Source organism: Polaromonas sp., from assembly GCF_049790275.1.
Lineage (GTDB): Bacteria > Pseudomonadota > Gammaproteobacteria > Burkholderiales > Burkholderiaceae_C > Polaromonas.
In genome coordinates this window covers 1-56,140 of the sequence record NZ_JBAQYR010000117.1, presented here as the reverse complement: position 1 = coordinate 56,140, position 56,140 = coordinate 1, and the positions used below count along the sequence as shown (strand labels likewise).

General features: G+C 63.3%; 52 protein-coding genes (1 of these 52 cut by a window edge). 21 read left to right on the top strand and 31 right to left on the bottom strand.

Going from position 1 to position 56,140, the window contains the following annotated elements:
- Positions 1 to 1,266: the 3' portion of a sensor histidine kinase gene (locus WA904_RS15610; RefSeq protein WP_425198040.1), read on the top strand. Its footprint begins 69 nt before the window's first position; the window shows 1,266 of its 1,335 coding nt (coding positions 70–1,335); the start codon falls outside the window, past its left edge; the stop codon is at positions 1,264 to 1,266.
- A gap of 19 nt (positions 1,267 to 1,285) precedes the next feature.
- Positions 1,286 to 2,263, top strand: coding sequence for a response regulator (locus WA904_RS15605; RefSeq protein WP_425198039.1), 978 nt, complete (start codon positions 1,286 to 1,288; stop codon positions 2,261 to 2,263).
- A 2-nt stretch (positions 2,264 to 2,265) separates the two neighbouring features.
- On the opposite strand, the gene cqsA is transcribed toward WA904_RS15605, so the two are convergent.
- The 3 genes from cqsA to WA904_RS15590 form a co-directional block, all read right to left on the bottom strand.
- Positions 2,266 to 3,525 (bottom strand): alpha-hydroxyketone-type quorum-sensing autoinducer synthase, encoded by a 1,260-nt coding sequence (gene cqsA, locus WA904_RS15600; RefSeq protein WP_425198038.1) that lies wholly within the window; start codon positions 3,523 to 3,525, stop codon positions 2,266 to 2,268.
- 147 nt (positions 3,526 to 3,672) lie between these two features.
- On the bottom strand, positions 3,673 to 4,983 hold the full coding sequence (locus WA904_RS15595; protein WP_425198037.1) for an acetylornithine deacetylase/succinyl-diaminopimelate desuccinylase family protein: 1,311 nt from the start codon (positions 4,981 to 4,983) through the stop codon (positions 3,673 to 3,675).
- A 187-nt stretch (positions 4,984 to 5,170) separates the two neighbouring features.
- The gene (locus WA904_RS15590) at positions 5,171 to 5,662 is read right to left on the bottom strand and encodes a rhodanese-like domain-containing protein (RefSeq protein ID WP_425198036.1); all 492 of its coding nucleotides are present in this window, start codon (positions 5,660 to 5,662) and stop codon (positions 5,171 to 5,173) included.
- 284 nt (positions 5,663 to 5,946) lie between these two features.
- On the opposite strand from WA904_RS15590, the gene WA904_RS15585 reads away from it, so the two are divergent.
- From WA904_RS15585 to icmF, 5 genes are all read left to right on the top strand, one after another.
- Complete coding sequence (locus WA904_RS15585; protein ID WP_425198035.1) at positions 5,947 to 7,065, top strand: TRAP transporter substrate-binding protein; 1,119 nt, start codon at positions 5,947 to 5,949, stop codon at positions 7,063 to 7,065.
- 101 nt (positions 7,066 to 7,166) lie between these two features.
- On the top strand, positions 7,167 to 7,793 hold the full coding sequence (locus WA904_RS15580) for a TRAP transporter small permease subunit (protein WP_425198034.1): 627 nt from the start codon (positions 7,167 to 7,169) through the stop codon (positions 7,791 to 7,793).
- 3 nt (positions 7,794 to 7,796) lie between these two features.
- Positions 7,797 to 9,725 (top strand): TRAP transporter large permease, encoded by a 1,929-nt coding sequence (locus tag WA904_RS15575; protein ID WP_425198033.1) that lies wholly within the window; start codon positions 7,797 to 7,799, stop codon positions 9,723 to 9,725.
- 126 nt (positions 9,726 to 9,851) lie between these two features.
- Positions 9,852 to 10,697 carry a PPK2 family polyphosphate kinase gene (locus WA904_RS15570; RefSeq protein WP_425198032.1) on the top strand — a complete coding sequence of 282 codons (846 nt, stop codon included), beginning with the start codon at positions 9,852 to 9,854 and terminating at the stop codon, positions 10,695 to 10,697.
- Positions 10,698 to 10,730: 33 nt separating this feature from the next.
- Positions 10,731 to 14,024, top strand: coding sequence for a fused isobutyryl-CoA mutase/GTPase IcmF (gene icmF, locus WA904_RS15565; protein ID WP_425198031.1), 3,294 nt, complete (start codon positions 10,731 to 10,733; stop codon positions 14,022 to 14,024).
- 675 nt (positions 14,025 to 14,699) lie between these two features.
- On the opposite strand, the gene WA904_RS15560 is transcribed toward icmF, so the two are convergent.
- The 5 genes from WA904_RS15560 to WA904_RS15540 all read right to left on the bottom strand — a co-directional run bounded on the left by WA904_RS15560 (position 14,700) and on the right by WA904_RS15540 (position 18,912).
- Entirely contained in the window at positions 14,700 to 15,425 is a 726-nt protein-coding gene (locus WA904_RS15560) for a sulfite exporter TauE/SafE family protein (RefSeq protein WP_425198030.1), read from the bottom strand.
- 56 nt (positions 15,426 to 15,481) lie between these two features.
- Positions 15,482 to 15,646, bottom strand: a complete 165-nt coding sequence (locus WA904_RS15555; protein ID WP_168173476.1) for a hypothetical protein — start codon at positions 15,644 to 15,646, stop codon at positions 15,482 to 15,484.
- A gap of 198 nt (positions 15,647 to 15,844) precedes the next feature.
- Positions 15,845 to 16,819: a Bug family tripartite tricarboxylate transporter substrate binding protein gene (locus WA904_RS15550; protein WP_425198029.1), complete on the bottom strand. Its 975-nt coding sequence runs from the start codon at positions 16,817 to 16,819 to the stop codon at positions 15,845 to 15,847.
- A 173-nt stretch (positions 16,820 to 16,992) separates the two neighbouring features.
- Positions 16,993 to 17,826, bottom strand: a complete 834-nt coding sequence (locus tag WA904_RS15545; RefSeq protein WP_425198028.1) for an aldo/keto reductase — start codon at positions 17,824 to 17,826, stop codon at positions 16,993 to 16,995.
- A gap of 24 nt (positions 17,827 to 17,850) precedes the next feature.
- Positions 17,851 to 18,912 (bottom strand): DUF6352 family protein, encoded by a 1,062-nt coding sequence (locus WA904_RS15540; protein ID WP_425198027.1) that lies wholly within the window; start codon positions 18,910 to 18,912, stop codon positions 17,851 to 17,853.
- 252 nt (positions 18,913 to 19,164) lie between these two features.
- On the opposite strand from WA904_RS15540, the gene WA904_RS15535 reads away from it, so the two are divergent.
- The gene (locus tag WA904_RS15535) at positions 19,165 to 19,692 is read left to right on the top strand and encodes a hypothetical protein (protein ID WP_425198026.1); all 528 of its coding nucleotides are present in this window, start codon (positions 19,165 to 19,167) and stop codon (positions 19,690 to 19,692) included.
- Here the strand turns inward: WA904_RS15535 and WA904_RS15530 are convergent.
- Positions 19,689 to 20,597: a LysR substrate-binding domain-containing protein gene (locus tag WA904_RS15530; RefSeq protein ID WP_425198025.1), complete on the bottom strand. Its 909-nt coding sequence runs from the start codon at positions 20,595 to 20,597 to the stop codon at positions 19,689 to 19,691. The genes WA904_RS15535 and WA904_RS15530 overlap by 4 nt on opposite strands.
- Before the next feature lie 179 nt (positions 20,598 to 20,776).
- Between WA904_RS15530 and WA904_RS15525 the strand changes: the two genes are divergently transcribed.
- Positions 20,777 to 21,967 (top strand): acyl-CoA dehydrogenase, encoded by a 1,191-nt coding sequence (locus WA904_RS15525; protein ID WP_425198024.1) that lies wholly within the window; start codon positions 20,777 to 20,779, stop codon positions 21,965 to 21,967.
- A gap of 4 nt (positions 21,968 to 21,971) precedes the next feature.
- A complete protein-coding gene (locus tag WA904_RS15520) occupies positions 21,972 to 23,183 on the top strand; it encodes a CaiB/BaiF CoA transferase family protein (protein ID WP_425198023.1) in 1,212 nt (403 codons plus the stop codon).
- A 65-nt stretch (positions 23,184 to 23,248) separates the two neighbouring features.
- On the opposite strand, the gene WA904_RS15515 is transcribed toward WA904_RS15520, so the two are convergent.
- From WA904_RS15515 to WA904_RS15460, 12 genes are all read right to left on the bottom strand, one after another.
- The gene (locus tag WA904_RS15515; RefSeq protein WP_425198022.1) at positions 23,249 to 26,959 is read right to left on the bottom strand and encodes a molybdopterin cofactor-binding domain-containing protein; all 3,711 of its coding nucleotides are present in this window, start codon (positions 26,957 to 26,959) and stop codon (positions 23,249 to 23,251) included.
- Positions 26,956 to 27,453, bottom strand: coding sequence for a (2Fe-2S)-binding protein (locus tag WA904_RS15510; RefSeq protein ID WP_425198021.1), 498 nt, complete (start codon positions 27,451 to 27,453; stop codon positions 26,956 to 26,958). Before WA904_RS15510 ends, WA904_RS15515 begins: the two co-directional genes overlap by 4 nt.
- Positions 27,450 to 28,604 carry an ABC transporter substrate-binding protein gene (locus WA904_RS15505; RefSeq protein WP_425198020.1) on the bottom strand — a complete coding sequence of 385 codons (1,155 nt, stop codon included), beginning with the start codon at positions 28,602 to 28,604 and terminating at the stop codon, positions 27,450 to 27,452. The genes WA904_RS15510 and WA904_RS15505 overlap by 4 nt, the downstream gene beginning before the upstream one ends.
- 108 nt (positions 28,605 to 28,712) lie before the next feature.
- Positions 28,713 to 29,438, bottom strand: coding sequence for a bifunctional nicotinamidase/pyrazinamidase (pncA, locus tag WA904_RS15500; protein WP_425198019.1), 726 nt, complete (start codon positions 29,436 to 29,438; stop codon positions 28,713 to 28,715).
- Between the two features lie 50 nt (positions 29,439 to 29,488).
- Positions 29,489 to 30,226, bottom strand: a complete 738-nt coding sequence (locus WA904_RS15495; protein WP_425198018.1) for an ABC transporter ATP-binding protein — start codon at positions 30,224 to 30,226, stop codon at positions 29,489 to 29,491.
- A complete protein-coding gene (locus WA904_RS15490; protein ID WP_425198017.1) occupies positions 30,223 to 31,005 on the bottom strand; it encodes an ABC transporter ATP-binding protein in 783 nt (260 codons plus the stop codon). The genes WA904_RS15495 and WA904_RS15490 overlap by 4 nt, the downstream gene beginning before the upstream one ends.
- A complete protein-coding gene (locus WA904_RS15485) occupies positions 31,002 to 32,900 on the bottom strand; it encodes an ABC transporter permease (protein ID WP_425198016.1) in 1,899 nt (632 codons plus the stop codon). The genes WA904_RS15490 and WA904_RS15485 overlap by 4 nt, the downstream gene beginning before the upstream one ends.
- A gap of 147 nt (positions 32,901 to 33,047) precedes the next feature.
- Entirely contained in the window at positions 33,048 to 34,244 is a 1,197-nt protein-coding gene (locus WA904_RS15480) for an ABC transporter substrate-binding protein (RefSeq protein ID WP_425198212.1), read from the bottom strand.
- 54 nt (positions 34,245 to 34,298) lie between these two features.
- Positions 34,299 to 34,883, bottom strand: coding sequence for an amino acid synthesis family protein (locus tag WA904_RS15475; protein ID WP_425198015.1), 585 nt, complete (start codon positions 34,881 to 34,883; stop codon positions 34,299 to 34,301).
- Between the two features lie 38 nt (positions 34,884 to 34,921).
- A complete protein-coding gene (locus WA904_RS15470; protein WP_425198014.1) occupies positions 34,922 to 35,563 on the bottom strand; it encodes an amino acid synthesis family protein in 642 nt (213 codons plus the stop codon).
- 32 nt (positions 35,564 to 35,595) lie between these two features.
- Positions 35,596 to 36,513, bottom strand: a complete 918-nt coding sequence (locus WA904_RS15465; protein ID WP_425198013.1) for a UPF0280 family protein — start codon at positions 36,511 to 36,513, stop codon at positions 35,596 to 35,598.
- Between the two features lie 10 nt (positions 36,514 to 36,523).
- Positions 36,524 to 38,155 carry a 6-hydroxynicotinate reductase gene (locus WA904_RS15460; RefSeq protein WP_425198012.1) on the bottom strand — a complete coding sequence of 544 codons (1,632 nt, stop codon included), beginning with the start codon at positions 38,153 to 38,155 and terminating at the stop codon, positions 36,524 to 36,526.
- Positions 38,156 to 38,423: 268 nt separating this feature from the next.
- Here WA904_RS15460 and fdxA point away from each other — a divergent pair, with 268 nt between their 5' ends.
- From fdxA to WA904_RS15435, 5 genes are all read left to right on the top strand, one after another.
- Entirely contained in the window at positions 38,424 to 38,768 is a 345-nt protein-coding gene (fdxA, locus tag WA904_RS15455; RefSeq protein WP_425198011.1) for a ferredoxin FdxA, read from the top strand.
- 27 nt (positions 38,769 to 38,795) lie between these two features.
- Positions 38,796 to 39,569, top strand: a complete 774-nt coding sequence (locus WA904_RS15450) for a ferredoxin--NADP reductase (protein ID WP_425198010.1) — start codon at positions 38,796 to 38,798, stop codon at positions 39,567 to 39,569.
- A 239-nt stretch (positions 39,570 to 39,808) separates the two neighbouring features.
- Positions 39,809 to 40,498 carry a TetR family transcriptional regulator gene (locus WA904_RS15445; RefSeq protein ID WP_425198009.1) on the top strand — a complete coding sequence of 230 codons (690 nt, stop codon included), beginning with the start codon at positions 39,809 to 39,811 and terminating at the stop codon, positions 40,496 to 40,498.
- A gap of 56 nt (positions 40,499 to 40,554) precedes the next feature.
- The gene (locus tag WA904_RS15440; RefSeq protein ID WP_425198008.1) at positions 40,555 to 41,748 is read left to right on the top strand and encodes an amidohydrolase family protein; all 1,194 of its coding nucleotides are present in this window, start codon (positions 40,555 to 40,557) and stop codon (positions 41,746 to 41,748) included.
- Between the two features lie 23 nt (positions 41,749 to 41,771).
- The gene (locus WA904_RS15435) at positions 41,772 to 42,371 is read left to right on the top strand and encodes a 3'-5' exonuclease (RefSeq protein WP_425198007.1); all 600 of its coding nucleotides are present in this window, start codon (positions 41,772 to 41,774) and stop codon (positions 42,369 to 42,371) included.
- Here the strand turns inward: WA904_RS15435 and WA904_RS15430 are convergent.
- The gene (locus tag WA904_RS15430; protein ID WP_425198006.1) at positions 42,368 to 42,667 is read right to left on the bottom strand and encodes a hypothetical protein; all 300 of its coding nucleotides are present in this window, start codon (positions 42,665 to 42,667) and stop codon (positions 42,368 to 42,370) included. The genes WA904_RS15435 and WA904_RS15430 overlap by 4 nt on opposite strands.
- A gap of 2 nt (positions 42,668 to 42,669) precedes the next feature.
- On the bottom strand, positions 42,670 to 43,014 hold the full coding sequence (locus WA904_RS15425; RefSeq protein WP_425198005.1) for a DUF6172 family protein: 345 nt from the start codon (positions 43,012 to 43,014) through the stop codon (positions 42,670 to 42,672).
- A 137-nt stretch (positions 43,015 to 43,151) separates the two neighbouring features.
- Here WA904_RS15425 and WA904_RS15420 point away from each other — a divergent pair, with 137 nt between their 5' ends.
- Positions 43,152 to 44,399: a DEAD/DEAH box helicase gene (locus WA904_RS15420; RefSeq protein WP_425198004.1), complete on the top strand. Its 1,248-nt coding sequence runs from the start codon at positions 43,152 to 43,154 to the stop codon at positions 44,397 to 44,399.
- Positions 44,400 to 44,413: 14 nt separating this feature from the next.
- Here WA904_RS15420 and WA904_RS15415 read toward each other — a convergent pair whose 3' ends face one another.
- Positions 44,414 to 44,668, bottom strand: a complete 255-nt coding sequence (locus WA904_RS15415; RefSeq protein ID WP_425198003.1) for a DUF6139 family protein — start codon at positions 44,666 to 44,668, stop codon at positions 44,414 to 44,416.
- Between the two features lie 281 nt (positions 44,669 to 44,949).
- Between WA904_RS15415 and WA904_RS15410 the strand changes: the two genes are divergently transcribed.
- Positions 44,950 to 45,714 carry an SDR family oxidoreductase gene (locus WA904_RS15410; protein WP_425198002.1) on the top strand — a complete coding sequence of 255 codons (765 nt, stop codon included), beginning with the start codon at positions 44,950 to 44,952 and terminating at the stop codon, positions 45,712 to 45,714.
- A 25-nt stretch (positions 45,715 to 45,739) separates the two neighbouring features.
- On the opposite strand, the gene WA904_RS15405 is transcribed toward WA904_RS15410, so the two are convergent.
- Positions 45,740 to 46,612 (bottom strand): transglutaminase-like domain-containing protein, encoded by an 873-nt coding sequence (locus WA904_RS15405; protein ID WP_425198001.1) that lies wholly within the window; start codon positions 46,610 to 46,612, stop codon positions 45,740 to 45,742.
- A gap of 58 nt (positions 46,613 to 46,670) precedes the next feature.
- On the opposite strand from WA904_RS15405, the gene WA904_RS15400 reads away from it, so the two are divergent.
- A complete protein-coding gene (locus WA904_RS15400; RefSeq protein WP_425198000.1) occupies positions 46,671 to 46,814 on the top strand; it encodes a hypothetical protein in 144 nt (47 codons plus the stop codon).
- Between the two features lie 152 nt (positions 46,815 to 46,966).
- On the opposite strand, the gene WA904_RS15395 is transcribed toward WA904_RS15400, so the two are convergent.
- Positions 46,967 to 47,956 (bottom strand): GlxA family transcriptional regulator, encoded by a 990-nt coding sequence (locus WA904_RS15395; RefSeq protein ID WP_425197999.1) that lies wholly within the window; start codon positions 47,954 to 47,956, stop codon positions 46,967 to 46,969.
- A gap of 100 nt (positions 47,957 to 48,056) precedes the next feature.
- Between WA904_RS15395 and WA904_RS15390 the strand changes: the two genes are divergently transcribed.
- Positions 48,057 to 48,686 carry a cysteine hydrolase family protein gene (locus WA904_RS15390; protein ID WP_425197998.1) on the top strand — a complete coding sequence of 210 codons (630 nt, stop codon included), beginning with the start codon at positions 48,057 to 48,059 and terminating at the stop codon, positions 48,684 to 48,686.
- Positions 48,687 to 48,755: 69 nt separating this feature from the next.
- On the opposite strand, the gene WA904_RS15385 is transcribed toward WA904_RS15390, so the two are convergent.
- On the bottom strand, positions 48,756 to 49,457 hold the full coding sequence (locus tag WA904_RS15385) for a hypothetical protein (protein ID WP_425197997.1): 702 nt from the start codon (positions 49,455 to 49,457) through the stop codon (positions 48,756 to 48,758).
- 9 nt (positions 49,458 to 49,466) lie between these two features.
- On the bottom strand, positions 49,467 to 50,906 hold the full coding sequence (gene dbpA, locus WA904_RS15380) for an ATP-dependent RNA helicase DbpA (protein ID WP_425197996.1): 1,440 nt from the start codon (positions 50,904 to 50,906) through the stop codon (positions 49,467 to 49,469).
- A 237-nt stretch (positions 50,907 to 51,143) separates the two neighbouring features.
- Between dbpA and WA904_RS15375 the strand changes: the two genes are divergently transcribed.
- Complete coding sequence (locus WA904_RS15375) at positions 51,144 to 51,968, top strand: phosphatase PAP2 family protein (protein WP_425197995.1); 825 nt, start codon at positions 51,144 to 51,146, stop codon at positions 51,966 to 51,968.
- A gap of 5 nt (positions 51,969 to 51,973) precedes the next feature.
- Here WA904_RS15375 and WA904_RS15370 read toward each other — a convergent pair whose 3' ends face one another.
- A complete protein-coding gene (locus tag WA904_RS15370; RefSeq protein WP_425197994.1) occupies positions 51,974 to 52,903 on the bottom strand; it encodes a pyridoxamine 5'-phosphate oxidase family protein in 930 nt (309 codons plus the stop codon).
- A 43-nt stretch (positions 52,904 to 52,946) separates the two neighbouring features.
- On the bottom strand, positions 52,947 to 53,591 hold the full coding sequence (locus tag WA904_RS15365; RefSeq protein ID WP_425198211.1) for a glutathione S-transferase family protein: 645 nt from the start codon (positions 53,589 to 53,591) through the stop codon (positions 52,947 to 52,949).
- A 142-nt stretch (positions 53,592 to 53,733) separates the two neighbouring features.
- Here WA904_RS15365 and WA904_RS15360 point away from each other — a divergent pair, with 142 nt between their 5' ends.
- Entirely contained in the window at positions 53,734 to 54,624 is an 891-nt protein-coding gene (locus WA904_RS15360; protein WP_425197993.1) for a LysR family transcriptional regulator, read from the top strand.
- Positions 54,625 to 54,726: 102 nt separating this feature from the next.
- Here the strand turns inward: WA904_RS15360 and WA904_RS15355 are convergent, their stop codons facing one another.
- Positions 54,727 to 55,593 (bottom strand): amidohydrolase family protein, encoded by an 867-nt coding sequence (locus WA904_RS15355; RefSeq protein ID WP_425197992.1) that lies wholly within the window; start codon positions 55,591 to 55,593, stop codon positions 54,727 to 54,729.
- Positions 55,594 to 56,140 lie beyond the last annotated feature (547 nt).

The following is a 56,140-nucleotide window of genomic DNA, read 5'->3' as shown; positions in this document are numbered from 1 at the left end:
GGCCGGCTGCGGGCGCGAATCAAGGCTGAACTGTTTCAGGAGCAGCTAGACCTTATTCTGCACCCGTCCCGGTGGCGCCTGCGCTGGCTAGGCTTGTTCACGGTCGTGGGGCATCCGCTGTTTGGGTGGATCTGGGGACACTGGTTGCCACAACCCTACGAAAGCCCCGCGTTGCGGGCCGTCATGGGCACGCTGGGACTTCTGCTGATCTGGGAAAGCATTGTCAACGACCCCTCCAGCAAGTTGTCTGCGCGCATTTTCACCCTCGTTTTCTGGCTGCAGCTGCCGCTATTTTTCAGCTGGATGTATCTTTGCAACAACGGCAACACAGTCTGGCTGGCCAGTTTTTGCGCGATGGTACTTATTTATTACCACGTGACCGACTGGCGCGCGGCGACCCTGGGCACGCTCAGCGGCGCCTTGCTGGCCTGGATGCTGTTTCGCTGGTTCGGTCCGGCCGTGGTGCCCCTGAGCGAGGAGCAATTCGCCATCAACGCGGTGGTCATCGCCTTCAGCTGGGCCAGCGCCGTGGTGCTGGGGCTGTCGTCGGCGAACCTGCGGCGCGAGCACCTGCAGCACACACTGACCACCATGGGCATCATGGCCCACGAGTTGCGCACGCCGCTGGCCACGATGTCGCTGATCGGCGATGCGGTGCGCAATGAAAGCCAGCAGTTCAAGGAGATCGCCCATGCCCAGCGCCTGGAGCAACTGGTGGTGCGGCTACACACGCTGGTGCGCAACATGAACCAGCAGATCGACACGCAGATTGCCAATGCACGACTGCTGCGCCTGCCGACGCACAAGGAAACCGTGGGCGCCGCAGCGCTTCTGCGCAATGTGGTCAAGGACTACCCCTACCGCAACTCGCGGGAACGCGAGAGTGTCGCGCTGGTGCTGCGCAAGGATTTTTCCTTCGAATCGTCCTACCGGCTGTTCGCGCAGGTCATCAACAACCTGCTCAAAAATGCCTTCCGTTCGCTGGCAGCCACCAGTTCGGCACCCAAGCCCGGGGACCTGCGCATTGAAGTCGGCGTGCTCAACGGCTGTGGGCGCATTGTCGTCACCGACCAGGGAACCGGTATCGCGCCCGAGTTGCAGGCACGCATCTTCGAACCCTTTTTCTCGACCGACCGGGGAACGGGCCATGGCCTGGGTCTGGCTTTTTGCCAGCAGGTGGTGGAAAGCGCCGGCGGCAGCATTCGGGTCCAGTCGGAGCCCGGGCGCGGTGCCGTCTTCATCATCGAACTCCCGCCAATCGGTTAACGTCAACGTCACGCTGCCCATGAGTTTCCCCCTCTTCCATCGCCCCGGCGCGATTGTTTTTCTGGATGATGATCCGGCATATCTGGAGATGCTGGCCATGGTGTTGCCGCGCCAATGGAACGTGAAGCTGTACCTGCGGCCCCAGACCTGCATCAACCACCTGCAGCAGGAACCGCCACTGTGGGAAGCCGATGCCTGGGCCCAGCAGGAGATGATTGAACGCTGGCGCGCCGGCAGTCCGCTGATCCCGCAAATCCTGCGTTACTGGGCCACCCATACCGAACGCTTTGGACTGACCCGCGTCTGTGTGTTCGACTACGCCATGCCGGGCATGGATGGCCTGCAGGCGCTGAGCGAGCTGACCGACTGGCAGGGCGGCCGCATACTGCTGACCGGGCAGGCCGATGAACATGTGGCGGTCAGCGCATTCAACCGGGGACTGATCGACCAGTTCATCGCCAAGCAGACCCCCGACATCTCCCAGCACCTGGTCTCGGTTGTCCAGCGCATGCTGACGCAGCCGCAGGTGCGCCATTCACAGATATGGCGCAGCGCGCTGACCCAGCCGCAGCATGCCCTGCTGCAGGTGCCGTCGGTCGGCCGGCAGCTCGCCAGCCTGGCCAGCAACCACTGGATCGAACACGTGGTCATCGGCCAGCCCTTCGGCATCCTGGGCATGGACGCAGACGGGCGTGTCAGCTGGCTGCAACTGGAATTTGCCTCAGGGCTGGCGGACCTGGCAGAGCTGGCTGAATCCCAGGGCATGAAGACGGCGGCGGCCGACGATATCCGGTCCGGCCGCACCCTGGTGGACCTGGAACTCCAGCAGGCGCTGGGCCAAACCGGCGCGGCACGGTTGATCCCGGCGTTTTCCATCGGCCACGAAGGCACGCTGCTGGCCGCCCTGTTTCCGGTCGAGCTGGCCGCCAGTCCACCGGGATTGACAGGTTATAGCCACTGGCTCAAAAAACACGGCCAACGCACAGTGCAGGATTGATGCTAGGCCGCTTCAGCGGCCCGCGCGCGCCGGGCAATCGGCCATTCCCAGGGCTTGACACGGGGCGCCACTTCGCGCGCGACGGCCTCCACATGGCAGAGTTCCGCCTCGGTAAGGGCGGCGTGCAGGGTCAGGCGCACCATGGCCCGGTTACGGCTGGTGGCGGGCGCGCAAAAGACCGCGCCAAAAACGCCACGTTCCTCCAGGTGGTCGCGGAGCACCATGGTGTCGGGCTCGGTGCCGGCCTCCAGGGCAATGATCTGCTCCGTCCCCTGGTGGATCGGGTAGCCCATGTCCGACAGGCTGCTGCGCAACCGCAAGGTGTGCGCATGCAAGCGCTGCCTTTGCTCATCACGCTTGCCGATCACGGCAAGCGTGGCGCCCAGGCCGGCGATCTCATGGGGCAGGAGGCAGGAGCTGAAGATATTCGGATAGCTGGAACTCAGGATGTAGTAACGAAGCTCGGCAGGTGCGGTAAAAAAACCGCCACGCCCGGCAAAAGCCTTGGCGAGGCTGGCCGTGATGAAGTGCACCCTGTCCGTCAGGCCAAGTTCGGCGCACAGGCCTGCGCCACCCGGGCCGTGGGTGCCCAGGGAGTGCGACTCATCCACCAGAATCATGCAGCCGTGGCGTTCGGCCACTTCCACCATTTCGCGCAACGGACACAGGGCGCCGGTGGTGCTGTAGACCGAGTCGACCACCACCACTCCGGCGCCGTGCCGCGACAACACCCGATCCAGGTGTTCCGGGTCGTTGTGCCGGAAGGGATGGGCGGGCGCACGCGCCGCATGCGCACCCTCCCACAACGAAGTGTGCGCCAGCGTGTCGAGGTAAACCGGTGTCTGCGCGTCGGCAATGGCCTGCAACAGGCCCACGTTGGCGGCATAGCCGGACTGACAGACAAAACCGTCTTCTTTCCCGACCCATTGAGCCAGGGATTTTTCAAGCGCACGCGCCGGATGTTCGCCATGCACGAAGACGCCTGACTGGATCACGAATTCGCGGTCATTTCGCAAAGCCGCCACCTGGGCGCCCACGATGTCCGGATGACCGGTCACGCTGAGATAGTCATTGCCATCCAGCCGGACGGCATCGGGACCGGCGGTTCTGCCATGAAGAACAAACTTTCCTCCCCATTGCTGTTGCCAGCGCGGCGTGAATTCGCGTGCAATGCGCTGCCGCAAATGGGAAGACAGACCAGGATTGGCAGCAGGTTTTGTTACAGAAAGCGCTGGGGATTGCTGGAGAAGTTGGGCTTGCATGGTGATCCTTGTGAAAAAGTACCACCATTGAAATTGAATTTAACAATTTAGAAGCCGCCACCCCTGTCAAGATTGACAGGGGTCCAAGCCCAAAAAACGCGTTTAGGTGTAGTGACTAACTTAAATCACTACCTTGGTATTACTTGTTCAGGTCGCCCGGTAAGCGCCCGTCAGGCTCAAGGCTGCCAGGGCCATGATTTTTGCGCTGTCCACCAGTTCCTGGATGCCCACATATTCATCGGGCTGGTGCGCCAGATCCAGGATGCCGGGGCCGTAGGCGATGCAGGCATCCAGCTTGCCGGTGCGCACGATGTGTTTCTGGTCATAAGTGCCCGGGCTGGAGATGTAGCTGGCTTCGCGGCCCAGCACGCGCGCAATGGCCCGGGCCGTGGCCAGCACAACTGGCGCATCCCTGGGCGTGGCCGTCGGCACAAAACTCATGATGTCCTTGACGCCGTAGTCGAAGCCGGGCCGGCTGCGTTTGAGCTCCTCCAGCATGGCCACGATTTCAGCTTTCACGGCCTCCAGGTTCTCTTCGGCAATAAACCGGCGGTCCAGCACAGCGCGGCACGAGTGCGCCACCACGGGCGCCGGCAGATCACCAGCCGGCCGGCCGCGCGCATCCAGCGAAAACAGCTGCTCGACCTGCCCGCCGTGCAGGCTGTTGATATTGAGCGTGCTGACCCTTGCCCCGGGAGGCTCCACCGGCTCGCTGGTATGGCGCTGCGACAGCCTGGGCTGCAACTGCGTTTCCAGCAAATGGATAAAGGCGCTCATATGATTGATGGCACTGTCGCCCAGGAAAGGCATGGAGCCGTGGGCAATCCGGCCGCGGGTCTCGACCTCGCCCCACCACACACCGCGGTGGCCCAGGCAGATGCGGTCCACCCCCAGCGGCTCGGGGATGATCACGTGGTGCACGCGGGGCTTCGTGAAGTAGCCGCGTTCCGCCAGGTAACCCACGCCGGCAAAACCACCCGACTCTTCATCGACCGTGCCCGAAATTTCCAGGGCGCCCGGAAAATCCAGCCCCTCTTCCAGGATGGCTTCGCAGGCGATCACGCTGGATGCCAGCCCGCCTTTCATGTCGCAGGTGCCGCGGCCATAGACCTTGCCATCCCTGACCTCGCCGCCAAAAGGATCGGTGGTCCAGCCGGAACCGGCCTCGACCACATCGATATGGCTGTTGAAATGCACACACTCGCCAGCCGACTTTCCTTCGTAGCGGGCCACCACGTTGACCCGCGGGTGGGAATCATGGTCGCCGGGCGCTCCCTCGGCACGGATGTATTCGACTGCAAAACCGCGTTTTTCCAGCCTCTCCCCGAGCAGATGCGCGCAGGCTTCGTAGGCGTCGCCGGGCGGATTGATGGTGGGAATGCGAACCAGGTCTTGCGTCAGTGCCACCACTTCGGCGCGTTTTGATTCGATGCGTTTGAGCAGGCTGTCGTTGTTCATGCCAGCCAGTTTAGCGAACCGGTCCGGATACTGCACGGCCCTGGAGAGCGGGGAGTTACACGAAATGAGCGACCGCGGGAGTTGCCTTTCCAAGCCGGGGCCGCGGAACCGGCTTCGCCGGGCCGCAGGCGCAGCGGCCCCCTCGGGGGGCAGAGAGAGCTACACGAAGTGAGCGAACGTGGGGGCTCTAGTTCTGCTTCCACGGCAAGCCACGGCGGCGCCAGCCTCCGAGCATGCCGCGGTGAGCCTGCGCGTCGGGGTCCCCCTCGAAACCCTCCAGGATGTTGTAAGCCTCGATGCCCAGCTCGGCTGCGCGCCTGGCAGCGGCTACCGATCGCACACCACTGCGGCACAACATCAGGGCTTTCATGCCCGCCGGCACCGCGGCTTGCAGGTTCTGGTCAAACGCCGGGTTCATGGCCATTCCAGGCCACTGCTTCCAGGCCAGCGCCACCGCACCCGGCACAAACCCGACCCACTCACGCTCCGCATCGGTGCGCACATCAATCAGCACGGCCTGGCCTGCTTGCCACCACTGGAAGGCCAGTTCTGGCGACACATTGCCGGCATAACCGGGAGCAGGCTGTACCTGCAGCGTCCCGGGCTGCCCGGCGCCATGGCCGGCGCTCGGGGGATCGGAGCCTTTGCCCGCAGGTTCTGGAAGCTGAGAGTGGTTCATCGTCATCGATTCCGGTTGGTCGCAAAACAGGGCGCGAACATCGCACCGTGCCCCCCGGGGGAAGTTTAAGACTTTCGTGCACCGGCCTGGCGCACCGCAGCAGATTCACGACTGCTTGGAAATTTGGCAAAAGCTGACGACACCCACACGGCCAGAGTCTGAAAAACAGTTTCACCCCAATTAGCCCCAATCCTGGCGGCCCCGTTGGTAAAAACCCTCTCACAGGCACAGCAGTGATGGCAAAAGATAGTGCGCTAACCTTTTCACAACCGGAGACAAAAACCATGAACGAGATCAAGACCCCTCGCCGGCGCAGCCTGCTCAAGGGCGTAGCCGTCGCCGCGGGCGCCGGTGCCATGTCCGCACCGATGCTGGCGACCGCGCAAACCGCCACCACGCTGCGCTTCCAGAGCACGTGGCCGGCCAAAGACATCTTCCATGAATATGCCAATGACTTCGCCAAGAAGGTCAACGACATGGCTGGTGGCAAGCTCAAGATCGAAGTGCTGCCAGCAGGCGCGGTTGTTCCGCCCTTCCAGTTGCTGGAAGCCGTCAACAAGGGCACGCTGGACGGCGGTCATGGTGTGGTCGCTTATCACTATGGCAAAAACTCCGCCCTGGCGCTGTGGGGTTCAGGCCCCGGCTATGGCATGGATGCCAACATGGTGCTGGCCTGGCACAACTACGGTGGCGGCAAGGCACTGCTGGAAGAAATCTACAAGACCATCAACATGGACGTGGTGTCCTACCTGTATGGCCCCATGACCACGCAGCCGCTGGGCTGGTTCAAGAAACCGATCGCCAAAGTGGAAGACATGAAAGGCCTGAAATTCCGTACCGTCGGCCTGGCTGTTGACATGTTCACGGTGATGGGGACTGCCGTGAATCCGCTGCCCGGCGGCGAGATCGTGCCCGCGCTGGACCGTGGCCTGATCGATGCGGCCGAGTTCAACAATGCCTCGAGTGATCGCGTCCTGGGCTTCCCCGACGTGGTCAAGAACTGCATGCTGCAGAGCTTCCACCAGAGCGGCGAGCAATTCGAAATCCTGTTCAACAAGGGCAAGTACAACGCCCTTCCGCAAGAGTTGCGCTCCATCATCGACTACGCAGTCCAGGCCGCCAGCGCCGACATGAGCTGGAAAGCGATCGACCGCAATTCCCAGGACTACGAAGCCATGAAAAAGCAGGGCATCAAGTTCTACAAGACGCCGGATGCGGTGCTGCGCGCGCAGCTCGCTGCGTGGGACGCCACCATTGCCAAGAAGGCCACTGAAAATCCAGTGTTCAAGAAGGTGCTCGACTCGCAACGCGCCTTTGCCCAGCGCGCCGGCCAGTGGCACAACGACTACACGGTCGATTTCAAAATGGCCTACAACCATTATTTCAACAAGAAAAAAGCCTGATCCCGGGTTTTGCCTGAGTACGCCAGCCATCCGGTCGTTCTGGATGGCTGGTTTTGTTTTGTGACGTCCCGCACCTAGTGTCCGGGTCAACGAGTAGCTCCATGAACGTACAAAAACTTATTCACACCGCTGACCACATCAGCACCTGGGTCGGCAAGGCGGCGGCCTGGCTGATCGTGGTGCTGATGCTTCTGGTTTGCGCCGAGGTTTTCAAGCGCTATGCGCTCAATGCCCCGACGGCCTGGATTTATGACGCCAACAACATGCTGTACGGCACGCTATTCATGCTGGGCGGGGCCTACGCCCTGGCGCATGACGGCCATGTCCGCGGAGATTTTTTTTACGGCAGCCTCAAGCCCCGCACCCAGGCAACGCTGGATTTCGTGCTTTACCTGGTATTTTTCATCCCCGGCATCGCGGCACTGACCTGGGCCGGCTGGACTTATTTCCAGGACTCGCTGGCCATCCACGAGCAGACCTTCAACGCCGACCCGATTCCGGTCTACCCTTTCAAGTTCATCATTCCGCTGGCCGGTTCGATTGTGCTGATGCAGGGTATTTCGGAAATGCTTCGTTGTCTTGTCTGCATCCGCACTGGCGCCTGGACGCCGCGACTGCAGGATGCCGAAGAGTCCGATGTGGTCGCGCAGCAGTTGGCCGGTAGCGAATATGTCGACGAGGAAGCCAAGCAGCTGGCCATCGAGAAGTCCAAAGGGATGAAGGGTTAAGTCATGAGCAATGCAGCACTCGGCATGACCATGCTTTGCCTCATCGTGGTTGTCATCATGATGGGTTTTCCGACAGCTTTCACTCTGATGGGTCTGGGCATGTTGTTCGGCTACGCCGCCTTTTACGATCCCGCCGCATCCTGGCTGGACAACCGGATCTTCGACCTCATGGTGCAGCGCGCTTTTGGCGCCATGACCAACGAAACCTTGTTGTCGATACCGCTGTTTGTGCTGATGGGTTATGTCATGGAACGCGGCGCGCTGGTGGACAAGATGTTCCACAGTGTCCAGCTCGCGTTTCGCAGTGTGCCCGGCTCACTCGCGGTCACCACGCTGATCATCTGCACCTTCTGGGGCATTGCCAGCGGCCTGGTGGGCGCGGTGGTGGTGCTGATGGGCGTGATCGCGATGCGGCCCATGCTCAATGCCGGTTACGACACGCGGCTGGCTGCGGGCGTGATCACCGCCGGCGGCACGCTGGGCATCCTGATCCCGCCGTCGGTGATGATCATCGTGTACGCTGCGGTCGCTGGCCAGTCGGTGGTCAAGCTTTATGCCGCGGCCATGTTCCCCGGCTTCTTCCTGGCGCTGCTGTATCTGATCTACATCATCGGCTGGGTGCTGATCAATCCGAAAATTGCCCCGAAACTTCCGCCCGAGCAACTGCAGGTGCCGGTGTCGCCCTGGGTGGCCCATGTTTCCAGCGCCTATTCCCGCCGCATGCTGCCCGCCCTGGCTGCCGCGGTGGCGGCGCCAGGCAAGGCCCTGCGTGGCAGCGTCGAAGGCATGCGCATCACCCGTGGCCTGCTGGTCAAAAGTCTGGGGATGTCGCTGGTACCGGTGGCACTGGCGGCGGTGACGCTGGGTGCGGTCTGGTGGTACGTGGTGATTCATTCCCAGGAAGACAACAACGCCGCCAGCACGCCGCAGGTCACGGAGATCGCCAAGGCCGGTGCAGCTGCCACCGCCGCGTCGCCCGCGGCGGGCGGCTTGCAGGAGCCCACCAATGAAGGCGGTCTCCGTGAGCCGCCCAGCGAGGGCGGCCTGCAGGCGCCCCCGGGCTCCAGCGACGTGCAGGAACCACCGGCCGGCGGCAAAGGTGGGGCCGCGCCGGCCATGGAACAGTTCGGGGACCCGTCAGCCCAGGGGCCTCAAACCGCCGCCGTTCCGCCCGTCTTCTACACCGGCTTCTGGATCGCCTGCGCCCTGACCCTGCTGCTGCTGGCCTGGTATTACTGGCGCTTTGACGGCGAGCAGTTCGAGATCCTGCGCATGCTGGTGTCGTCGGTGATGCCGCTAGCCATCCTGACCTTTCTGGTGCTGGCGGTCATCCTGTTCGGCATCACCACGGCCACCGAATCAGCGGCGGTGGGTGCGGCGGGTGCCTTCCTGATGGCCTGGCACGCGCGCACCCTGAATTTCCAGCGCATCAAGGAAGCCGTGTTTCTGACTGCCAAGACCACCTCCATGGTGTGCTGGCTGTTTGTCGGCTCGGCCCTCTTCTCGGCCGTGTTCGCCCTGCTCGGCGGCCAGCGGGTGGTGGAGGAATGGGTGCTCTCCATGAACCTCTCGCCACTGCAGTTCCTGCTGCTGTCGCAGGCCATCATTTTTGTGCTGGGCTGGCCGTTGGAATGGACCGAGATCATCGTGATCTTTGTGCCCATTTTCCTGCCCTTGCTGCAGCATTTCCAGATCGACCCCATCCTGTGGGGTGTGCTGGTCTTCGTCAACCTGCAGGCAGCCTTCCTGTCGCCGCCCGTGGCCATGTCCGCCTTCTATCTGAAAGGGGTGTCGCCGGCACATGTCACGATCAACCAGATCTTCGCGGGCATGATGCCCTACATGCTGATCGTGATCCTGTGCATGGTGTTCATGTACATCTGGCCGGGCCTGACCTTGTGGCTGCCCAACTACCTCTATGGCGGGGGTTGAGCGACAAACACAGGTCGCCGCGCGCAGCGGCTGCCTACAAAAGGGGCGCCTTTGGGTGCCTTTTTTCATGAAAAAACGGTAAGATTGACGTTTACGTAAACGTCAACTTCCCACACGGAGACAGCCATGCCCAACGGCAACAGCAAGCGCACGGCCCTGCTGGCACCCTGGCAACCGCCCACCACCGGGCGGGGCCGGCCGTTTGGACTGTCTGGACTCAAGGCGTCGGCCAAGCCCTTCTCCACTGGGGACAAAAGCAACGACAAGGCGGCCGTGGACGCTCTGGCGATGGAGCTTGACGGCCTGCAGGACCTGTTTTACGCCGACAAGCGCTACAAGCTGCTGGTCCTGCTGCAGGGCACTGACACCTCCGGCAAGGACGGCACGATCCGCGCCGTGTTCAGCCGAACCAGCCCGCTGGGCGTGCACACCGTGGGCTGGAAAGCACCGAGCGAGGAGGAGCGGGCGCACGACTACCTGTGGCGCATCCACCGCCAGATGCCGGGGGCCGGCGAAACCATGATTTTCAATCGCAGCCACTACGAAGACGTGCTGGTCCCGGTGGTCAAGGGTTGGATCACCCCCGAGCAGACCGCGCAGCGCTTTGCCCACATCAACGCGTTCGAACACCTGCTTGCAGAAACCGGCACGGTGATCCTCAAGTTCATGCTGCACATCAGTTTTGAAGAACAGGGCCAGCGCCTGCAGGAGCGGGTGGACGATCCGACCAAACGCTGGAAGTTCGCCATGGGCGACCTGGAGGTACGCAAGCAGTGGGCCGACTACCAGCAGGCCTACGAGGCGCTGCTGGGGGCCACCAGCACCCCCTGGGCGCCCTGGACGGTGGTGCCTGCCGACTCCAAGACCCACCGCAACCTGATGGTGGCCACGCTGGTGCGCGACAAACTGAAGTCGCTGGACCTGCGTTACCCGCCTGACGATCCGGCGCTGGCCGGATTGAAGATCAAATAATCCCCACGAGACTACCCTCCAGAGAGTGCAGCCATGACCGACCTGTCCGCCGAATTCAAGGCCCTTGCCAGCTACCGCCCCACGCACAAGGTGCGATTCGTCACCGCCGCCAGCCTGTTTGACGGCCATGACGCCGCCATCAACATCATGCGGCGCATCCTGCAGGGCATGGGGGCCGAGGTGATTCACCTGGGCCACAACCGCAGTGTCGATGAAGTCGTCACCGCCGCACTGCAGGAAGACGCGCAGGGCATTGCCATCAGTTCCTACCAGGGCGGGCATGTCGAGTATTTCAAGTACATGGTGGACCTGCTCAAGAGCCGTGGGGGCGAGCACATCCAGGTGTTTGGCGGCGGCGGCGGCGTGATTGTTCCGCCGGAAATCCGTGAGCTGCACGCCTATGGCGTCACGCGCATCTACAGTCCCGAAGACGGCCAGAAAATGGGCCTGGCCGGCATGATCGGTGAGATGGTCATGCGCTGCGACAAGGACCTGACCGGTTTTGCACCTGCAGACGCCAAAGCCATTGAAGGCCATGGCGAGATGGCCTGGCGGGCGCTGGCACAACTTATCACGGCGCTCGAGAACGACAGGGCAAATCCGGCATTGGTCGAGACGTTGCGGGCGCAGGCTGCTATCAAAAAGATACCGGTGCTGGGTATCACCGGCACCGGCGGCGCCGGCAAGTCGTCGTTGACCGACGAGTTGATACGGCGCCTGCGGCTGGACCAGAACGACCAGCTGCGCGTGGCCGTCATCAGCATCGACCCCTCACGGCGCAAGAGCGGCGGCGCCCTGCTCGGTGACCGCATCCGGATGAACGCCATCAGCCCCTGGCAGCAGGGTCCTCGCGTTTTCATGCGCTCACTGGCCACACGCGAATTCGGCAGCGAGATCAGCAAGGCGCTGCCCGAAGTGATTGCCGCCTGCAAGGTAGCCGGCTTTGACCTGATTGTGGTCGAAACCTCGGGCATCGGCCAGGGCGATGCCGCCATCGTGCCGCTGGTGGATGTGCCCATGTATGTGATGACGCCGGAGTTCGGCGCCGCCAGTCAGCTCGAGAAAATCGACATGCTGGACTTCGCCGAGTTTGTCGCCATCAACAAGTTCGACCGAAAGGGCTCGCTCGACGCACTGCGCGATGTGGCCAAGCAGGTTCAGCGCAACAAGGAAGCCTGGGGCACCGCGCCCGACAAGATGCCGGTGTTCGGTACCATGGCCGCTCGCTTCAACGACGACGGCGTCACTGCGCTGTACCAGGCATTGAAGCCTCGCCTGGCCGGCCTCGGCCTGAAACTCTCTGAAGGTACCCTGCCCGTCGTCGATGTGCGCCACAGCACCAACCAGACACCGGTGGTGCCCGCGGCCCGCACGCGCTACCTGGCTGAAATCGCCGACACGGTGCGCAGCTACAAGAAACGCGGCCGGGAACAGGCCCAGCTGGCACGCGAGATCCAGCAACTGCGCGCCGCTGCCGACATGCTCACCGTGGGCAAGCCCGACAAGGCCAGGGCCGCGGAAGCAGCCATTGACCTGGCGGTGCAGCGCGAGCAGGTCCAGGACCCGGCCGCACGCAAGCTGTTGATCCAGTGGCCCGCCATGCAGCAGGCCTACGCCGGCGAAGAGTATGTGGTGAAAATCCGCGACAAGGAAATCCGCACGGCGCTGACCACGAAGTCCCTCTCGGGCACTACCATCCGCAAGGTGGCACTGCCGCAGTACGAAGACCATGGCGAAATCCTCAAGTGGCTGATGCTGGACAACGTGCCGGGCAGCTACCCCTACACCGCCGGTACCTTTGCCTTCAAGCGCGAGGGCGAAGACCCGACCCGCATGTTTGCCGGCGAAGGCGACGCCTTCCGCACCAACACGCGTTTCAAGCTGCTGAGCCAGGGCATGGCGGCCAAACGCCTGAGCACGGCCTTCGACTCGGTCACGCTGTACGGCAACGACCCCGACCTGCGGCCCGACATTTACGGCAAGGTCGGCAACAGCGGCGTGTCGATTGCCACGCTCGACGACATGAAGGTGCTGTACGACGGCTTTGACCTGTGCAGCCCCAGCACCTCGGTCAGCATGACCATCAACGGCCCGGCGCCCACGATTCTGGCGATGTTCATGAACACCGCCATCGACCAGAACCTCGAAAAATTCAGGGCCGACAACGGCCGTGAACCGACGGACACCGAAACCGAAAAAATCCGCGAATGGGTGCAGGAAAATGTGCGCGGCACGGTGCAGGCCGACATCCTGAAAGAAGACCAGGGCCAGAACACCTGCATCTTCTCGACCGAATTCAGCCTCAAGGTGATGGGCGACATCGCCGAATATTTTGTGCACAACCGCGTGCGCAATTTCTACAGTGTCTCCATCAGCGGTTACCACATCGCCGAAGCCGGCGCCAACCCGATTTCGCAACTGGCCTTCACGCTGTCCAACGGATTCACCTTTGTCGAAGCCTACCTGGCGCGCGGCATGCACATCGACGACTTCGCACCGAATCTGAGCTTTTTCTTTTCCAACGGCATGGACCCGGAATACACGGTGATGGGCCGCGTGGCGCGTCGCATCTGGGCCGTGGCGATGAAGGAAAAATACGGTGCCAACGAACGCAGCCAGAAGCTCAAGTATCACATCCAGACCTCGGGCCGCAGCCTGCACGCGCAGGAGATCCAGTTCAACGACATCCGCACCACGCTGCAGGCGCTGATTGCGATTTACGACAACTGCAACTCGCTGCATACCAACGCCTTTGACGAAGCCATCACCACACCGACCGAGGAGTCGGTGCGCCGCGCGATGGCGATCCAGCTCATCATCAACCGAGAGTGGGGGCTGGCGAAAAACGAAAACCCGTCACAGGGCGCGTTCATCATCGAGGAACTCACCGAGCTGCTGGAAGAAGCGGTGCTCAGCGAGTTCGAGCGCATCGCCGAGCGCGGCGGCGTGCTGGGCGCGATGGAAACCGGCTACCAGCGCGGCCGCATCCAGGACGAGTCCATGCATTACGAAATGCTCAAACACACGGGTGAGCTGCCCATCATCGGCGTCAACACCTTCCGCAACCCGCATGGCGACGCCGTGCAGGACAAGCTGGAACTGGCGCGCTCCACCGACGAGGAAAAACAGGGACAACTCAAGCGCCTGCAGGACTTCCACCAACGCCATGCCAAGGAATCCCCGGCCATGCTCAAGCGCCTGCAGCAGGCCGTGATTGCCAATAACAACGTGTTCGAGGTGCTGATGGACGCGGTACGCGTTTGCTCGCTCGGGCAGATCACCCACGCGCTGTTTGAAGTCGGTGGGCAGTACCGGCGGAATATGTAGGCCCCTCTCCTTCCCGCGAAACAGCCACGACACCGTCCCTACGGGAATAAGTCTCGCGGTGTGCCCGGCATGCCGTAAAGCGGCCGCAGGCAGAACTCCGAGTTCTGGCACGTCCTTTGCATGCTGCCCAGTTCCGTGCGGAAGAGAGCGCTCTACGGACAGCGGTTGACGCTGGGTGCCCTGGCAAGCGCTGTCTTGAATGAAGATGCTTCTCTGGGGGAGGTTTCAAAATGGTAAGCAGAGTTTTTCGGCACCTTGCCTCGGCCGGTCTGGCATGGGCCGCTTTCACAACCACCAGTCTCCACGCATCCAGCGTTACCGGCGCGCCACCGACCCCTCCCGCCAGCAAAGCCCAGCCCCCGCATGTGCAGGAAAATACCGTCAAGCCGGTCAAAACCAGAACGAAGCCAAAGCGCACACTGGGGACGAACCCGGCCATGCCGCTTTGGGAAGGCCCCTGGGGCCCGCACCATTGAACCGGAACCCCTGTCAGGCGCCCAGAACCTTGATGCCCGAAAGACATTGCGGCGCTGAGCCGCATGGTGGGTTGCATCATCGAAATGCTATCTTTTCAATAGCTGTCATCGCCCGCCCACAAAGGGCTATGACCCTGTTTTACTTTTGAATGGGCTACCCGACATCGAGATCCGGCCGGGTACCGGTCATCCCACGCCGTCAATACATCGCTGTCCAGAGCAGGGCAAGCCCCGAACAAAGCAGGAGTCCGTCGAGAAGATGCTGGAAGGTGCCGGCGCTCATTCGCAGCACCACGGCCTTTCCTGCAAAGGTGCCGGCCATCAGCGAAGCGCCCACCACAAGGCCCTGCAGCAGGATGCTGGACGGCAAGGCCCCGAACTCGTGGAAGGTCACCACCTTGCTGACATAAACCAGCAGCGAGCTGGCAGCTTCGGTGGCGAGAAACGCGCCCTTCAGCAATCCATAAGAGGTGAAAACCGGCACGCTGAGCGGGCCTGTCGAAAGCACGATACCGGTCAGGAATCCGACGGCTGCGCCCGCCGCGGCAAGCTGCCACAGCTGAATCCGGAAATCCAGCCGGGCGAACCAGCGCCGGGCCGGGATCATGCAGATGAAAAACAGGCCCAGCGCGATTTCAACAACCCTGGGCGGCAGTACCAGTAGCGTCCGGGCGCCCAGCGCAGCAGCAGGCACGGCGGTGACCGAGTAGGCTGCGACGGCTTTCCAGTCCACCTCGCGCCACCAGGCCAGCACACGCGCCAGATTGGCCATCACGGCTGCGACCGCCATGATGGGAATCGCCTGCCTGGGGCCGAAAGCGGCGACCAGGACGGGCATGAGAATGATGGATGAACCGGTGCCGATGATTCCGCTGACACAGCCGGCAAAAAGGCCCGCCAGCAGCACAAGCGCGTGGGAGGCCATGGTTGTCACACGCCCGACAAATCAGGCCGGTGGACGGGGGACAGTAGCCAGAGGGCTTAGCCGCCTTTGTGTGGGCGCTTGCCGGGGTTCTTTTTGCTGCGGGTCCAGGTGCCACGCTCGAGGCTGATCTTCTGGCCGCGGCCGGCTGTGCGGGTCATGCCGGGGGCGGGAACGGGCTTGGGGGCGCAGATGTCGGCTTCGACTCTGATTTTTTTGGACATGGAAGACTCCGGATTAGAAATTGGCAGAACCTGTGATTTTAAGCTACCTCGCCCGCCCCGCCGCCGCCAACCACCGCGCAGGGGGTTTCTCAGGCGCAAAGCGCAGCGAGGCTCTGCTCCCAGGCCTGCTTTTGTGCTGCCGACAGGACGCGGGCTTCAGGACATCCAGGCCATGGGGCGGGAGAGGCTCGGGTTCTTTTATTCGATGCTTGCGCCGGACGCCTGCACAATGCCGCGCCATTTCAGATAGTCGGCTTTCAGCAGGGCCGAAAACTGCTCGGCGGTCATGGTCTGCGTTTCAGCGCCTTGCGCCTGGATGGCCGCCTTCATTTCCGGCATGGCCAGCAGCTTGTTGACCTCGGCGTGGACTGTGTCCACCACCGGCTTGGGTGTACCGGCCGGCATGAAGAGCCCGTACCAGGTGCTCACATCAAAATCCTTGTAGCCCAGCTCCGCCACTGTGGGCACGTCGGGCAACGAGGTGCTGCGCCGGGCGGATGTCACTGCCAATGGCCGCAGCTTGCCGGCCTTGATCTGGGCCATGGCCGAAGGCAGGGACGACACCATCAGATCCACATTGCCCGCCAGCACATCCATCAGGGCGGGGTTCGAACCCTTGTAGGGGATGTGCCGGATCTTGATGTTTGCGGCCGTCTTGAAAATCTCGCCCGCCAGATGAATCGTTGTGCCGTTGCCGGGAGAGCCGTAGGTCACCGAATCGGGCGCAGCCTTTGCCGCGGCGACGACATCGGCCAGCGACTTGAAGCGCGAACCGGTGCCGGTCACGATCACCACCGGTGTGTAGGCCACATGGGCCACCGCCACCAGGTCCTTGGTCGGGTCGTAGCTCAGGTTTTTGTACAGCCAGGGCGCCACCACCAGGTTGTCCTTTTGCCCCATCACCATGTCGTAGCCGGTGGGCGCGGCGCGCACGAGTTCGGCAATTCCGATGGTGCCGCCGGCGCCGGCACGGTTGTCCGGCACCACATTCCATTTGCTCACTTCAGTGAGCTTGTTCGCCACCAGACGCGACAGGATGTCGGTACCGCCGCCGGGCGGGAAAGGCACGATCAGGCGCACGGGCTTGTTGGGAAAGGCCGGGGCTTGAGGCTGGGCCTGCGCGGTCAGCATCACGAGCACGAGACAGGTGAAAGACAAAAATGTCCGAAACATGGATGGAGTCTCCTGGGAGGTTTTATTTGCAGGCTTGAATGGAAGCGGCCATGCCACAACCCCAGCCTGATGGGCCTGCATTTTATGGCCGGACTCTAAAAAAGAACCGGCGGCCACGCCGCAATGCACGAGTGGTGACCTCTCGCCTGGCGATGGCGAAGGATTCAAAAAGGCTAAATCATTTCCAGCGCAACAGGGCCGGCTGGTGGATGAAAAAGCGCATCAAGTTCCGCAAGCTGCGCGGTGCTGAGCGTGATCTCCGCAGCTGCAAAGTTTTCCCTCAGCCGGTCCGGATGGCTGGTCTTGGGAATGGCGATGACACCGTCACGCGCCAGCAGCCATGCCAGCGCCGCCCGGCTGGCCAGCATGCCGTGGCGCTGCGCGAAGCCGGAGAGCCCGCGGTGTTGCAGGAGCCGGGCCTGCTCAATCGGCGAGTAAGCCATCACCGGCAGGCGGCGCTCCCGCATCCAGGGCAACAGGTCCCATTCGATGCCGCGGCGCGTCAGGTTGTAGAGCAGCTGGTTGGTCTGCACATCACGCCCGCCGGGCACCGTCCACAGCTCCTGCATGTCGGACAGGTCCAGGTTGCTCACGCCGTAGTGGCGAATCTTACCGGCTTTCTGCAGCGCCGCAAAAGCAGCCATGGTTTCGGCCAGTGGCACGGACCCGCGCCAGTGCAGGAGGTAGAGATCGATGCGGTCGGTCTGCAGGCGGCGCAGGCTGCGCTCGCAGGCGGCCACGGTGCCGGCCCGCGTGGCGTTATGCGGGTACACCTTGGTCACCAGAAACGCTTCATCGCGCCGCCCCTGAATGGCCTCGCCAACCAGCGTCTCCGCGAGGCCTTCGCCATACATCTCCGCGGTGTCTATCAGCGTGCAGCCCAGGTCCAAGCCCAGGCGCAGCGTGGCGATTTCCTGCGCGCGCCGCGCCGGTGTTTCGCCTATGCACCAGGTGCCCATGCCCAGGGCGCTGACGACTTCACCAGAAGGCAATGGAACGTTTTTCATCGCAACATTGTGGCGCTGCAGGAGCTACAGCGCCTGGCGCAGGGGCAAATTCAGCAGCAAATTCTGGGGCTTCAGTTTCACGACCTTGCCAGCACTCATCATCAGGCCCAGATAGACCGGTTTGCCCATCACGTCAGCGCGCATTTCCTGCGGATCGGCAAAGTCGAGCCTGAAGAGGCTGAGCAAGCGCTGCATGCGCTCGGGCTCCACGTCCCTGCCCTCGTAGAGGTCATTGAGCAGAGCCGTCGCCTCCACGTCCAGGCCCACGTGCCAGCGCCAGGCTTCGTCGTTTATCTTCTGCAGGGGCTTGATGTCGACCGCCACACCCAGAAAATGGGCCACCCACTTTTCCAGCACGCGTGCCAGCGCTTTCAGGCCGGAGCGGGCGCGTGTCATGGTGAACACCAGGCCGTGGCTCAGGTCGTTGCTGATCTCGTGCGTCAAATCAAGCAGGAAGTTGTGCCTGCCGCTGGCTTGCCAGTAGCCGGGCGCGTTCTCGTCGGTGAGCACCTGCATGTCAATGCTGCGCAGGGGCGCCTGGGCTTCCGCCAGAAAACGCCCGAAGTCGCCAAGCCCGCCGGTTTCGTTCAGCATGTCCAGCACCTCGCGGTCGCCCGTCAGCACCTGGCCGTCCTGCGTGGAAATACGCTGGCTGCGAAACAGCATTTCGGCGGCACGCACTTCATACACGTCGCCAGCGTCGTCAAGAATATTGCGCAGAATGGCCTGGGCCAGGAGATCAACGAACAGCGGCGGGATGCTGATGCTGCCGCTGCGAAACAAGCCGAGGTAATACGCCTCCAGGCTGCCCGCAGCTAGCAGCCCATCGCGAAAGCGCAGGAACAGGCCGTAACTTTCACGCGCGTCTTCGTCCTGCAAGGCCTGCAGCTCGGCGTCGGCCACAGGCCGGGCTGGCGCGGCCCGCAAGGCAGCGTGCAAGGCCTGCTCGGCGTGGCAGGACTCGGGCAGCAGCGCCAGCTCCGGGCGGTCCAGGAACAGGCGCAGGTAGTCGTCGGTGGGCAGCAGCCAGCCCCGGGCATTGCGCTGGAGCTGGATAAACCCGCTGGAAGGCCAGAAATTTTGCATGGTGGCCATCCTCTCACATTGGGCGGTGCACGCCTTCTGCACCCGTTTACTCCTGTTTTGATAGCTGCTTGCGACCGCTACATAAGGGCCGGAGTCCTATTTCGTTTGTCATCCAGGGCTGAAACCCCGGTTTGAGGTGGCACACCGCGACAGGAAGAAGCGCAGGTGTCAGGGTTGGCGCCGGTGTTTTTCGGCTTTGCGTACAGTAGAGCTGTTTGACACGTTCATTGGCGCAGCCGACGGAGACATCCCATGAACCCCATGACGAAACTGCCTGGTTATTCAGGCGCTCGCACCGCCTTGCTGGCAATGGTCCTGCTGACGCTGGGCCTGCCGGCCTGGGCGCAACTGCCCACCGTGACCACCCGCACCGAGACCTGGACGGGCAACGGCCCGCCACCCGACTACAACGCGTATGAACGGGACCGCTGGGAATGGCAGCGGCAGCAGCGCGAACACGAGCGCCGCCAGCGTGAGCTGACACGCCAGCAGGACCAGCAGATCCGCCAAAGCCAGGAGTCGCTGGGCCAGCGCGCCCTGCGCGAACAGGCCCAGCGCAACGGCACCTGGGTGCCTGAACGGCCCGGCCTCAGCGACCAGGAACTGGCCTGGCGGGAACAGCAGCACCTGCAGCGCGAGCAATGGCGGCAACAGCGAGACCTGACGCGCCAGGACGACCAGCGCGCGAGGCAGAGCGAAGAATCGATCGGCCAACGCGCCCTGCGCGAGCAGGCCCAGAAACATCGCAGCGAGGGAAGCCTCCCGAGCAACCGGCGTTAGCTGGCCTGCGCGCTGCGGTAGCGTTCGGCCTCCTGCTCCAGCCAGCCGCGAAACAGCGCCAGCACCGCGTTGTCGGACTTCTGTTCCGGATAGATGAAGTAATAACGCCGGTCGCTGAGAAACTCGTGCTCGATCAGCGGCACCAGCCGGCCCTGTTTCAGGTGGTCTTCAATCAGGAAACGCGGGATCAGGGCCAGGCCCTGGCCATGGATGGCGGCTTCGGTGGTTATGGAAAACAGCTCCATGCGTGCACCGGCCAGGTCATTCACTACACTCAATCCCAGCGATTCAAACCACTGCCGCCAGGCATAGGGCCGCGTGCTCATCTGCAACAGCGGCAGGTTCGCCAGGTCCGCGGCCTTGAGGGTGCGCCGCGTCTTGACCAGCGCCGGGCTGCCGACAGCGACGAGGCGCTCGTCCATGAGGAAGCAGGACTCGGTGCCGGGCCAGCCGGCTTCACCCGCAAAAATGGCCGCGTCCAGCGCCGTATCGGCAAACAGGAAGGGCCGCGTGCGCGAAGAAAGGTGCACCGCAATGTCAGGGTACAGGCGCTGAAACCCGCCCAGCCGCGGCACCAGCCACTTGGCGGCAAAAGTCGGCACCACACCGAGCTCCAGCGCCCCGCCCGCGCCGCCCTTGGCCATCAGGGCCAGGGTGTCACGCTCCACGTCGTCCAGGCGGGCGCGCACATTGCGGGCATAGTTGGTGCCCGCTTCAGTCAGCAGCACGCCGCGTTTGGTGCGCCTGAACAGCTTGACCTTCAGGAAGTCCTCGAGCCCGGCAATCTGCCGGCAGACGGCGCTCTGCGTGACCGCGTGTTCCTGCGCGGCATGGGTGAAACTCTGGTGCCGGGCGGCTGACTCAAACAGCGCCAGCGCCGTGGTGGAGGGAATTTTCCGTCGCATGGTGGGCTCCTGCAGTTTGCGCTGGTTTGGAGTTCCATTTTTGCACAATTCAGTTCCAAATCGTCTGTTGCGCGCCAGGCCAGGCTAGGCGTATGCTTGTGCCATTCCTTGCTTCACCCACCTCCTGAGTTGCAATTTCAGCACACAGTGAGGCTTCAACTTCCTTTGGAGACATCCCCATGAGCCCCAGCCCCCACAAAGCCAGCTTCCACTGGGCCGACCCCCTGCTGCTCGACCAGCAGCTGAGCGAAGACGAACGCATGGTGCGCGACACCGCCAGCGCCTACTGCCAAGAGCAGCTGGCACCGCGCGTGCTGGAAGCCTTCCGCCACGAAAAAACCGATGCCTCGATCTTTCGCGAGATGGGTTCGCTGGGCCTGCTCGGCAGCACGATTCCCGAAGCCTACGGCGGCGCCGGCCTGAACTACGTCTGTTACGGCCTGGTTGCGCGCGAAGTCGAGCGTGTCGATTCCGGCTACCGCTCCATGATGAGTGTGCAGTCCTCGCTGGTGATGGTGCCCATCAACGAGTTCGGCAACGAAGCCACGAAACAGAAATACCTGCCGAAACTAGCCACCGGAGAATGGATTGGCTGCTTCGGCCTGACCGAGCCCAACCACGGCTCCGACCCCGGCAGCATGATCACGCGCGCCAAAAAGGTGGATGGCGGCTACAAGCTCTCGGGCGCCAAGATGTGGATCACCAACAGCCCGATCGCCGACGTGTTTGTGGTCTGGGCCAAAGACGACGAAGGTGCGATCCGCGGCTTTGTGCTGGAAAAAGGCTGGAAAGGCCTGAGCACCCCGGCCGTGCACGGCAAGGTCGGCCTGCGCGCCTCCATCACCGGCGAGATCGTCATGGACGAAGTCTTCTGCCCCGAGGAAAACGCCTTCCCCGAGGTGCGTGGCCTCAAGGGCCCGTTCACCTGCCTCAACTCGGCCCGCTACGGCATTGCCTGGGGTGCCCTGGGCGCGGCCGAAGACTGCTTCCACAAGGCACGCCAGTACACGCTGGACCGCAAGCAGTTCGGCCGGCCGCTGGCCGCCAACCAGCTGATCCAGAAAAAACTCGCCGACATGGAAACCGAAATCGCACTCGGCCTGCAGGGCTGCCTGCGCCTGGGCCGCATGAAGGACGAAGGCACGGCCTCTGTGGAAGTCACCTCCATCATGAAGCGCAACTCCTGCGGCAAGGCCCTCGACATTGCCCGCATGGCGCGCGACATGCTGGGCGGCAACGGCATCAGCGACGAATTCGGCGTGGCGCGGCACCTGGTCAATCTCGAAGTGGTCAACACCTACGAAGGCACACACGATGTGCATGCGCTGATCCTGGGCCGCGCCATCACCGGCATTTCCGCGTTTTCCTGAAGCCATGACAGCCCCCGCTGTTCGCCCGCCGCCGCTGACTGGCGTGCGGGTGCTGGATCTGTCGCGTGTGCTCGCCGGCCCGTGGGCCGGGCAGTTGCTCGCCGACCTGGGCGCCGACGTGGTGAAAGTCGAAAAACCGCAGGGTGGCGACGACACCCGCGCCTGGGGCCCGCCCTACCTGAAGGACGCTTCGGGCCGTGACACCACCGAGGCCGCCTACTTTCTCTGCGCCAACCGCAACAAGCGCTCGGTCGCCATCGACATCGCCACACCCGAAGGGCAGGCGCAGGTGCGCGCGCTGGCGCAACAGGCCGACGTGGTGCTGGAGAACTTCAAGGTCGGCGGGCTCAAGCGTTACGGCCTCGACTATGCGAGCCTGAGCGCGGCCAACCCGCGCCTTGTCTACTGCTCAATCACCGGCTTCGGCCAGACCGGTCCTTACGCGGCGCGCGCGGGTTACGACTTCCTGATCCAGGGCATGGGCGGGCTGATGAGTGTGACCGGCCGGCCTGATGGCGAGGCCGGCGCCGGCCCGCAAAAAGTGGGTGTGGCGCTGACCGACATCATGACCGGCCTGTACGCCACGATTGCCGTGCAGGCCGCCCTGGCCGAGCGCGAGAAGTCAGGCTTGGGCCAACACATCGACCTGGCACTGCTGGACGTGCAGATCGCCTGCCTGGCGAACCAGGCGTCCAACTACCTGGCGGGCGGACTGGTGCCACGCCGCATGGGCAATGCGCATCCGAACATCGTGCCCTACCAGGACTTTCCGACGGCCGACGGCGACATCATCCTCGCGGTGGGCAACGACGAGCAGTTTGCAAAATTCTGCAAGGTCGCGGACCACCCCGAGTGGTCGGCCGACGCGCGCTTTACCACCAACGCGCAGCGTGTGGCGAACCGCGCCGTGCTCGTGCCCCTGCTGCGCCAGGCCACCGTGATGCGGACTTCGGCCGACTGGATTGCTGCGCTCGAAGCCGCCGGCGTGCCCTGCGGTCCGATCAACCGCATCGATGAAGTGTTTGCCGACCCGCAGGTGCGCGCACGCGGCCTGCACATCAACATGCCGCATGCGCTGGCCGGCGACGTGCCCTTGGTGGCCAACCCGATTCGCCTGTCGGGCTCACCGGTGGCTTACCAGCGGCCGCCGCCCATGCTGGGGCAGCACACGGCCGAGGTGCTGGCGCAATGGCTGGGTGTTCAAGAGCCGGCGTAGCACTCGCCCTGCGTCCTCCTGTCAATGAAATAGGCCTCCAGCCCAATACCATCGGTCGGCAACAGCTACTTATTTGATAGCAATTCAGCCACGCCTTCATGGCTTCCCTCCGTGGCGCGCAGACGCGACACAACGGCCGGCAGGTCTTTCCATGCCGGCTGATCCGGCGCATACCGGCTGCGCATGTAGCTCGCCAGCGTCGCGATCTGGTCGTCGTCCAGGCTGTGGCGGAAGGCCGGCATGAAGCCGATGTCTTTTGCCGCGGGCACGCGAATGCCGTCCAGGATCACACGCACCAGGTTGTCGGGCCGTTCGCTGTGCAGCTTGCTGTTCAGGGCCAGCGGCGCGTTGACACCCAGCAGCTTCGGTCCGTCACCATCATGGTGACAGGAGGCGCAGGCGCCGTTGAACAGGCGCTGGCCGGGGCCGGGCAATGCAGAGCCACTTTGCTGCGCCGCCAGCACCACCTGCCTGGCGCGTTCGGCGCTCTCGGGCTCGGCCAGGGGCTGGTTGAACGAGGTCAGGTAGCTGGCCATGGCCCGGATATCGTCGTCGGGCAAGGCACCGAGTTCCTTGACCACAGGGCCCATGGGTCCGGCGGCAGCACCATGCTGCAGGCTGTAGCCGTTGCGCAGGTAACGGTACAACTCGCCGGAGGTCCAGGGCATGGGCGCGCGCGACAAGGCTGTCAGCGCAGGCGCCTCCCAGCCATCAACTACCGCGCCGGACAGGAAGGCCGGGCCGCCACGTTCGGCACCCAGTGCATTGCGCGGCGTATGGCAGGCGCCGCAATGGCCCAGGCCATTGACCAGGTAGGCGCCGCGGTTCCATTCCACGGTTTGTGTCGGGTCCGTGCGGTACGGCGCCGGGTCATGAAACATCGCATTCCATGCCGCCATGAGGGGCCGCACATTGAAGGGAAAAGCGAGCCGTGTGGCCGGCGTTTCCGAGCGCACGGCCGGCTGGGCCATCAGCCAGGCGTACAGCGCGGTCAGGTCATCGTCGCTGGTCTTGGCAAAGGCCGTGTAGGGAAAAGCCGGGTACAGGTGGTGGCCGTCGCGCGAGATGCCTTCACGCATAGCACGCTGGAAGGCGCTGAAGGACCACAGGCCGATGCCTGTCTGCGCATCGGGCGTGAGGTTGGTCGTGATGACTTTTCCGAAGGGCGTTTCCATGGCCCGGCCGCCGGCATTCGGGATGCCGCCGGGCGCGGTGTGGCACACCACACAGTCGCCAGCCGCAGCCAGTTGCCGGCCGCGTTCAATCGTCGCCGCGGTGTAGATCGATGAACCACCGGACACCACCGGTGCAATTGCGGGCCGCCAGCCCAGCAGGGCCGCGGCCACCCCGAACACGCCGGCCAGCATCGCGCCGGTGCGGGACCAGCGGCCCAGGCTTTGGGGCCAGGACGCGTTGTCGGGCGGGCGAGCTAAAGGAGTTGGGGCGGCCAGGGCTGGCGACGAAGACGTGACATTGTCCGGCGCCGGTTGCAACGCGGCCCGCACCACCTCCGCGGTGAAAGGCGGCTGGCGAAAGCGCACGCCGGTCGCATCGAATATCGCATTCGCAATGGCGGCTGTGCCCGGCACCGACGACGACTCGCCCGCGCCCAGTGGCGGCTCGCCGGGCCGTGCCATGGTCACCACTTCGATCACCGGCACATCCCTGAAGCTCAGGATGGGATAGCTGCCCCACTCCAGGCTGGCCACGGTGTTCGTTGCCAGGTTCAGGCTGACCTGCTCGGTCAGCGCCCGGCTGGTGGTCTGCACCACGTTGCCGTGGATCTGGTGCTGCACACCGGCGGGGTTGATCAGCGTGCCGGCATCGTGGCCGACCACCACACGCCGGACCTGTACTTCACCGGTTTTGCGGTTGACCTCGACGTCTGCCACCCAGGCAGCCCAGGCCGCGCCGTACCCCGGCCACTTGCTGTGCACGTAACGCGCGTAAGCCACGCCCTGGCCGTGCACGATGTCGGAGGCCCTGCTTTGCTCTCCGGCCTGCTGCGGCTGCGTGTGGACTTTCCAGCCGGCGCGATCAGCTGTGGCGCGCAGCAACTCCGCCGCGCGCGGCTCGCTCAGGTAACGCAGGCGGAACTCGACCGGGTCCACGCCGGCCGCCGTGGCCAGCTCGTCGATGTAGGACTCGTGGGCAAAGGAGTTGGGCAGGGCAGACACGCCGCGCAGCCAGGAGGCGCGCAGCATGGGCGGCATGTCGTTGACCGATACACGCAGGTTCTCGTAGTCGTAAGGCGGGCGGGCACTGCGGTCGCCCATTTCGTAGGCGCGCGCCACGGGCTCGACAGTGCGCGTGAGCAGCAGCGCCAGCGTCGGCGCGCCGTTGGACGGGTAGGAGGTCTGGAAGTCATACGCGGCCACCGAGCCGTCGGCATTCAGTCCGCCATTGACCTGCATGAGCTGGGCCGCACCCTTGGGCTCCCAGGCATGCTCCTGCTCGCGCGTGAGCTGCACCCGCACCGGTGCGCCCACTGCGCGCGACAGCAGGGCCGCATCGGCCGCCACATCGTCGGCGCAATTGCGTCCGTAACAGCCGGCCGCCTCCATGCGGATCACGTCGATGTCCATGTCCGCCAGCCCCATGAGTCGCGACAGGTCGGCGCGCAGCACGTGCGGGTTCTGGCTGCCGGCCCACACCGTCAGGCGGTGTTCCGCCGCCGGGCCGTTCCCAAGGGGCTTTTTAGCCTGCCAGTCGGCCAGCGCACAGGAGGGACCGATGGACCCGTGCATTTGATAAGGCCAGACGTAGTTGCGCGGCATGCGCTCTGCGGCGCCCGCCATCGCTGCATCCACATCACCTTCGTCAATGAGCTTGCGCTGCGTCGCCGGGTTGGCGCGGATGGCGCTTTCCAGGTCATCAAGATTGGTCAGCCCCGGCCAGGGTTTCCATTGGACGCGCAACTCCCGCAGCGCCTGCTCGGCGTGTTCCTCGCGCTCAGCGACGATGCCGATGAAATCGCGGATGACGACGACCGCACGAATGCCCGGAATATGCGCAATCGAGGACTCATCGACCGATTCCAGCGTGTTGCCGATGAAGTCACCGTGGTCGGCACCGGCGTAGGGTGGCCGCACGACGCGGCCATGCAGCATGCCCGGCACGCGCATGTCGTGCACAAAGGTCAATGCACCGGTGGCCTTGGCCGGAATGTCGACCCGCAACGCGCTGGTGCCGACGAGGCGGTAGTCCTCCGGGGATTTCAGCGGTGAATCCAGTGCCAGCGAAAGTTCCACATGCTGCTGTGCCACCAGCGCGCCGTAGCCCACCGTCCGGCTGTCGCTGCCGATCACCGACACCACACCGTCGCGCACCACCAGCAGCGCCTTGTCCACCTGCAACACATCGGCGGCCTGGTTCACCAGCCAGGCGCGCGCCTGGGCGGCAGCCGCTCGCAAGGGCACGGCGTGAATCTGTATCGACGCGCTGGCAATGGTTGCGCCCTGGTTGGGCGCGCGGGTGGTGTCGCCCAGGACCATGTTGACACTGGCCAGCGAAACATCGAGTTCTTCCGCGACGATCTGGCCCAACGCGGTGCGAATGCCGGTGCCCAGGTCCACATGCCCGTTCAGGGCCGTGACGCTGCCGTCATCCCAGACCGCCAGCAGGATCTCCACGCCTTCCAGCGGGTTGCCACTCACCAGCGCGGGCTGACCCTGGGCTGGCGGCGGGGCGGGCGGCGGCTCGCGTGTGACCAGCAGCACGCCGCCTGCTGCGTGAAAATCGGCGCGTGTGAGCGGGGTATCCGCGCGGCGCATCATGACTTGCCTGCCTCTGCCGGAACCGGGCGCATCAGTCGGGCCGCGCGCCTGACCGCCTTGAGGATTTCCAGATGTGTGCCGCAACGGCACAGGTTGCCGGACAACTCGCGGCGTATCTCATCGTCCGTCGGGTCCGGGTTGCGCGCCAGTAGCGCCACCGTCATCATGATCATGCCGCTCAGGCAATAACCGCACTGGGCGGCCTGTTCCTCGATGAAAGCCTGCTGGACCGGATGCAGGTCTGCCAGCGAGCCCAGACCTTCCAGCGTGGTGACGGTTCTACCGGCCACGCCGCGAGCCGGGATCACACAGGCACGGGCTGCCACGCCATCGACCAGCACCGTGCAGGCGCCGCATTCACCCAGGCCGCAGCCATATTTGGGACTGTTGAGTTCCAGATCGTTACGCAACGCCGTCAACAGGCTCGCCTGCGCTGGAACTGCCAGCGTTCGCTCAACCTGGTTGACAGTGAGTGTCACGGCAGGAAGTGTCATCGAATCAGGCTGCCCGTTGCTGTGTACATCTCGAGCTCCACAAAGTTGGAGCCGTTGTGATTTTTCGGTCCATAGTCCACCCGGAAATCCCCCAGGTCCAGGCTGCCCACACCTTCGAGTGCAGCGATGAAATTCTCCCGCGTCAGGTTCCGGCCGGCGCGGCGCAGGCCCTCGACAAAGGTTCTCGCCACAATATAACCTTCCAGCACCGTGTAATTGTCGCCAGACCCGGCGGATGCGCCCAGTGTCTTGCGGTACTCCTTGACGATGCCGTAACGCTCCAGCGTTGGGGACGGAACGATGCTGGCGGTGATCACGCCACGCAGGGCGCCGTTCAGCCGTGTCGCCGACGCCTTGGCATCGGCCAGGCCGACGGAGATGGTGTAAAGCGGTGTGCCGAGACCGGAAGCGCGCATGTCGCGGATCAGCACCTCGGACATGGTTCCTGCCATGATCATGACAACGGCGTTCGGCGCCGCCTGCTTGAGCTGGGCTGCGATATCGGTGGCACTGGCCGCCGTGATGGCCATGGGGAGCGTCTTCACAACCTCCAGCTTTTCTTCCTTGGCAAGCTCCAGCAGGGTTTCCAGGTTTGACTTGCCAAACACGCTGTCCTGGTAAACCACGGCAACCTTGCTGGTCCCCACCACCGCAAGCTGCTGGGTGATACGCGCCAGCTCGGCTTCGTAACTCGCCCTCACATGGAAAAGATAATGGTTGTGTTTGAGCCGGATCGAGGTCGTGCCCACCAGCGGTGCAAACATCGGCACCCTGGCCTCCTCGGCCACCGGCATCGCAGCGATCAGATTGGCCGTTGCGACATAACCGATGAGCGCGAACACCTTGTTTTCATCGATCAGACGCCGGGTGTTCTCGACGGTGCGTTTGGGGTCGTAGGCATCGTCCAGCGCAGTCAGCTGCAGCTTGCGACCGTTCACGCCGCCAGCCTTGTTGACCTGCTCAAAATAAAGCTCGATGCCGCGCCGGTAGTTGTTTCCGGTCGCGGCGACCGGTCCGCTGAAAACAGCGGACTGTCCGACCGTGATCACGGTATCGGTCACGCCGGTTTCGGCGCGAGCCATTGAAAAAGCAATCAGGGCCGTGACGAGAAAAACGCCCTTCACGCACATCCATCGAGACATCATGTTCATCAACTTTCCATGTTTTTTGGAGATTCAGGCAAAAGATGTCCCGTCATCCGCTCAAGGACGACCCGCAAAGCCGCGTCAACGCGGCCTTGCGTGAGGACAAATCAGGGTTTAAGCCAGGTCTTTGGACTGGATCCGCTTGACACCGCGGGCAGCCATCTGTTTCCATGCAGCAGCCAGCGATCCGTTCAGGTCAATGGCGCGGGTGGCATCTTCGATCACGTACACCTCGAAGCCCGCCTTGCGTGCATCCATCGCCGTCCAGGCGACACAGAAGTCGGTCGCCAGCCCGGTCACGAAAACGCGTTTGATGCCGCGCTGCTTGAGATAACCGCCCAGGCCGGTCGGCGTCTTGCCGTCGGCTTCGGTGAAGGCCGAATAGCTGTCCACCTCCTGGTGGTAGCCCTTGCGCACAATGACCTGGGCCGTGGGCAGCGCCAGGTCCTTGTGGAGGGCCGCGTCGTCCGTGCCCTGCACGCAGTGGTCAGGCCACAGCACCTGGTTGCCGTAGGCCAGTTTTTTGACTTCGAAGGGTTTCTTGCCCGCATGGGTGCTGGCAAAGGACGCATGGCCCTTGGTGTGCCAGTCCTGCGTGATCACGATGTTCTCGAAAGCCGCGGCGAGCTTGTTGATGACCGGCACCACTTCTTCGCCGCCCTTGACCGGCAAGGTACCCCCGGTCACAAAACAGTTCTGCACATCGACAACAATCAGCGCGCTTTTGGCGTCGGGCTTGATGCCGGCGGCAAAGGCAACGCGGCCTGCCAGGCCGGCAGCCGCCACAAGTCCGGCGCTGGACAGGGTTTTCAACAAGGTTCTGCGGGTGGCGGGATGCATGATGAGATCTCCTTGAAACGGGTTGAATGACGTTGACAACAGCTAGCGCACTAAACACTGAGGTAAGCGCGCCGCACCTCTTCATTGGCCGACAACTCGACCATCGAACCCTCGTAGCGGATCTGGCCTTTTTCGAGCACATAAGCCCGGTCCGACACCAGCTCCGCGAAATGTATGTTCTGTTCCGACAGCAAAATACTCACGCCTTGTGTCTTCAGCTCCAGGATCATGTGCGCCATCTGCTCGACGATCACCGGCGCCACACCTTCCGAAGGTTCGTCGAGCAGGACCAGGTAGGGGTTGCCCATCAGGGTGCGCGCGACGGTCAGCATCTGCTGCTCACCGCCGCTCATACGGCCACCCTGGCGGTCCGGCATCTCGCCGAGGTTGGGAAACAGCTTGAACAGCCGCTCGGGCGTCCAGACCGGCGCCTCGCTGCCGTCCGGCCAGCGGCGTGGCGGCTGCCGCCCCACTTCCAGGTTCTCCAACACCGTCAGGTCGGTGAAGATGCGCCTGTCTTCCGGCACAAAGCCCAGGCCCATGCGCGCCGCATGATGGGGTTCGCTTTTTGAAATGTCGGTGCCCAGAAACGAAACACTGCCGCGCCGCTTGTCCAGCATGCCGATCAGCGTTTTGAGCGTCGTGGACTTTCCGGCACCGTTGCGCCCCATCAGAGCCACCACTTCACCGCGCCGCACTTCGATGCCCACGTCATAGAGGATCTGGGCGGCGCCATACCAGGCGCACAGGCCCCTGGCTTCCAGCAAAACTTCTTTCACGGCGCTCATGAGGCGGCATCCTTTTCCAGTGTCTTTTTCTCGAAAGTCTTGCCGCTGCCGAAATAGACCTCCTGGACTTTGGGGTGATCGCGTATCTCCAACGGCTTGCCTTCTGCAATCAGCCTGCCGCGTGCCAGCACAATCATGCGGTCGGCATAGGCAAACACCACATCCATGCTGTGTTCGGTGAACAGCACCGCCATGCCGCGGTCGATCACCAGCTGCTTGGTCAGGGCCATCAGGTCGTTGCGCTCCTTGGGCGCCATGCCGGCCGTGGGCTCGTCCATCAGCAGCAGCTTCGGGTTGTTGGCCATGGCCATGGCGAGTTCCACCCGCTTGACATCCCCGTAAGCCAGCACGCTGCAGGGCCGGTCAGCCTGGGCTTTCATGTTGACCTGCTCGAGCAGCACCAGCGCCTCCTCGCGCTTGTGGCCGGCCGCGCGGCGCCACATCGAAAACAGCTTGCGGTCCGAGGACAGTAGCGCCATCTGGACGTTCTCCACGACGGTCAGCGACGAAAAAGTCTCGGCAATCTGGAACGTCCGGCTGACACCCAGCCGCCAGATGTCGCGTGGCGCAAGCCCGATCAATTCCTGCTCGTTCAGCTGGATGGAACCGGCGTCGGCCCGCAACTGGCCATTGACCATGTTGAAGGTGGTTGACTTGCCGGCACCATTGGGGCCGATCAGCGCCAGCAGCTCACCGGCTGCCAACTCGAAACTGATACCGTCGACGGCCTTGACGCCGCCGAAGGATTTGCCCAGGCCGGACACTTTGAGCAAACTCATGACTGCCCCTCTTTCACGCCGCGCAGGCGCGACAACAGCTGTTTGGCAAAGCCGGCGATGCCTTGCGGAAACAGGAGCACCAGGATCAGGATGATGGCACCCAGCATGGCGCGCCAGTAGTCGGTGTTGCGCGCCACCGTGTCGTGCAGCCAGGTGAAGGTGACTGCGCCGACGATGGGCCCGACCAGCGTCTGCACGCCGCCCAGCAGAACCATCACCAGACCGTCAATGGACTTGCTCACGTGTAGGCTTTCCGGGGAAATGCTGCCCTTGGAAAACGCATACAGCGCGCCGGCCAGGCCCGCGAAGGTGCCGGCAATGACAAAGGCCACCCATTGCACGCGCTTGACGTCGATGCCGATCGCGTCTGAACGCAGCACGGAATCACGCGCAGCGCGCATGGCATAGCCGAAGGGTGAATACAGCATGCGGTGCATCATCAGCACCGCACCGGCCACCAGCGCCAGCGTCAGGTAGTAGTACATCTTCTTGTCGGCCAGCCATTCGGAGGGCCAGACGCCGGTCAGCCCATTGCTGCCGCCGGTGAAAGCATCCCACTGGTAACAGATCGCCCAGGTGATCTGCGCAAAGGCCAGGGTCAGCATGGCAAGGTAGACCCCCGAAAGACGGACACAGAACCAGCCGTAGATGAAAGCTCCCAGCGCCGCGAGCGCAGGCGCGACCACCAGCGCCACTTCCATCGGCAGGTTCAGGCTGCGTACCAGCAAGGCGGCGCCGTAGGCACCCAGGCCAAAGTAAGCCGCATGGCCGAAGGAGTGCATGCCGGCCGGCCCCATGATGAAGTGCAGGCTGGCAGCGAACAGCACCGCCACCAGCAGATCAATCAGCAACACCGTCACATAGGGCGACTGCGCAGCCAGCACAGGCACCAGGGCCAGCACGGCCAGCACGGCGGCGCCCCCATAGATGTACAAGCGGTCCGGCGGACGCAGGGGTTCCTCGGCCGTACCACCATGGCGGCTGACCGCCTGCGGGCGGCCGAACAAGCCCCATGGCCGTGCAACCAGCACAACGGCCATGACAAGAAACTCGACCACCAGGGTGAGCTTGGAGAACGAAATGCTGATACCCCAGATTTCCACCAGGCCCAGCCAGATACAGATGGCCTTCAGTTCGGCAATCAGCAGCGCCGCCACATAAGCGCCGGGGATGGAGCCCATGCCGCCGACCACCACCACCACAAAAGCCGCGCCGATGATGTTGAGGTCCATCTCGAGGTTGGCCGGTTCGCGCGGCAATTGCAGCGCTCCGCCCAGTCCCGCCAGCAGCGCGCCCAGTGCGAACACCGCAGTAAACAGCCAGGCCTGGTTGACACCTAGTGCGCTGACCATCTCCCGGTCCTGCGTGGCAGCGCGCACCAGCGTGCCCCAGCGGGTTTTGGTCAGCAGCAGCCAGAGCAAACCGAGCACCACCGGACCGGCCACGATCAGGAACAGGTCGTAGGACGGAAATTGCCGACCAAGGATGGACACCGAACCCGTCAGCCCGGGTGCCCGCGGGCCGAGCAGCTCTTCAGGCCCCCAGAACCACAACACCCCGTCCTTGATCACGAGGCCCAGCGCAAAAGTGGCAAGCAGCTGAAACAGCTCGGGGGCACGGTAAATCCGGCGCAGCAACAGGACTTCGACCAGCGCACCCAGCACACCGACGGCCAGGGCGGCAAGCAACAAAGCCGGCCAGAAGCCGATCGTGCCGCCCAGGGTGGCCACCAGGGAATAGGCCACATAGATGCCGACCATGAAAAATGAGCCATGCGCGAAGTTGACGATGCGCGTCACGCCAAAGATCAGCGACAGCCCGGCCGCTACCAGAAACAGCGACGATGCACCGGCCAAGCCATTGAGCAACTGAACGACAAAGCCTGAAAAGCTCATGAATTACCCTTTTTCGGATGCAACAGACCACCCGCAGGCACCATGGCGAGCATGGAAGCCGTGCGGGGGTCCCCCTGTCGGAAAAACCCCGGCACCCGCGCCATCAAAACGCGGGACTGAACGAGGTTTCGCAGTACGCCGGCCCTGTTATTCGGCGGCGCGCAACTTCTTGACCTCTGCGGCCGTCGGCTGGAACTTCGCACCGTCCATGTAGCGGTAGTCAACCATCACGCCCTTGCCGCCGTCGTTCTTCGTGCGCCCGACATAGGCACCCATGGTGGACTGGTGATCTTCGGCGCGGTAGACCACGGGACCAAAAGGCGTGCTGACCTTCAGGCCGCGGAAGGCAGCGATCATTTTTTCTGTCTCTGTGGATTTGGCTTTTTTCATGCCCTCTGCCAGCGACTTGATAGCGCTGTAACCGACGACGGAGCCGAGGCGCGGATAGTCCTTGTACTTGCCGTGATAGGCCAGGAAGAAGGCTTTGTGCTCGGGCGTCTGGATGCCGTACCAGGGGTAACCGGTGACCAGCCAGCCGTTGGGTGTTTCGTCCTTCAGCGGATCGAGGTATTCAGGCTCGCCGGTCAGCAGGCTCACCACTTCACGGCCCTGGAACAGGCCGCGCGTGTTGCCCTCGCGGACGAACTTGGACAGATCGGCGCCGAACAGCACATTGAAGATGGCGTCGGGTTTGGCGTCTGCCAGAGCCTGCACCACGCTGCCGGAGTCAACCTTGCCCAGCGGCGGCGCTTGTTCGGCCACAAACTCCACATCAGGCTGGGCTTCCTTGAGCAGCTTCTTGAAGCTGGCTGCCGCGGACTGGCCGTATTCATAGTTGGGATACACGACAGCCCAGCGCTTTTTCTTCATCGCGGCGGCATCAGGCACCAGCATCGCCACCTGCATGTAGGTGGAGGCACGCAGGCGGAAGGTGTAGCGGTTGCCGTTTTGCCAGACGATCTTGTCGGTCAAAGGTTCGGCAGCGAGAAAGAAGAACTTCTTCTGCTTCGCAAAATCCGTCAGCGCCAGGCCAATGTGCGAGAGAAAGGAACCCGTCAGCACATCCACCTTCTCGCGCGACACCAGTTCCTCGGCAGCACGCACCGCGTCGCCGGGGTTGGCATTGTCGTCACGGACAATCAGCTCGACTTTCTTGCCATTGATGCCGCCGCTGGCGTTGATCTCCTCGACAGCCAGCTCCATGCCTTTTTTGTAGGGCTCGAGAAAGGCGGGTTGGGCCTTGTAGCTGTTGATCTCGCCTATCTTGATGACCCCTTGCGCGTGGGCGGCCCCCATCGAGGCCAGACCCAGAAGAGTCATGGCACCCAGCATCTTGTATTGCATCTTCATAAAAAAACTCCTGCTTGTCGTGGATCGAAGGGGTGGTGAAACGGCCGGTCAGCGAAGCCCGTCTTCACCTTTGATATCGTGGATCTGCAAGCCGCCCACGCGCGGTAGCGGTCGGCCGCTGTCTGTCACAACGACAGCAACCACAATTTCGTCGGCACGCGGCGCATCGGCCACCCGTGCCTCCATGGCATCAAAATGGCTGCGCACAAAGGCGGCATCCTTGTGTCCGAGCGGAACGTCGATCGCCGTTCCGAGGCCACCCCGCTTTTTGCTGGAGGGCACGAGGGCAGCGCCTTTTTCTACCGCCAGGCGCAACGGCGCCCCCAGCTTGGGATGCAGGATGGCTGCAGCGTGCTCCAGCTCACCGGCTTCGCCCACAATCGCGGCCTTGCCATAACTCTGCGCCTGGCCGGGCGAAATACCCAGGGCCTCCACGCATTTGTTGCCCAGCAGGCCGCCGAGTTCTTCACCGATGGCAACCAGCTCGTCGAGGTTCTCGACATACCTGCCGGCGAAGGGGTTGGCGATCACCGCCATGGCCAGGGCCCGGCGCGTGGGAGGGTTCACCGCCTTTCCCATTTCCATGCGGACCTCGTCCACCTGAACAATGATTTTCCTGATTGCGGCTGTCATGATTTTTCCTTGTGTATTGTCAGGGTGCCTGCAGTGGCTCAGCGCAAACCGTCCCACTTGCTGATGGCTTGCGCCGCCAGCCCACCGACCCGCGCGTGAACACGGGGGCCGGTGCTCATCGCAAGAATAAAGACAATTTCATCAGCCAGCGGCGCGCCGGGGACACGCACCTCGATGGCATCGAAATGGCTGCGTACATAACTGGCATTGACATGGGTTATCGGCACATCCAGCGCAGCGCCCGGCCCGCCCACTTTTTTGGTGGAAGGCACGATGGACAACGCATTACCCGGCTGCCCGGTTTTTTCTTCGGCCTGGCCCTTGGCATAGGCCTGCCTGTCACCCTTCCAGCCCAGCAGTTCACGCATGGCATAGCCTCCCGGCACATGCCAGAGCGCGCCGTGCTCCAGCTCACCCGCCGCACCGATGATCGCACCCTTGCCGTAACCCTCGATCCGCTCTGCCGGCACCCCCATCGCCGCGCGCAGACGTTCGGCCATGTCGATACCGACAGGCTGCAGCTCATCCATCATGGGCAGGATGTCGGGCTCATAACGGCCCGCAAACGGGTTGGTCAGCACGACGGCAATGGTGCCGCGCAGCAAAGGCACTTTGGCAACCGGACCGAACTCATGCCGGATCTGCTCCACATGCGTGAAGATGCGTCGTATTTCAATCATGGTCAATCATGGGGTGAGGTCCATCCGTTTCATTAAGCAAATACTGAACCAACTTGCATGGCCGGGTTGTCGGCATGCCGGTTTTCCGGTGCCCCCGCAGTTGCCGCATCGGTGGTCACCAGCTGATTCTGGCAAACCAGCGCGGCAGACCAGATCAGGCCCGCGGCACGCAAAGCCTGCGCACGCTTGAGGCCTGCGCGCAACGCCTGCTGCACCAGCGCCGGCTCCAGCGGCGGAACATCCGCTGTGACCGGAATGGTTCCCAGATCGGTGTCGTCCTTCAGTTCGCACGCGGGCCTGCGCAGGATACGCGTGTCACGCACATCGACTGCATTGGCAATCACGGTCGCCGCCGCATCGGCTTCGGCCGCGGTGCGCGCCAGAACCGTGACGCTGTCGGCGATCCCGAGTGAGAAGCTGCGGCCACGCCAGCCACTGGTGGCGACGCCGCGTACAGGCTGCACGCTAGACACTTCAAACTGCCCATCGGTCCGGACGCCCTCCACAATCTCGCTTGTACTCAGCCGCGCAAGATCTGCATAAAGGCCGATCCGGACGGACTGGGAGGGTGTCAGGTGCAAGGCGATGTCACCGCCGTTGTTGATCCATGCGCGCGTGATGCCATCCGCGGCGTAACAGGCCACTAACTCCTGCGCCACGGCGCCGGCAACAGCGGCCATCGGCGTGATGAAACTGCTTTTGTAGGGCCGGCAGGCATGCCACATGCGCCTGGCGATCGGTCCCCGCACAGGACATTCACCACCCACAGGAAGCCGCAGCAACGCCAGCTCCTGCACCAGCTCATCCAGGATGCCGCGAAAACGCAGCCAGGCGTCGGCATGCGCCAGCTCCAGCGCGTCAGTGTTACCGCTCGCACCGATGATGATGTCCATCGGGCCATGCTGGAAATGCCAGCGACCGTCAGACAGCAAGGTGCGTTGGGCGTTCATGCGTTTTGCCTCAGCCAAGCAGGGGAGGCCGCGCAAGCGGCCAGGGGTTGGCCGCCGGGAGCGGTGCCCACGCCCGGGCAGTGGGCGCACCTTCGTTGTGCCATGCACCCCGGCGCAGTGCATCTTCAAGACTGCGCACATGGTCCATGTGGCCTCCCAGGGCGCGGTAGTCGTCGAGCTTCATGCTGAATTCAATCGGTGCGACGATGGCCGGTGTCGGCACGGTGCCGAAGCTGTTGTCAGGCATGCGCATGACATCGGCCATCACGGTGATGCCGCCACCGGGCCAGATGTAGGCTGGCGCGCCGCCGCAGGTGACATTGACGAGAGCGCTCTTGATCGCGCGGGTCAGCAGCACGGGATTCTCCGTGACCCCGGCGCGCAGGCTGCCGCCGGCACCGCCGAGAAACAGGACGGTCGTCAGCGAAGGCTCGCAGTTCTCGCCGATGCGCTCGACAATGCGGCGCACCTCGTCGGGCATGTCCTGCTCGACGGGACACAGCTCTTCATTCAGAACGTACCAGCTGGCATGCTCTCCGGTGGTCGATGTCATGAGCAGGCGCTGTCCGGGCCACGCCGCCTCGGGGTCCCATCCCTCAATGATGGACAGGGGATCGGCGATGTCCGTTCCGCCCCAGCCCGTTCCCGGATTGGCCACCTGGAAGTAGCGGCCCGGTGTTGATTTGCGCCCCCGCATCCTGATACCCGAGGCACGCATGTCCAGGCAACGCCCCGCCTGGTGCTCGGTCAACACACCGGTGATGTGGTCGTCAACCACCACGACCTCATCAAGCTTGCCAAAAAACTGCTTCGCAAAAATGCCGATGGTGGCCGAACCGCAGCCGACCCGCATGCGCTTTTCTTCCACCCCGTTGACGATGGGTGCGCGGCCCGCCTGGATCACGATCTGGGAGCCGCCGTCAATCGTGAGTTCGGCCGGCTCCTTGTTGCCTAGGGCCTTCATCATCTCGACCGTGACACGGCCCTCTTTCTTGCTACCGCCGGTCAGGTGATGAACGCCACCGAGCGAAAGCATCTGGGAGCCGTATTCCGCCGTGGTCACATGCCCGACGACCTCACCCTTGCAGCGCACATTGGCCTGCTCGGCCCCGAGGAAACGGTCCGTATCTATCTTCACCTTGAGGCTGCAGTAGCTGAAGATGCCTTCCGTCACCACCGTCACCAGGTCCACACCTGCGGCTTTGGAAGAAACAATGAAAGGGGCCGGCTTGTAGTCCGGGTAAGTTGTTGAAGAGCCCACACCGGTGACGAAGACCTCGTCGGCCAGCAGAAGGTCGCCGCTCCACGGCGCGGCTTCCGGCGCATCTACCGGCATGGCGGAATCTGCAACACCCGCCACAGCGGCACGGCCGGAAAAAGGCACAAGCACCGGTTCACCCTTGTCCAGGGTGCGGCGCAGCAACAGCACGGGATCGACACGGATCAGCGTGCCGCCCTGGTTGGCGTACCTGTCGCAGGCTCCGCTGCGGCCGTCGGAAATCTGGCACAGCACCGGACAGGCATTGCACTCGATCTTTTCGCTGTTCATCCGCTCGCTGCGCGGCCGGGCTTTCTCCAGAACCTGGGGCAGTCCCGGGGAATCCATGCCTGGCAAGCCGTCCGTCTTGGTGTGTTCCGTCATCGTGTTTGCCTTTTTCGCATCAGGCTGACCGTGGTGGTGCATTACTACCAATGTAGTGCATGCTTAATTTATATGTTGCATTTGCTACATTTGAAATCAATGTAGCGCATAGGAATTTCCAAAGCAATAGTATTTCCACGACATGCAGGAAATTATTTCAAAAATGTGGTGATCGCTTAATTTTCATGTTGCATTCACTACATTTGTATGGCACATTGAGAACTGTTCCGGACCTTGTTCATCCGGCACCCGCCGCCAAAGGACCGCTGTGACCCATGTCGTAACCGACCCTTGCATCAAATGCAAATACACGGATTGTGTCGATGTCTGCCCCGTTGACTGCTTCCGGGAAGGCCCCGATTTCCTGGTCATCGACCCTGACGAGTGTATTGACTGTGCCGTCTGCATTCCGGAGTGCCCGGTCAACGCGATTTATGCCGACGAAGACACCCCCGACGCGTTCCATGCCTTTCTGGAACTCAACGCCCGGCTGTCAAGGCAATGGCCCGCCATCACCAGACGCACGGACCCTGCTCCGGAGGCGGCACAATGGCAGGGTAAAACCAACAAGCTGGCGGGCCTGGATCCCGCGCTGCTGGCACATCCCAACTGATTACCAACTTCCCATCCCTTCATCACCATGAGCGCTTTCAACGAAGAGACCGTTTTGTCCGTCCACCACTGGACCGACAAGCTGTTCACGTTTACCACCACCCGGGACACCTCGCTGCGGTTCAGCAACGGCCACTTCACCATGATCGGCCTGCGGGTCAATGAAAAACCCCTGCTGCGCGCCTACAGCATCGTGAGCCCGAACCACGAGGAACACCTGGAGTTCCTGAGCATCAAGGTACCTGACGGCCCGCTGACCTCGCGCCTGCAGCACATGAAGGTCGGCGACAAGATCATCGTCGGGCGCAAACCCACCGGAACCCTGGTGATCGATTACCTACTGCCGGGCAAGCGGCTGTACCTGCTGTCCACCGGCACCGGCCTGGCGCCCTTCATGAGCATCATCCGCGACCCGGAGACTTACGAGCGTTTCGAGCAGGTGGTACTGGTGCACGGAGTGCGCCAGGCCGACGAACTCGCCTACCACGACTTGGTGGTTGAGCACCTCCCGCAGCATGAGTTCCTCGGCGAACTCGTCTCCAAGCAGTTGCTGTATTACCCGACAGTGACCCGCGAGAGCTACCGCAACATGGGCCGCGTCACCGACCTGATGGAAACCGGCAAGATGTTCGAGGACCTGAAGCTGCCCGCACTCGATCCGGCCACTGATCGCGTGATGATCTGCGGCAGCCCGGGCATGCTGAAAGACCTCAAGCACATGCTGGAAAAACGCGGCTTTGCTGAAGGCAACACGTCCAAGCCCGGCGACTTCGTCATCGAGCGCGCTTTTGCTGAACAGTAATATGGCCCCCACGCTTCTCGCTTCGCGTAGTACGCTGCCCCCCGAGGGGGCGCTGCGCCTGCGGCCCGGCAAAGCCGGTTCCGCGGCCCCGGCTGATGAAGAGAAGATCCCCACGCTTCTCGCTTCGCGTAGTGCGCTGCCCCCCGGGGGGGCGCTGCGCCTGCGGCCCGGCAAAGCCGGTTCCGCGGCCCCCGCTGGTGAAGAGAAGACCCCATGCTTCTCACTTGCTAGCTGACGCCATGGCCACCAAAACCACATCCCCACGCTCGGCGACCGCCAGGCTCGCCTCAGCAAAGCGGACTGGCGTGCGGGAGCAGGCCGCGCAGACCACGCGCGACAACATCCTGCGCGCCGCCACCAAGGTTTTCGCGCGGTATGGCTATGAAGGCGGCAGCGTGGAAAAAATCTCGCAGTCGGCCAAGTCATTCGACCGGATGATTTACTACTACTTCGGGAGCAAGGAAGGCCTGTTCATCGAAGTGCTGGAGGACATGTACCGCCGGATGAACGATGCGGAACTGGAACTCGATCTCGACCTGGAGCAGCCGGTGGACTCGCTCAAGGAAGTCATCCGTTTTGTCGTGACCTACTACAGCAAAAACCCCGAGTTCATCACGCTGCTCAACACGGAAAACCTGCACCGCGGCAAACACATTTCCAAATCGATGCGCGCGCGCGAATACTCATCGCCCGCCATTGCCATCATTCGCCAGCTGCTCGAAAGCGGCGTCAAGAAGAATGTGTTTCGCGCTGATGTGTCGGCACGCAATGTCTACCTCCTGATTGCCGCGACAGGCTATTTCTATATTTCCAACCGCCACACGCTGTCGGCCTTCCTCGGTGAGGACCTGCAGACGCCCGAAGCGATGACCGAGTGGCAGGCCTTCATCACTACCACCGTGCTGCGCACCGTGATGAAAAACCCCTGACACCTCCGCGCCGCCGACGAACATTCCCACCCACGACCTTTGAGAGGGCAAACAACATGGCAGAAGCTGTATCGACCGGAAAATCCGGAAAAGTCGTGATCAGGAACATCGGCCTGCTGCTGTCCGGCGATATCGACAACCCCATCCTGGACGCCGACACGGTTGTCGTGAACGATGGCCTGATCGTGGCTGTCGGCAAAGCCAAAGACTGCGACACCGAGGGCGCGCACACCGTGATTGATGCGCACCAGACCTGTGTCTGCCCGGGCCTGATCGACAGCCATGTCCACCCCGTGTTCGGTGACTGGACACCACGCCAGAACCAGATCGGCTGGATAGATTCCACCATGCATGGCGGGGTCACCAGCATGATCTCGGCCGGCGAAGTGCACCTGCCCGGCCGCCCCAAGGACATCGTCGGGCTGAAAGCCCTCGCCATCACCGCGCAGCGCGCGTTTGACAATTTCCGTCCCGGCGGCGTCAAGGTGCTTGCCGGCGCGCCCATCATCGAAAAAGGCATGGTCGAGCAGGACTTCAAGGAGCTGGCCGAGGCCGGCGTGACCCTGCTCGGCGAAGTCGGCCTGGGATCGGTCAAGGCCGGTTACGAGGCCAAGGAAATGGTGGCCTGGGCACGCAAGTACGGCATCCAGAGCACCATCCACACCGGCGGCCCCTCGATCCCTGGCTCCGGCCTGATCGACAAGGATGTGGTGCTGGAGGCCGACGCCGACGTCATCGGCCACATCAACGGCGGCCACACGGCGCTGTCGGAGCAACATGTCTGCGAACTCTGTGAAAAGTCTTCGCGTGCCATTGAAATCGTGCACAACGGCAATGAAAAAGTGGCGATTGCCGCGGCCCAGGCCGCGCTGCAGCTCAAGTGCCCGCACCGCGTGATTCTGGGCACGGACGGCCCGGCCGGTTCGGGCGTTCAGCCGTTGGGCATGTTGCGGCTTATTTCGCTGCTGTCCAGCCTGGGCAACATTCCGGCCGAACTGGCCTTCTGTTTTGCCACCGGCAACACCGCGCGCATACGCCAGCTCAACTGCGGGCTGATCGCGCCCGGCCGCGATGCTGACTTCGTGTTCATGGACAAGGCCCAGCATTCGTCCGGCCTGAACCTGCTCGACAGCGTGCAGCGCGGCGATATTCCCGGCGTGGGCATGGTCATGATTGACGGCATCGTGCGCTGCGGCCGCAGCCGCAACACGCCGCCCGCCACCACCATTCCCAGCGTGCTCGCCCATTGAGCGGCTTTTGCACACGCTGACACATGCCGCAATTTCCCTCGCCGACCAAGGAAGAGCTTTCGGCGCTTGAACCCCTGGACCGGCTGGCGCTGCACAACATCGTACTGGTCGCCACGGCGCGGCAGGCCGACGACGCCTTCGAGGCACTGGCCGCCTGCATCGTGCTGGGTTTTGACACCGAGTCCAAACCGACCTTTTTCCGTGACCAGGTCTCCGAAGGCCCACACGTGGTGCAGTTGTCTACACCGCACAAGGCTTATGTCTTCCAGCTGTTTGAGGCGCGCTGCCGCGAGGTGGTGGCGGCCCTGCTGGAGTCGGAAACCATCATCAAGGTCGGCTTCGGCCTGGCCGGCGATCACCAGCAGATCCGCCGCACGCTGGGGGTGGAACCACGCAATGTGCTGGACCTGAATGTGGTTTTCAGGAAAAGGGGTTATGCCAAGGAGATCGGTGTTCGCGGCGCCGTGGCCGTGCTGTTCAACCGGCGTTTCCTGAAATCCAGAAAAGCCACGACCTCCAACTGGGCCAACCGCCACCTGACGGAGAGCCAGCTGGTTTATGCGGCCAACGACGCCTGGGCGGCGCTGCAGGTGTTTGAAGCGCTCGGCTCGCCGGCGGCCTAGAACATCCCGAAGCGCTGCCTGAAGGCGGCGCAGAACTGCGGGCTGCCGCTGACCGCGAGGGTCAGCGTATGCCACGGCGAAGCCGTGCCGTCCTGCTGTTCCTGCAGGTCGAAATCCCACTCACCACCCTCTTCCAGCGGGGCCTGCAGACCTGGAAAGGCCGCATGCGCCCAGTCCAGCACCTGCGCCATCTCGGCGCGGACGGCAGCGACCTGGTCGGACCGCACAGACGCCATGGTGTCAAACGTGCCGCCGCCTTGCGGGTCCTCGCTGTAATCGAAATCCAGAAAGCGCAATTTCAGGCGTTGGGTTCAGATGGCTGCGCGTCCGCCTCGCCGCCGGCTTCGCCCACCGGCCGGGGCCTGGCGGTGCGGTGGCCGGTTTTGGCCAGCAGCTCAAGATAAAAGGAATCGGCCCCGTCTTTGGCAGCCGCGTCCACCAGCGCAATGATGGTTGCGAAGTGCACGGGCTCTGCCTGCGCTTCGCTCAGGCCGAAGCGGCAGTCAAAATCCCAGAAATCAGCACCTTCTGGCAGGGGTACCCTGCGCTGGCGTTTGACGTACTTGCGGATGTCGTGCTTGACGGCGTCCAGCACACGGTCACGGTTCTTGCCTTCGACGGCGAGTTTGAATGTCTTTTTCACGGTTGCCTTTCGGGGGTCTGTATCAGCCCGGACGGACGTGATTCGCAAGCCTTCGATTATGCGGCCCGGCGGCAGCCCCTTGTGGCGCAACAGCTTAAACTGGGCCTTTGCCGCCGCCTCTTCACAAAGCCCTCCCCATGCCATTTTCTTCCCTGGGCCTGTCCCCTGCCCTGCTGCGTGCTGTCGGCCTTCGCGGCTACCTGGTGCCCACGCCCATTCAGGCGGCAACCATTCCCGCCGTCCTGCAGGGCCGCGACGTGCTGGGCTCGGCGCAAACCGGCTCCGGCAAAACCGCAGCCTTTGTGCTGCCGCTGCTGCAGCAACTGCAGCTGGGCCCGCACGAAAAACCCCGCAGGGTTCGCGGCCTGGTCCTGGTGCCGACACGCGAACTCGCCGCCCAGGTGGGCGAAGAAATCCGCAGCCTCTCGCAGCACCTGCCCCACGCCCCCAAGGTTGCTGTTGTGTTCGGCGGCGTCTCCATCAATCCGCAGATGATGAATCTGCGCGGCGGAGCCGACATCGTGGTCGCCACGCCCGGCCGCCTGCTGGACTTGGCAGACCACAATGCGATCAGGCTGTCCGCCGTCGGTACGCTGGTGCTCGATGAAGCGGACCGGCTGTTCGACCTGGGGTTTGCCGAAGAGCTCGGCCGCATCCTCGCGCTGCTTCCAGCGCAGCGCCAGAACCTGTTTTTTTCCGCCACCTTTCCACCCGCCGTGCAGGCCCTGGCGCAAACGCTGCTTCGTGAGCCCGTCCGGATCGAAGTCCTGTCCGAACCGGCGCAGGCGCCTGACATCGTGCAGCGCGCCGTGGCGGTGGATGCAGGCCGCCGCACCCAGCTGCTGCGGCATTTGATCGCGCAAAACGGCTGGCACCGGGTGCTGGTGTTTGTGGCCACCAAACATGCGGCCGAAATCGTGGCCGACAAATTGCGCAAGGCCCGCATTTATGCCGAGCCTTTCCATGGCGAACTGAGCCAGGGCAAACGCACCCAGGTGCTGGCCGACTTCAAGGCCTCGCGGCTCAAGGTGGTGGTGGCCACCGACGTTGCGGCGCGGGGCATCGACATTGCGCAGTTGCCGGTGGTGGTGAACTACGACCTGCCGCGCTCAGCAGTGGACTACATCCACCGTATCGGCCGCACCGGGCGCGCCGGTGAAAGCGGGCTGGCCCTGAGCTTTGTCAGCCCGGACACACAGGCGCACTGGCGCCTGATCGAAAAACGCCAGCACCTGAAACTCCCGCTGGAACAGGTGGAAGGATTCGAGCCGCAACAGGCGGCAGCCACCGAGGGAGGTGCGAACCCCCCTTCAACCGGCGGCATCAAGGGCAAGCGCCCCAGCAAGAAAGACAAACTCAGGGCCGCAGCAAACCGCGAGGTTTGAGTCTGGCCCCTCGTCTAAGGTTTGCGTCGGGAACCGTTGGCAGCGCCGTTGACGCGGGTGATGGCATAACCTTTTTCGGCGATTTGCTCCTCCGGCTGGGGAATCGCGTAATGGCGGACCTGCTCGGCCTGCTCCCCCATTTCCACGGCCCGCACTTCGGTTTCCCAATCCGTGTTGGTGGCTTCCTCGGGAATCACCCGTCCCGCGGGCACCGCGAGGTAAGAAAATTGATCGTTGGATTCGGCTCGGCGATAAATATCCACACGCATGGTTTCTCCTTTACAACTGCGGTTCATCTACCTTAACGCCACCCCGGTTTTTCCTTGTAGGAGAAACCCCTCTCCTGGCACGGCCATGCGGGCTCCGTGGTCAAGCGCATGCCTGGGACGGCTTTCCGGATTGCTTCCGTTTTGATAGCCTCTTGCGCCCGCACCATAAGGGCTGAGGCCAATTTGGCATCAAACCCTGACACCCAGGTGACGCCGGGGCTGCACCCTGCGCGCTAAGCTGGCCGGCAATTCCTTCCGCCAACCTGACCGGAGCCATTCCCATGAACGATCTTTTTTCCCTCCAGGGCCGCACGGCGCTGATCACCGGCGGTTCACGCGGCATTGGCCGCATGATTGCCGCCGGCTTTCTGGCGCAGGGCGCACGCGTCTACATCTCGGCGCGCAAGGCCGCCGCCTGCGACCAGACCGCCAAAGAGCTCTCCAGCCTTGGGCACTGCGTTTCGCTGCCGGCCGATGTCTCCACGGTCGAGGGCGCACGCGCCCTGGCCGCGGCCTACAGCGCGCACGAGCCGCAGCTGGACATCCTCGTGAACAACGCAGGGGCGGCTTGGGGCGCGCCGTTTGACGAGTTTCCGGAAAGCGGCTGGGACAAGGTGATGGACCTGAACCTCAAAACCCCTTTCTTCCTGACGCAAGCCCTGATCGGCGCCTTGCGCACATCGGCCAAGCAGCGTCCGGCCAAGGTCATCAACATTGCCTCGATCGACGGGATTTCCGTCAACCCGATGGAAACCTATTCCTATGCCGCCAGCAAAGCCGGCCTGATCCAGCTGACGCGGCGCATGGCCCTGCAGCTGGTCAAGGACAACATCGTGGTCAGCGCCATCGCACCGGGTGCGTTTGCCTCCGACATGAACAAGGATGCCAGGGACCATGGCGACGCGGTGGCGGCGCGCATCCCCGCGGGACGCGTGGGTACGGATGCCGACATGGCAGGCGCGGCCATCTACCTGGCCTCGCGCGCCGGTGACTATGTGGTCGGCTCGACCCTGGTGGTTGACGGCGGCGTGACACACGCACGCTGAGCTGGGGCGCCCGACGCGCCAGTAGTCAGTCGTCCGCGCCGGACGTCGACAAGGCCTCGGGCACGTGTTGCGGCAGCACCAGCTGGCCCTGCGCGTCCGGCAGCGCTTCGATGCGGATCAGCGGTGCGGAGGAACTCACGCCGCCAAACATCGTCGCAAACGCAGCGTCCGCCGCGTCGCGGCCCGTGGCAAAACGCACGAAGCCCATGGGGATCGCCGTGCCCGACGGGTCGAACATGTACCAGCGGTGGCCCACATACACCTCGACATAGGCATGGAAATCGGTCGGGCCCAGGGCCGGGTCGGCACCGTAGTCGATGCCGCTGACAAAACGCGCCGGGATATTGACCGCTCGGCACAGCGCAATCATCAGGTGCGCAAAGTCGCGGCAGACGCCGGCCTCGTCGATCAGCGTGTCCACCGCCGTGGTGTAGCCGGTCGAGCTGTTGGAAGTGAAGGTCACACGCTGGTTGACCCAGTCGCGGATCGCCTGCACCCGGCTGTAGCCCTGGCGCAAATGGCCGAACTCCTTGACGGCCAGGCGATGCAGCCGATCCGACTGGCAGTACCGGCTGGGGTAAAGGTAAGCCAGCACCTGGCCGGGCAACTGCAGCACACCGACCTCGCCCAGGTTCTCGGGCTGTTCCTGGTGATGCTGTATATCCACCGTGGCGCCATAGCTGACGGTCAGCGGCCCAGGCGTGGCCCTGAACTTCAGGTAGCGGTTGTGGCTGACCGGATCGGTGTACAGGTCAGGCTGCAGTATCTGGCTGATGCCCAGGGTTTCGCCGATCACGTTTTGCTGGCGCGTTTGCGCCGCATGAATGTTGAAAATGAAATCACAGCCGGCGTCAGCCACCTGGTAATTCAGTTCAATCGAAAATCCGAGCCTGACCATATGTTGTCTTCCTGAAGTGGGGACGCGGCCCGTTGAAGGCTGCTGCGTGTGCTGCGACATGGCGCGGCTGAAGCTGAAGCGGATGGTCTGCCGGTATGGCAGCTGGCGCGTCATGGCGCAACTGAAGATGATTGTGAACCTCAAAAACGACCCTGGCGGCAACTCGGGCCAAGCGGCCATGCTGCGCCACGGTCAGACCTGACTCCGGGAGCGGACGTTTTCCTACAGACGGCACACAAACCACCGGGGTCAGCTTGCAGAAAGTCTGGCGGGCGGCCGTAGCGCTATCTTTTTAAGAGCTGTCTGCGCATGCCCATCAAGGGCTGTGGCTATTTTTCGCTGGTAGATTCGCAATCAACCCCGAAACTCACGTCGATAGGTGGAAGGCGACGTGTTCAGCGAGGCGGCAAAGTGCTGGCGCATCGACACGGCGGTGCCAAAGCCTGCGTCTGCCGCGATCTGCTCGATGCTGCGGCTGGTGGATTCCAGTTGCCGCTGTGCCAGCGCCAGCCGCTGGTTCAACAGCCACTGGCCCACCGTGGTCCCGGTGACCTGCCGGAAATGCCGCGTGAACGTACGCCTTGAAAGCAGCGCACGGCGCGCGAGATCGTCCAGGCTGTGCGGCCGGTTCAGGTGTTTTTGCACCCAGCCCAGCACATCGGCCAGGCGATGGTCGGCGCCGGAGGCAGGCAGCGGCTGCTCCACATACTGCGCCTGCCCGCCCTGCCGGTGAGGCGCCACCACCATGCGCCGCGCCATGTGGTTGGCCACCTCGGCGCCATGATCGGTGCGCAGCAGGTGCAGGCAACAGTCGATGCCTGCGGCAGTTCCGGCCGATGTCAGCACATCACCATCGTCCACATAAAGCACGTCGGGCCGCAGCTCAACCTGCGGGTAACGCTGCGCGAAAGCGGGGACCACTGCCCAGTGCGTGGTGGCGGGCCGGCCGTCGAGCAGGCCCGCTTCGGCCAGCACAAAAGCCCCCACGCACAAGCCCACGATGCGCGCGCCGCGCTTGTGGGCTGCACGCAGTGCCTTCAGCAAGGCCTCGGGCGGCGCCCGGTAGTTCTTATCGTTCGGGCTGTGCCATGAGGGCACGATGACGATGTCGGCCCGCGCCATGGCCGAGAGCTTGTGCACAACATCCACGGAGAAACCGGCCGGCGTGCGCAACGGCCCGGGCTCGGCCGCGCACACCAGCAGCTTGAAGTGAGGCATGTGCGGGCCGCCCATCTCCTGGCCAAACACCAGACAGGGCACGGACAGATGAAAGGGACTGATGCCGTCGAAAGCAACCACCGCGACGGTCTGCACCCGGCCGGCTTTTCGGGAAGAAGCACGCATGGCCTGATTCTATCGATTTATGGCTATCGGGCCACTTTCGCCAAAGCGCCCCGAAACGAACAATCCAGCTCATCAACCACTTGCTTCAAGGAGAACTTCCATGACCCCTGTTACCCCTCGCCGCGCCCTCGTCGTGATCGACGTGCAAAACGAATACTTCACCGGCAATCTGCTCATCGAGCATCCGCCGGTGCAGCAATCCCTGCCCAATATCGGCCGCGCCATGGATGCCGCCCGCGCGGCCGGCATCCCGGTGGTGGTGGTGCAACACAGCGCGGCAGCCAGCGCACCGCTGTTCGCCAAGGGCTCGCCCACCTGGGAACTCAACGAAGTGGTGGGAGGCCGACCACGTGACCACTACATCGAAAAAGCCTGGCCCAGCGTCTTCACCGGCACCGGCTTTGCAGACTGGCTGAAAGAAAAGCAGATCGACACCTTGACGGTGGCCGGCTACATGACGCACAACTGTGACGCCTCGACCATTTTTGAAGCCATGCACCGCGGCCTGCAAGTGGAATTTTTGCAGGACGCCACCGGCGCACTGCCCTACGCCAACACGGCAGGCAGCGCGACGGCGGAAGAGATTCACCGGGTATTCAGCGTGGTGTTCCACACAGGTTTTGCGGCCGTCGCTTCCACCGACGAATGGATCAATGCTGTGCAGGCAGACCGTGCAGTCAGGAAGGGCAATATCCTGGCGTCGAATCAGGCTGCGCTTGCCTCGAAGTAATTTTGTGGCACGACCGGGACCATCGTTGCCGTCTCTTTTGCAACAGGAAGAGCAAGAAGACCGCTGGACTCAGAGCCGGGCCAGCAGCTCTTTGACGTCTTCCCCCAAAGAGAGAACTTGCGGGTTGGTCACGACGCCGATGGCCATGGCGTCCAGGCCACCGATCATGGTGCACTTGAACTTGGCATCGGGCTGCTTCAGGCACTCCATCACGCCCCTTGGAACACCATCCACCGGAAAACGTAGCGGATGAAAGGCGTAGATGAAGTTGGAAGGATCCGTGGGATAGACCGTCCGGTCAAGAAGCTCCCCCGGAAACTTCCCGCCGGTCATGGTGCGAATGAGATAAGCCATTTTTGCACCCATCTCCGGCATGGCCCGCTTCGTTTCAACGTTGTGCGCCCCATGAAGACCAACCATGGTCCCCGCAAGAGGCATGCCGTTGCTGAACGAGCGCTGGACACCTCCAAGGAAGATCAAGCCGCACGCCGATTCACATTTTCCGGATACCGCCGTGGGAAGGCCCCGGTCACGAATCCGCTGCGCAAGTTGCAGCCCGTTCCAGAGATCACCACCGGGGCTGTTATGGAGCAGAACCAGCTTGACCCGATCAGTTGCGAAGTGGTTCCTCAGGCGGCTCAAGTCGTCACCCACCACCGGCCCGGACATGACCAGCGTGTCACCTACGAGGTTGAACTCCATCGCCAGAGGTGCCGACGCCGGAGTCAGTGCAAGCGCGGACACAAGGCAAGTTGCAAGGAGCGCACGCATGGCCGGCTGTCAGGCTTCGTCCATGAAGCGCACCTTGATACTTTTTCCCTTGACGCCGCCATTGGCCAGTTTTTGCTGGGCCTGGCTGGCAATGGTGCGGTCCACCGCAACATAGGTGGAGAATTCGTTGACATTGATCTTGCCGACCTGCTCACGCGTGAAGGGCGGCACATTGCCGGCCTCGCCGGTCAGCGCTCCCAGCACGTCGCCGGCGCGGATTTTTTCCTTGCGGCCGCCGACGATCTGCAGCGTCACCATGGGCGGCAACAACGGTTCGTTGCTGGCCGGCGTCAGCTCACTGAGTTTGTGCCATTCGGACTCGGCCTTCTGCAGTTGCTCGATCTTGCCGACGTAACCCATCTCGTCCATGCTCGCCAGGCTGATGGCCCAGCCTTCTTCGTCGGCGCGGCCGGTGCGGCCGATGCGGTGGATGTGCACCTCGGCATCCGGCGTCACGTCCACGTTGATGACCATCGCAAGCTGCGCTATGTCCAGGCCGCGCGCGGCCACGTCGGTAGCCACGAGCACCGAGCAACTGCGGTTGGAAAACTGCACCAGCACCTGGTCGCGTTCGCGCTGCTCCAGCTCACCAAACAGCGCCAGCGCGCTGAAGCCCTGCTCTTTCAAATAGGCCACCAGCGCGCGGCACTGCGATTTGGTGTTGCAGAAAGCCAGCGTGCTGGCCGGGCGGAAATGGCGCAGCACTTGCGCCACTGCGCCCAGGCGGGCTTCGTCATGGTCGCTGTCCGGCACTTGGTACCAGCGCTGCTGGATTTTGGTTTTCTCATGCTGCGCCTGCACCGTGATGGTTTGCGGCGTCTTCATGAACTGCTGACTGATCTTGGCGATGCCTTCCGGGTAAGTGGCCGAGAACAGCAGGGTTTGCCGTTCTTTGGGGCACTGTTTGACCACCGTGGCGATATCGTCGAAAAAGCCCATGTCCAGCATGCGGTCGGCTTCGTCGAGCACCAGCGTGTTCATCGCCTCCAGCGTCAGGTTGCCCCGCGCCAGGTGGTCCATGATGCGGCCTGGTGTGCCGACGACGATGTGCGCGCCGTTTTCCAGGCTGGCGGTCTGGTTGCGCAGCGGCACGCCGCCGCACAGCACCACCACCTTGATGTTTTCCTCGGCCCGCGCCAGGCGGCGGATTTCCGTGGCGACCTGGTCAGCCAGCTCGCGCGTCGGGCACAGCACCATGGCCTGTATGGCGAAACGGCGCGCATTGAGATTGACCAGCAGTGGAATGGCAAACGCAGCAGTCTTGCCGCTGCCGGTTTTGGCCTGCGCAATCAGGTCCTTGCCAGCCAGCGCCAGCGGCAGGCTGGCCGCCTGAATCGGCGTCATGGCCAGGTAGCCCAGGGTTTTGAGGTTGGCCTGCATGGCAGGATTCAGCGGCAGCGTGCTGAAGTCAGTACTTGCTGCGCTGGAAGTCGGGGAGGAAGAAGTCATGCCCTGATTATCGACGCTGTGTTTTTTAAACCTTCCGCACGCAGGCAGAGGCCCTTCCCCGCGCCATGTGCCGCTCAGCGGCCTGTGCATGGAGATATTGAACGAAAATTGGCATGAGCCCTTATCCGGCGGGCGCAAGAAGCTCTGTTATTGATAGCAAGTTTCAACCCAGCACTACAAGGCTTAAGCTTGTGACGCCGCATTTCCTGAACTTTTCCATCGTTTCGCCCAGGCCCAATGCCCCCTGACGACTTTTCCGCCGCAGCCGTGCACGCGCTCGGCACCCATGGCCTGCTGCTCTTCCTGGCACTGCTGGCATTGCTGCTGCCGCTGGCCACAACACTGTGGTGGCTGGCGCAACGTTACGCCGTTCGCACCGAAACCAGCGCCCTGCCGGCAGGCGGCTACCTGCTGATCCGTCTTGCCGCGGGGTTTGCGGTGTTGGTGGGTGCCGCAGCGGTTTTTGCGGAAATTGCCGAAGAGCTGGGCGACGGCGAACGCGCGGGCGAGCTGGACCAACTCTTTTCAGACGCCGTACGCGACAACACACCGCAGGCTGCCCTGCAGATCTTCGCCTGGATCACGCGGCTTGGCGACACGGCAAGCCTGAGCGTGCTGGGCGTCGCCGTGGCGCTGGTACTGCTTGTGCGTGGACGCCGCTGGCTGGCCCTGGGCTGGTCGCTTGCGATCAGCGGCCACGCCCTCCTGAACCCCACGCTCAAGGCCTTGTTTGAAAGGACGCGGCCTGTCCATGAAGCCGGGCTGGTGCACGCGGACGGCTGGAGTTTTCCGAGCGGTCACAGCTCAGGCTCAGTGGTGGTCTACGGCATGTTGGCCTATGTGCTGATGCACAGCCTGCCGCCGGCCTTGGCGCGGCGCGCCAGCCTGCCGCTGGTGCTGCTGGCTGCCACCCTGGCGTTTTCGGTTGGCTGCAGCCGCATTTTTCTTCAGGTGCACTTCGCCACGGACGTGTTGGCCGGTTTTGCCTCCGGCACCGCCTGGCTGGCGGTGTGTGTGGCCAGCATCGAGCTCAGCCGTCACTATGGCCGGCCCCACGCCTGAACCCGTTACAGATAAGGCGACAGCTGCGCCTCGCCCCAGCGCAAAGGCAAAGACGCCTCCACCCGTTTCATGGACAGCAGCGTGAAGCGAAGCAGACGCTGCGCGCCCTCCAGCGCCGCCAGCTCGGGGCCGTCCCAGACTATTTCTGCAGCCACAGCCAGGTACAGCAGGTCGCCATTGTCGAAATCGATGAACAGCAGGCCGGCACGCGGATTGACGGCAATGTTGCCGAGGGTGTTGAAGAAGAAATTTCCGGCATAGTCCGGCATGGTGAGGGTGCCGTCATCGTTCACCCGCACAAAACCGGGCTTGCCGCCGCGGTGCGACACATCCGCGCCGCCGGCCCGGCCCGCCTGCGCGCCGTCTCCGGCATAGGCTGTGGCAATGAACAGGGTGTCGGCCCCGGCCACCATGCGGCGCGCGGCTGCATCGAGTTGTGCGGCCTCGTGCACGACGGCGCGCGCAAATGGCGGACTTTCCACATACACCGGTTCGCGCGCCTGGATGTATTTGGGGCAGTTGCCAAAACTCTGGCTCAGTTCCACCGTGAACCCAGTTACGCCCACCTCGCGCAACACACCATTCATGCGGTTGCGCCGCCGTGTCTGCGGCTCGATGCCCAGCAGGCCAATGGGTGCATCGTCGGCCAACGTCTCCTTCAGGGGATCACCTTCCAGCGGCTGCGCCCGCACCACCAGGTGCTTCGGGTCAGGCGAACGAATGAAGCCGGGTGGCTGCGCCAGCACCGAAGCCCAGGGCTGGCCGCCCGCATCCACAGTGCCAGCGATCACAAAGGGCAATTGTTCAAAAAAACTGCGGTGCTGGTCCGGCATGAAGTCGCGGATCACCTGCGGGCCGATCTGCGCCAGCCGTTCCTGCACACCCAGGCGCGCCTGCACTGCGCGTTCGCCTTCGTGAAACGCGGGCGGGCTCATGACATCACCCCTGCAGCAGTCACCCCGGAAACCGTTCGTCGTTTCATGCCGCCAGCCCGATCGGGGTTTTGACCATGGGCACAAAGCGCGGCAGCGCCTCGATGCGGGCCAGCCAGGCGCGCAGCGCTGGATAGGGCTCGAGCGACACATTGCCCTCGGGAGCGTGTGCCACATAGCTGTAGTTGGCGATGTCGGCGAGAGTGGGCGTGCTGCCTGCCAGAAAGGCGGACTGGCCCAGCTGCTGCTCCATCACCGCGAACAGCGTGTGGGCGCGCGTGATCGCCTCAGGGTTGTCCGGCCGCTTGAACAGCTGGGTCACGCGCGCTGCCGCCGGGCCGAAAGCGAGCTGGCCCGCGGCGACGGACAACCAGCGCTGCACGGCAGCGGCGGCCTGCGGCTCCTGCGGCAGCCATTGCTCCGGCCGCTCCGCGTAGCGCTTGGCCAGGTACACCAGGATGGCATTGGCATCGGCCAGCATGCATTCACCGTCCTGGATCACCGGCACCTGGCCAAAGGCATTCATGGCCAGGAAGGCAGGCGTCTTGTGCGCCCCGGCCGCCAGGTCCACCTCGACCGCCTCCATCGGCAGGCCAAGCAGGGACAAAAACAGCTCCACCCGGTGGCAATGGCCGGACAGTGCGTAGCGGTACAGCCGGATGGGGCGGACGGGGGTTTGGGGCTTGGACAGGGTGGCTGTGGACATGGAGGTCTTTCAGGAAGTGGACAGGAAGTAAGGGAATGAGCGCCATTCTGTTTGATCCACTTGAATGAATAAATGGATCAAAGTGGATTTAACTGCTCCGATAATTGGATGAATTACCATTCGGGCTATGGACAAGCTCCGGGCCATGCAGGCCTTTATTCATATTGCCGACGAAGGCAGCCTGACGGCCGCGGCACGCGTCATGGAGTCTTCGTTGCCGGCCATGGTGCGCACGCTGGCCGCTTTCGAAGCGCAGCTGGGCGTGCGCCTGTTCAACCGCAGCACGCGCCGCATTTCACTGACCGAAGAAGGCCGGCGGCATCTGGAAAGCTGCCGGCAATTGCTGGCCACTCTGGAAGACGCCGAGGCGGCGCTGACCGCAGACGCTGGCGAACCGGCCGGCCACCTCACCATCACCGCGCCCATGCTGTTCGGCCAGATGCATGTGGCGCCCGCAGTCACGCGGTTCGTGCAGAAGTACGACAAGATGCGCTGCAGCATGGTGCTGCTGGACCGCGTAGTCAACCTGCTGGAAGAAGGCATCGACGTAGGCATACGCATCGGCATGCTGGACGACTCCAGCCTGGTGGCACAGCCCGTGGGCCATATCCGGCGCCTGGTGGTGGCCAGCCCGGCTTGGCTGCGGCGACATGGCGTGCCACAGCATCCCAGGGACCTGCTCAAGGCCAACTGCGTGCGCGTGACCGATCACGCCACCGCCTGGGGCCCTTTCAACGACAAGGGCCGGCAACTACGCCTGGCCGTCAGCGGCAACCTGGAGTTCAACCAGATCGCGCCGGCTGTGGCGGCCTGCGCGGCCGGCGCGGGCCTGGGCATGTTTTTCTCGTACCAGGTGGCGCCCTTCCTCAAGACCAAGCAGCTGCGTTGCGTGCTGGAAGATTTCGAACCGCCACCCCGTCCCATACACGTGGTGTACCCGCACGCCCGCCTGCTGCCCAAACGCACCCGGGTGTTCATCGAGTGGATCAAGGAGGAGCTCCGGCCTTTCCAGGGATGAAGCCTTTGTTTATATATAAAAAAGGCCACCAGCCCTTTATCCATGGGCGCAAGCAGCTATCTTCTTAATAGCTACTCCAGCCCCCGGGCGCGGACATGCAACTCAGGCGCCGAACCTGTAAAAACGCTGCGGGTTGTGCACCAGCAGCGCTTCGAGCGCTGGCAAGGTCGGCACGATCATCGCCAGCAGGTCCACCAGCTGGCCGTCGTCGGGCACATGGTGGTGGTTGGGGTGCGGCCAGTCGGTGCCCCAGAAACAGCGCTCCGGAAACTCCTGCAGCAGGCGGCGCGCCAGCGCCACGCCCTCGGCATACGGCGCACCCGGTGAGACACGGTCCACCCCGCTGACCTTCACATGAAAACGCGGGTCTTCGAGTAGCGCGCACAGCGCACGGAAATCGGCATGGTTCTCACCCTGCGTTGCATCGACCCTCGCCATGTGGTCGATCACCACCGGCACGGCCGATTGCCTGAGCACCGGCGCCAGCTCGTGGATCAGGCTGCTTTCGAAATGCACCTGCAGGTGCAGGCCCAGCGGCGCCAGGCGCTGCGTCAGCGCCACCACTTGCTGCACCGTGGCGCCCTGCGCCTGGTGTTGCATGAAGTTGAAGCGCACGCCGCGAAAGCCGGCCGCCTCGAGCCGCTGCAGTTCGGCATCGCTCACCTGGTGCGGCACCAGCGCCACGCCGAGGTAACGGCCACCGCCCGCGCGTATCGCGTCCTCGACCACCCGGTTGTCAAAGCCATGCACCAGCGACTGCACGATCACGCAGCGCGTGATACCCAGCAGCCGGTGCAATGCAAACAGCGTTTCCTTGGGCGCATCGGCCGGCGTGATCGCACTGTCAGGAGAAAAAGGAAAAGTCGCGGCCGGGCCGAACACATGCACGTGAGCATCGCAGGCACCGGGCGGCAGCAGCAGCCGGGGTGCGGACGGCTGGCGCATGTAGGTCAGAACAGCTTCGGGCATGCGCCTATTCTGGCCGCAATGGCGGCTTGGCTGCTGGAGCAGAAAACCGACCAGAAAATCGGCCAGCACGCCGCTGAACATCAAATTGGCCTCCAGCCCTTATACACCGCGCGCAAGCAGCTATCATTTTTATAACAAAACCCTGCACAATATGGGTTCAAGCCACTAGGGCCTGTTCACACTATTTATGCAAGATGCGTTGCGAGTCAAAAAGGTCATGCGCGAGGCGCAAAATGCAGCCGGGCTAGCGCCCGGCAAGGCTTTGCAACGCTGCGCATGGCCTTTTTGGCCGCAACCCGGAGGGAACGTGGTTAAACCAGCACCACTCGTCGTTGCACTCCTAGCCCAGCCGCCCGGGCTGAGCGTCGTCGCGCGCCTAGATTCGCGCTGTTTTAACCACGTTCGCACTTGTATAAATAGTGTGAACAGGCCCTAGAGGCATGCTTCAGCCAGCAACTCCAGAGAAGAAAACACATATGCAAACTTTTGACTTTGACCTGTTTGTCATAGGCGGTGGCAGCGGCGGCGTGCGTGCCGCGCGCATGGC

Excerpts from the sequence above, each read along its gene's own strand:
- WA904_RS15605 (WP_425198039.1), top strand. The coding sequence starts at position 1,286 with ATGAGTTTCCCCCTCTTCCATCGCCCCGGCGCGATTGTTTTTCTGGAT.
- cqsA (WP_425198038.1), bottom strand. The coding sequence starts at position 3,525 with ATGCAAGCCCAACTTCTCCAGCAATCCCCAGCGCTTTCTGTAACAAAA.
- WA904_RS15595 (WP_425198037.1), bottom strand. The coding sequence starts at position 4,983 with ATGAACAACGACAGCCTGCTCAAACGCATCGAATCAAAACGCGCCGAA.
- WA904_RS15590 (WP_425198036.1), bottom strand. The coding sequence starts at position 5,662 with ATGAACCACTCTCAGCTTCCAGAACCTGCGGGCAAAGGCTCCGATCCC.
- WA904_RS15585 (WP_425198035.1), top strand. The coding sequence starts at position 5,947 with ATGAACGAGATCAAGACCCCTCGCCGGCGCAGCCTGCTCAAGGGCGTA.
- WA904_RS15580 (WP_425198034.1), top strand. The coding sequence starts at position 7,167 with ATGAACGTACAAAAACTTATTCACACCGCTGACCACATCAGCACCTGG.
- WA904_RS15575 (WP_425198033.1), top strand. The coding sequence starts at position 7,797 with ATGAGCAATGCAGCACTCGGCATGACCATGCTTTGCCTCATCGTGGTT.
- WA904_RS15570 (WP_425198032.1), top strand. The coding sequence starts at position 9,852 with ATGCCCAACGGCAACAGCAAGCGCACGGCCCTGCTGGCACCCTGGCAA.
- icmF (WP_425198031.1), top strand. The coding sequence starts at position 10,731 with ATGACCGACCTGTCCGCCGAATTCAAGGCCCTTGCCAGCTACCGCCCC.
- WA904_RS15560 (WP_425198030.1), bottom strand. The coding sequence starts at position 15,425 with ATGGCCTCCCACGCGCTTGTGCTGCTGGCGGGCCTTTTTGCCGGCTGT.
- WA904_RS15555 (WP_168173476.1), bottom strand. The coding sequence starts at position 15,646 with ATGTCCAAAAAAATCAGAGTCGAAGCCGACATCTGCGCCCCCAAGCCC.
- WA904_RS15550 (WP_425198029.1), bottom strand. The coding sequence starts at position 16,819 with ATGTTTCGGACATTTTTGTCTTTCACCTGTCTCGTGCTCGTGATGCTG.
- WA904_RS15545 (WP_425198028.1), bottom strand. The coding sequence starts at position 17,826 with ATGAAAAACGTTCCATTGCCTTCTGGTGAAGTCGTCAGCGCCCTGGGC.
- WA904_RS15540 (WP_425198027.1), bottom strand. The coding sequence starts at position 18,912 with ATGCAAAATTTCTGGCCTTCCAGCGGGTTTATCCAGCTCCAGCGCAAT.
- WA904_RS15535 (WP_425198026.1), top strand. The coding sequence starts at position 19,165 with ATGAACCCCATGACGAAACTGCCTGGTTATTCAGGCGCTCGCACCGCC.
- WA904_RS15530 (WP_425198025.1), bottom strand. The coding sequence starts at position 20,597 with ATGCGACGGAAAATTCCCTCCACCACGGCGCTGGCGCTGTTTGAGTCA.
- WA904_RS15525 (WP_425198024.1), top strand. The coding sequence starts at position 20,777 with ATGAGCCCCAGCCCCCACAAAGCCAGCTTCCACTGGGCCGACCCCCTG.
- WA904_RS15520 (WP_425198023.1), top strand. The coding sequence starts at position 21,972 with ATGACAGCCCCCGCTGTTCGCCCGCCGCCGCTGACTGGCGTGCGGGTG.
- WA904_RS15515 (WP_425198022.1), bottom strand. The coding sequence starts at position 26,959 with ATGATGCGCCGCGCGGATACCCCGCTCACACGCGCCGATTTTCACGCA.
- WA904_RS15510 (WP_425198021.1), bottom strand. The coding sequence starts at position 27,453 with ATGACACTTCCTGCCGTGACACTCACTGTCAACCAGGTTGAGCGAACG.
- WA904_RS15505 (WP_425198020.1), bottom strand. The coding sequence starts at position 28,604 with ATGAACATGATGTCTCGATGGATGTGCGTGAAGGGCGTTTTTCTCGTC.
- pncA (WP_425198019.1), bottom strand. The coding sequence starts at position 29,438 with ATGCATCCCGCCACCCGCAGAACCTTGTTGAAAACCCTGTCCAGCGCC.
- WA904_RS15495 (WP_425198018.1), bottom strand. The coding sequence starts at position 30,226 with ATGAGCGCCGTGAAAGAAGTTTTGCTGGAAGCCAGGGGCCTGTGCGCC.
- WA904_RS15490 (WP_425198017.1), bottom strand. The coding sequence starts at position 31,005 with ATGAGTTTGCTCAAAGTGTCCGGCCTGGGCAAATCCTTCGGCGGCGTC.
- WA904_RS15485 (WP_425198016.1), bottom strand. The coding sequence starts at position 32,900 with ATGAGCTTTTCAGGCTTTGTCGTTCAGTTGCTCAATGGCTTGGCCGGT.
- WA904_RS15480 (WP_425198212.1), bottom strand. The coding sequence starts at position 34,244 with ATGCAATACAAGATGCTGGGTGCCATGACTCTTCTGGGTCTGGCCTCG.
- WA904_RS15475 (WP_425198015.1), bottom strand. The coding sequence starts at position 34,883 with ATGACAGCCGCAATCAGGAAAATCATTGTTCAGGTGGACGAGGTCCGC.
- WA904_RS15470 (WP_425198014.1), bottom strand. The coding sequence starts at position 35,563 with ATGATTGAAATACGACGCATCTTCACGCATGTGGAGCAGATCCGGCAT.
- WA904_RS15465 (WP_425198013.1), bottom strand. The coding sequence starts at position 36,513 with ATGAACGCCCAACGCACCTTGCTGTCTGACGGTCGCTGGCATTTCCAG.
- WA904_RS15460 (WP_425198012.1), bottom strand. The coding sequence starts at position 38,155 with ATGACGGAACACACCAAGACGGACGGCTTGCCAGGCATGGATTCCCCG.
- WA904_RS15450 (WP_425198010.1), top strand. The coding sequence starts at position 38,796 with ATGAGCGCTTTCAACGAAGAGACCGTTTTGTCCGTCCACCACTGGACC.
- WA904_RS15445 (WP_425198009.1), top strand. The coding sequence starts at position 39,809 with ATGGCCACCAAAACCACATCCCCACGCTCGGCGACCGCCAGGCTCGCC.
- WA904_RS15440 (WP_425198008.1), top strand. The coding sequence starts at position 40,555 with ATGGCAGAAGCTGTATCGACCGGAAAATCCGGAAAAGTCGTGATCAGG.
- WA904_RS15435 (WP_425198007.1), top strand. The coding sequence starts at position 41,772 with ATGCCGCAATTTCCCTCGCCGACCAAGGAAGAGCTTTCGGCGCTTGAA.
- WA904_RS15420 (WP_425198004.1), top strand. The coding sequence starts at position 43,152 with ATGCCATTTTCTTCCCTGGGCCTGTCCCCTGCCCTGCTGCGTGCTGTC.
- WA904_RS15415 (WP_425198003.1), bottom strand. The coding sequence starts at position 44,668 with ATGCGTGTGGATATTTATCGCCGAGCCGAATCCAACGATCAATTTTCT.
- WA904_RS15410 (WP_425198002.1), top strand. The coding sequence starts at position 44,950 with ATGAACGATCTTTTTTCCCTCCAGGGCCGCACGGCGCTGATCACCGGC.
- WA904_RS15405 (WP_425198001.1), bottom strand. The coding sequence starts at position 46,612 with ATGGTCAGGCTCGGATTTTCGATTGAACTGAATTACCAGGTGGCTGAC.
- WA904_RS15400 (WP_425198000.1), top strand. The coding sequence starts at position 46,671 with ATGGCGCGGCTGAAGCTGAAGCGGATGGTCTGCCGGTATGGCAGCTGG.
- WA904_RS15395 (WP_425197999.1), bottom strand. The coding sequence starts at position 47,956 with ATGCGTGCTTCTTCCCGAAAAGCCGGCCGGGTGCAGACCGTCGCGGTG.
- WA904_RS15390 (WP_425197998.1), top strand. The coding sequence starts at position 48,057 with ATGACCCCTGTTACCCCTCGCCGCGCCCTCGTCGTGATCGACGTGCAA.
- WA904_RS15385 (WP_425197997.1), bottom strand. The coding sequence starts at position 49,457 with ATGCGTGCGCTCCTTGCAACTTGCCTTGTGTCCGCGCTTGCACTGACT.
- dbpA (WP_425197996.1), bottom strand. The coding sequence starts at position 50,906 with ATGACTTCTTCCTCCCCGACTTCCAGCGCAGCAAGTACTGACTTCAGC.
- WA904_RS15375 (WP_425197995.1), top strand. The coding sequence starts at position 51,144 with ATGCCCCCTGACGACTTTTCCGCCGCAGCCGTGCACGCGCTCGGCACC.
- WA904_RS15370 (WP_425197994.1), bottom strand. The coding sequence starts at position 52,903 with ATGAGCCCGCCCGCGTTTCACGAAGGCGAACGCGCAGTGCAGGCGCGC.
- WA904_RS15360 (WP_425197993.1), top strand. The coding sequence starts at position 53,734 with ATGGACAAGCTCCGGGCCATGCAGGCCTTTATTCATATTGCCGACGAA.
- WA904_RS15355 (WP_425197992.1), bottom strand. The coding sequence starts at position 55,593 with ATGCCCGAAGCTGTTCTGACCTACATGCGCCAGCCGTCCGCACCCCGG.